Source organism: Microcoleus sp. Pol12B5, assembly GCF_036701335.1.
GTDB lineage: Bacteria > Cyanobacteriota > Cyanobacteriia > Cyanobacteriales > Microcoleaceae > Microcoleus.
The window spans coordinates 1-43,710 of the sequence record NZ_JAUBQQ010000050.1; the positions used below are offsets into that span (position 1 = coordinate 1).

At 45.5% G+C, this 43,710-nt stretch carries 33 protein-coding genes and 1 tRNA gene; 22 read left to right on the forward strand and 12 right to left on the reverse strand.

What is annotated here, in order from left to right:
* Positions 1-225: 225 nt before the first annotated feature.
* Positions 226-1,164, reverse strand: a complete 939-nt coding sequence (locus QUA24_RS19215) for a serine hydrolase (RefSeq protein ID WP_333231329.1) — start codon at positions 1,162-1,164, stop codon at positions 226-228.
* 95 nt (positions 1,165-1,259) lie between these two features.
* On the opposite strand from QUA24_RS19215, the gene QUA24_RS19220 reads away from it, so the two are divergent.
* Both QUA24_RS19220 and QUA24_RS19225 read left to right on the forward strand, forming a co-directional pair.
* On the forward strand, positions 1,260-1,967 hold the full coding sequence (locus QUA24_RS19220) for a C40 family peptidase (RefSeq protein ID WP_333159902.1): 708 nt from the start codon (positions 1,260-1,262) through the stop codon (positions 1,965-1,967).
* 45 nt (positions 1,968-2,012) lie between these two features.
* Positions 2,013-3,017 (forward strand): glycosyltransferase family 2 protein, encoded by a 1,005-nt coding sequence (locus QUA24_RS19225; RefSeq protein ID WP_333159900.1) that lies wholly within the window; start codon positions 2,013-2,015, stop codon positions 3,015-3,017.
* A gap of 133 nt (positions 3,018-3,150) precedes the next feature.
* Here the strand turns inward: QUA24_RS19225 and QUA24_RS19230 are convergent, their stop codons facing one another.
* A complete protein-coding gene (locus QUA24_RS19230; RefSeq protein ID WP_333231331.1) occupies positions 3,151-4,323 on the reverse strand; it encodes an IscS subfamily cysteine desulfurase in 1,173 nt (390 codons plus the stop codon).
* Between the two features lie 96 nt (positions 4,324-4,419).
* Here QUA24_RS19230 and QUA24_RS19235 point away from each other — a divergent pair, with 96 nt between their 5' ends.
* Entirely contained in the window at positions 4,420-5,088 is a 669-nt protein-coding gene (locus QUA24_RS19235; RefSeq protein WP_333231332.1) for a hypothetical protein, read from the forward strand.
* Between the two features lie 192 nt (positions 5,089-5,280).
* Complete coding sequence (locus QUA24_RS19240; RefSeq protein ID WP_333231334.1) at positions 5,281-6,603, forward strand: four-carbon acid sugar kinase family protein; 1,323 nt, start codon at positions 5,281-5,283, stop codon at positions 6,601-6,603.
* A gap of 105 nt (positions 6,604-6,708) precedes the next feature.
* Here the strand turns inward: QUA24_RS19240 and QUA24_RS19245 are convergent, their stop codons facing one another.
* Complete coding sequence (locus tag QUA24_RS19245) at positions 6,709-6,846, reverse strand: hypothetical protein (protein ID WP_333231337.1); 138 nt, start codon at positions 6,844-6,846, stop codon at positions 6,709-6,711.
* 183 nt (positions 6,847-7,029) lie between these two features.
* Here QUA24_RS19245 and ldpA point away from each other — a divergent pair, with 183 nt between their 5' ends.
* The 8 genes from ldpA (at position 7,030) to cheB (ending at position 21,476) form a co-directional block, all read left to right on the forward strand.
* Positions 7,030-8,181 (forward strand): circadian clock protein LdpA, encoded by a 1,152-nt coding sequence (ldpA, locus tag QUA24_RS19250; protein WP_333231338.1) that lies wholly within the window; start codon positions 7,030-7,032, stop codon positions 8,179-8,181.
* A 135-nt stretch (positions 8,182-8,316) separates the two neighbouring features.
* Positions 8,317-10,083, forward strand: a complete 1,767-nt coding sequence (locus QUA24_RS19255) for a R3H domain-containing nucleic acid-binding protein (protein ID WP_333231340.1) — start codon at positions 8,317-8,319, stop codon at positions 10,081-10,083.
* Positions 10,084-10,472: 389 nt separating this feature from the next.
* Entirely contained in the window at positions 10,473-12,149 is a 1,677-nt protein-coding gene (locus QUA24_RS19260; protein ID WP_333231341.1) for a CheR family methyltransferase, read from the forward strand.
* A 3-nt stretch (positions 12,150-12,152) separates the two neighbouring features.
* Positions 12,153-13,283: a chemotaxis protein CheW gene (locus QUA24_RS19265; protein WP_333231343.1), complete on the forward strand. Its 1,131-nt coding sequence runs from the start codon at positions 12,153-12,155 to the stop codon at positions 13,281-13,283.
* Between the two features lie 445 nt (positions 13,284-13,728).
* Positions 13,729-15,150 (forward strand): methyl-accepting chemotaxis protein, encoded by a 1,422-nt coding sequence (locus QUA24_RS19270; protein WP_333231345.1) that lies wholly within the window; start codon positions 13,729-13,731, stop codon positions 15,148-15,150.
* A gap of 323 nt (positions 15,151-15,473) precedes the next feature.
* A complete protein-coding gene (locus tag QUA24_RS19275) occupies positions 15,474-17,357 on the forward strand; it encodes a methyl-accepting chemotaxis protein (protein WP_333231347.1) in 1,884 nt (627 codons plus the stop codon).
* Between the two features lie 105 nt (positions 17,358-17,462).
* A complete protein-coding gene (locus tag QUA24_RS19280; RefSeq protein ID WP_333231372.1) occupies positions 17,463-19,958 on the forward strand; it encodes a hybrid sensor histidine kinase/response regulator in 2,496 nt (831 codons plus the stop codon).
* A gap of 432 nt (positions 19,959-20,390) precedes the next feature.
* Complete coding sequence (gene cheB, locus QUA24_RS19285; protein WP_333231349.1) at positions 20,391-21,476, forward strand: chemotaxis-specific protein-glutamate methyltransferase CheB; 1,086 nt, start codon at positions 20,391-20,393, stop codon at positions 21,474-21,476.
* A gap of 149 nt (positions 21,477-21,625) precedes the next feature.
* On the opposite strand, the gene QUA24_RS19290 is transcribed toward cheB, so the two are convergent.
* Positions 21,626-22,012 carry a response regulator gene (locus QUA24_RS19290; RefSeq protein WP_015175702.1) on the reverse strand — a complete coding sequence of 129 codons (387 nt, stop codon included), beginning with the start codon at positions 22,010-22,012 and terminating at the stop codon, positions 21,626-21,628.
* Positions 22,013-22,787: 775 nt separating this feature from the next.
* Between QUA24_RS19290 and QUA24_RS19295 the strand changes: the two genes are divergently transcribed.
* Both QUA24_RS19295 and QUA24_RS19300 read left to right on the forward strand, forming a co-directional pair.
* A complete protein-coding gene (locus QUA24_RS19295; RefSeq protein ID WP_333231351.1) occupies positions 22,788-25,565 on the forward strand; it encodes a GAF domain-containing protein in 2,778 nt (925 codons plus the stop codon).
* Between the two features lie 101 nt (positions 25,566-25,666).
* Positions 25,667-25,738 (forward strand) — tRNA-Gln (locus tag QUA24_RS19300).
* Between the two features lie 572 nt (positions 25,739-26,310).
* On the opposite strand, the gene QUA24_RS19305 is transcribed toward QUA24_RS19300, so the two are convergent.
* Entirely contained in the window at positions 26,311-27,588 is a 1,278-nt protein-coding gene (locus tag QUA24_RS19305; RefSeq protein ID WP_333231353.1) for a serine hydrolase, read from the reverse strand.
* A gap of 179 nt (positions 27,589-27,767) precedes the next feature.
* Here QUA24_RS19305 and QUA24_RS19310 point away from each other — a divergent pair, with 179 nt between their 5' ends.
* Positions 27,768-28,874, forward strand: a complete 1,107-nt coding sequence (locus tag QUA24_RS19310; RefSeq protein WP_333231354.1) for an N-acetylmuramoyl-L-alanine amidase-like domain-containing protein — start codon at positions 27,768-27,770, stop codon at positions 28,872-28,874.
* 142 nt (positions 28,875-29,016) lie between these two features.
* Here the strand turns inward: QUA24_RS19310 and QUA24_RS19315 are convergent, their stop codons facing one another.
* Positions 29,017-30,366 carry a D-alanyl-D-alanine carboxypeptidase gene (locus QUA24_RS19315; RefSeq protein WP_333231355.1) on the reverse strand — a complete coding sequence of 450 codons (1,350 nt, stop codon included), beginning with the start codon at positions 30,364-30,366 and terminating at the stop codon, positions 29,017-29,019.
* Positions 30,367-30,628: 262 nt separating this feature from the next.
* On the reverse strand, positions 30,629-30,964 hold the full coding sequence (locus tag QUA24_RS19320) for a ribbon-helix-helix domain-containing protein (protein WP_039886507.1): 336 nt from the start codon (positions 30,962-30,964) through the stop codon (positions 30,629-30,631).
* 566 nt (positions 30,965-31,530) lie between these two features.
* Here QUA24_RS19320 and QUA24_RS19325 point away from each other — a divergent pair.
* The gene (locus QUA24_RS19325; RefSeq protein WP_172189167.1) at positions 31,531-32,046 is read left to right on the forward strand and encodes an HNH endonuclease; all 516 of its coding nucleotides are present in this window, start codon (positions 31,531-31,533) and stop codon (positions 32,044-32,046) included.
* Between the two features lie 160 nt (positions 32,047-32,206).
* Positions 32,207-32,605: an alr0857 family protein gene (locus QUA24_RS19330; RefSeq protein WP_333231358.1), complete on the forward strand. Its 399-nt coding sequence runs from the start codon at positions 32,207-32,209 to the stop codon at positions 32,603-32,605.
* Between the two features lie 62 nt (positions 32,606-32,667).
* Here the strand turns inward: QUA24_RS19330 and QUA24_RS19335 are convergent, their stop codons facing one another.
* Together QUA24_RS19335 and QUA24_RS19340 are read right to left on the reverse strand one after the other, a co-directional pair.
* On the reverse strand, positions 32,668-34,788 hold the full coding sequence (locus QUA24_RS19335; RefSeq protein ID WP_333231360.1) for a ShlB/FhaC/HecB family hemolysin secretion/activation protein: 2,121 nt from the start codon (positions 34,786-34,788) through the stop codon (positions 32,668-32,670).
* Between the two features lie 317 nt (positions 34,789-35,105).
* Complete coding sequence (locus tag QUA24_RS19340; RefSeq protein ID WP_333231362.1) at positions 35,106-35,972, reverse strand: DUF928 domain-containing protein; 867 nt, start codon at positions 35,970-35,972, stop codon at positions 35,106-35,108.
* A gap of 422 nt (positions 35,973-36,394) precedes the next feature.
* On the opposite strand from QUA24_RS19340, the gene QUA24_RS19345 reads away from it, so the two are divergent.
* Together QUA24_RS19345 and QUA24_RS19350 are read left to right on the forward strand one after the other, a co-directional pair.
* Positions 36,395-38,086: a transglutaminase domain-containing protein gene (locus tag QUA24_RS19345; protein WP_333231374.1), complete on the forward strand. Its 1,692-nt coding sequence runs from the start codon at positions 36,395-36,397 to the stop codon at positions 38,084-38,086.
* A gap of 108 nt (positions 38,087-38,194) precedes the next feature.
* Positions 38,195-38,335, forward strand: coding sequence for a hypothetical protein (locus QUA24_RS19350; protein WP_006631167.1), 141 nt, complete (start codon positions 38,195-38,197; stop codon positions 38,333-38,335).
* A gap of 351 nt (positions 38,336-38,686) precedes the next feature.
* Here QUA24_RS19350 and QUA24_RS19355 read toward each other — a convergent pair whose 3' ends face one another.
* Both QUA24_RS19355 and QUA24_RS19360 read right to left on the reverse strand, forming a co-directional pair.
* Complete coding sequence (locus tag QUA24_RS19355; RefSeq protein ID WP_333231364.1) at positions 38,687-39,673, reverse strand: aldo/keto reductase; 987 nt, start codon at positions 39,671-39,673, stop codon at positions 38,687-38,689.
* A gap of 143 nt (positions 39,674-39,816) precedes the next feature.
* Positions 39,817-40,710, reverse strand: coding sequence for an alpha/beta fold hydrolase (locus QUA24_RS19360; protein ID WP_333231366.1), 894 nt, complete (start codon positions 40,708-40,710; stop codon positions 39,817-39,819).
* 697 nt (positions 40,711-41,407) lie between these two features.
* On the opposite strand from QUA24_RS19360, the gene QUA24_RS19365 reads away from it, so the two are divergent.
* The gene (locus QUA24_RS19365; RefSeq protein WP_333083403.1) at positions 41,408-41,896 is read left to right on the forward strand and encodes an anti-sigma regulatory factor; all 489 of its coding nucleotides are present in this window, start codon (positions 41,408-41,410) and stop codon (positions 41,894-41,896) included.
* A gap of 271 nt (positions 41,897-42,167) precedes the next feature.
* Here the strand turns inward: QUA24_RS19365 and QUA24_RS19370 are convergent, their stop codons facing one another.
* Positions 42,168-42,443, reverse strand: coding sequence for a DUF6439 family protein (locus QUA24_RS19370; RefSeq protein WP_333231368.1), 276 nt, complete (start codon positions 42,441-42,443; stop codon positions 42,168-42,170).
* A gap of 217 nt (positions 42,444-42,660) precedes the next feature.
* Between QUA24_RS19370 and QUA24_RS19375 the strand changes: the two genes are divergently transcribed.
* Both QUA24_RS19375 and QUA24_RS19380 read left to right on the forward strand, forming a co-directional pair.
* Positions 42,661-43,026, forward strand: coding sequence for a DUF2203 domain-containing protein (locus QUA24_RS19375; protein ID WP_333083402.1), 366 nt, complete (start codon positions 42,661-42,663; stop codon positions 43,024-43,026).
* A 112-nt stretch (positions 43,027-43,138) separates the two neighbouring features.
* The coding region (locus QUA24_RS19380) for an OB-fold nucleic acid binding domain-containing protein (RefSeq protein WP_333231370.1) at positions 43,139-43,710 on the forward strand (572 nt) is incomplete at its 3' end.

The following is a 43,710-nucleotide window of genomic DNA, read 5'->3' on the forward strand; positions in this document are numbered from 1 at the left end:
TCGAAAGCGGCAGATTGCTAATCTGTTAAGGGTGTTAACATCCTTCGAGGGTTCAAATCCCTCCCTCTCCGTTTTAGAGCTTCTAGGAAAAAATTCCTTTTAATCAAATTTTTGGACGGGATAGAAGCCCATCCCACAAGAAAATTTTGTGGGATGGGCTTCTATCCCGTCCCAATTATTTTTGCAATTCAAGTCTAGTCTAGCCGCAATAATCGACTACTAAATCTAATTCAATGTCTTCATCGCTTCGACAAATTGCCGCGATATAAATGGCAAAATCTCTTCATTCTTGCTATTCTCTTTCCCCTCGGTAAATACAACCAACAAATACGGCCGCAAACCGGATATTTCAATATAAGCAGCATCGTGACGCACTTGACTTGTCAGTCCCGCTTTTGACCACAATTTTGCTGATTCTGGCAATCCCCCGCCTAAAAAACCTGTAACTTGATTTTCGGGATCTGCCTCTAATTCTGCGGGGTCTAAACTGCGTTTCATTAAACCCATCATTTCTTGCGATGCTTGGGCAGAAACAGCTACGCCGCCGATTATACTGTGCACCAAACGCGCCGCTGCATTTGTGGTCAGCATATTTCTATTTTCCATTAATTCTCCCAGACAAGCTCGCTCGCGACCATAGGGGCCGTCACACCAGGTTTTCTGATTGACGTTAATATTTTGTAATTCCGGCCAATCCAATGATTGAAAGTAACGGTTGACGATGTTTCGCTGCTGTTTCCAACTTTCAAAGGGGCCTGGTGATAATTCTGGGCCACTGGTGGTGCCGGTGAGGGCGTCTACTACTAAACTGGTGGCGTCGTTGCTGGAATCAACTATCATATCTCGGACGGCACGTTCTAATTCTGGCGATGTTTGAATCATGCCTTTTTGCGCCCATTCCCAGATGGCAACGAGGTAGAATAATTTGACGATGCTGGCTGGATAAATTCGTTCGGAAGCTCTAGCGCTAAAACCTCGCGGTTGATATTTCCAAAATTCTTCTGCACTCAGGGCGCCACCTGTATTGACTCGCACTGGGGGATCGTAGACTATCCATGTAATGGCTATACGATCGCCACTTAATCCTGTAAATTCTGACAATGCGGAGTCTATAATGCTACTGCCGAGGTTTTCTAATTGTTCGTCTTTGTGAAAAAATGTCATGGTTAATGGCTGACGGTTAACGGTTAACGGCTAACAGCTAATGGCAATCTATCGTTAAATGCGAACAATTAACAGCACACAATGAGCAATTAGCAATGGCCAATTATCAATTATCTGATGTTGTGGAGTACCGGGCCCGATCGCACATAAATATTTACGATTCCCCAAAGTGCGATCGATTGGCAACTCAAGCAGCGCTGGGGCGACATTTGCGCGTCTTTGACCCCCCCCTAAGACAGAGCGATGTAAACTTGGATACAACGGCTGTGATGGTGCGGCTGTGCGAAGATGATTATCCGGGATGGCTGGATATTCGAGATGTTGAGTTGCTCGCTCCGACAGAAACATTGTACAATCCTCTCGTGGTTTCTGAGACCCAAATAAAGGAAAAATTACCACTTGTAATTACTTTTGCTCGCGAGGCTATGAACCAATCCAATTATTATCTTTGGGGCGGTACAGTCGGGCCGAATTATGATTGTTCGGGATTGATGCAAGCTGCTTTTGTGGCTGCGGGAATCTGGTTGCCGAGGGATGCTTATCAGCAGGAAGCTTTTACTAAACCTATTAGTATCAGTGCTTTAAAACCGGGAGATTTAGTATTTTTTGGCACGCCCGAAAAAGCAACTCATGTAGGATTATATCTCGGAGATAATCGCTACATTCACAGTTCTGGAAAAGCACAAGGTCGCAACGGTATCGGTATCGATGTTTTGTCCGAGGATGGCGATCTAGTCAGTCAAGCTTATTACCAGCAATTGCGGGGATATGGTAAAGTTGTGGAAAGTTATCAACCTAGTTAGTTGTTGACGGTTGACGGTTGACTGTTAATATTATCGAATAAAAAAATGGACGCTGCATTATTTTTGGAAAAATTAGCTAGACAGCAAGCTGAGGCTGAGGTTGTTCTGGATGTTTCGGTGGTAGTGCCGGTCTATAATGAGGTGGAAAGTTTGCCTCATTTGATTGAGGCGATCGCCTCTTCTATCCAACCATCGGGACTCAGCTATCAAATTATTTGTGTAGATGACGGTTCTAAGGACGGTTCTGCTGAACTTCTGCAGCAATTAGCCAGCACTCGCGATGACCTTTGTGCTGTAATTTTGCGCCGCAATTACGGGCAAACTGCTGCCATGTCGGCAGGTTTCGATCGCGCTCGCGGTCGTGCTATTGTTACCCTAGACGGCGATTTGCAAAATGACCCTGCTGATATTCCGCTATTGTTGGCAAAGTTAAATGAAGGCTACGATTTAGTTAGCGGCTGGCGCAAAAATAGGCAGGATAATACTATTAGCCGGTTGATTCCTTCTAAAATTGCAAACTGGTTAATTGGTCGCGTTACAGGCGTAACTTTGCACGACTACGGCTGTTCTTTGAAAGCTTATAAATCAGAGTTGGTAGCAGACTTGAATCTGTACGGGGAATTGCACCGCTTTTTGCCAGCGTTGGCGTTTATTGAAGGGGCGAGAATTGCAGAAATGCCTGTGCGACACCACGCCCGCCGTTTCGGTCAAAGTAAGTACGGAATTTGGCGGACTTTTCGGGTGTTGATGGATTTGTTAACTATTTCTTTTATGAAAAAGTTCCTGACTCGACCGATGCACGTTTTTGGACTTTTGGGACTGAGTTCTATGACCTTGGGAACGGTTTTAGGAATTTATTTGACAGTCTTAAAATTGGGTTTTGGTCAAATTATTGGAAATCGTCCTTTGCTGATTTTGGCTGTAGTTTTGCTGTTGACTGGCGTGCAGTTATTTTGTTTTGGTTTGCTGGCGGAAGTGATGATGCGGACTTATCACGAGTCGCAGGGAAAACCGATTTATCGGGTGCGCGAGGTGTTTGGTTCTAAGTAAGGGTTCGATACCAATTATACTCTGCCATAAAAAGAGGGAAAGTTTTGAGTTGTAAGTTAAATAATTTAAAACTCAAAACTCAAAACTATTTCCTAATCTTCAATTCTCTCATCTAAAATCTCAAATTTCAAATCTAAAATTGATTGACTTTTTGAGCTTGTCGGAGAGATGTAATAGTTGCGATCGCGTGTTCGGCGACTGCATCTATTTCGGCTTCGGTATTGAAGCGGCCAATACCAAACCGAATTGAAGCATAAGCTAATTTGTCCGATCGCCCGATCGCTGCTAAAACATGGGATGGAGATATTTTTGCGGAAGTGCAAGCAGAGCCCGAAGAAACTGCCGCCGCCGGTTGCAAACCCAACATCAACGCTTGACCGTCAACGCCACCTACACTAATATTGAGATTTCCCGGCAATCTCTTAGTAGCGTGACCGTTGAGAAAAACATCGCCCAATTCGCTCAAATTTTCCCACAAACGCTGCCGCAAATTAACCACTCGTTCTGTTTCCGACGGCATTTCTGCAATTGCCAATTCAACTGCTTTGGCAAACCCAACTATTTGCGGTGGGTAGAGAGTGCCCGATCGCATTCCCCGTTCGTGGCCTCCTCCGTGCATCTGCGGCGCTAGCTGCACTCTCGGTTTGTTGCGGCGCACGTAGAGAGCACCGATCCCTTTTGGCCCGTAAATTTTGTGGGCTGTCAAGGACATTAGATCGATATTCATCTCCTCTACGTCGAGGGGAATTTTGCCGATCGCCTGTGCCGCATCTGTGTGAAAAAGAATGTCATTTCCGCGACAAATTGCAGCAATTTCTGCGATCGGCTGGATGACACCAATTTCGTTGTTAGCAGTCATCACTGAAACTAAAATTGTGTCGGCCCGAATCGCTTTTATCAAATCGCCTATATCAATCAGCCCGTCGCTTTTCACGGGTAAAACAGTAATGTCAAACCCCAATTTTTGCAAATAGGTACAGGGGTCGAGAATTGCATTGTGTTCGGTTTTTACTGTGATAATGTGCTTTCCTTTACTGAAATAAGCTTCGGCGATGCCTTTGATCGCTAAGTTATTTGCTTCGCTTGCACCGCTGGTAAAAACAATTTCTTCGGGGGAAGCATTGATCGCTTCTGCTATGATTTGTCGTGACTGTTTTACTGCTGCTTCTGCTTCCCAGCCGTAGACGTGGTTGATACTGGCTGCGTTGCCGAATTGTTCGGTGAAATACGGCAGCATCGCATCAAGTACCCGTGGATCTACCGGGGTTGTGGCGTGGTTGTCGAGGTATATAGGGCGTGCGGACATAGTGCAGTTTTGGGTGAAAAAAGTGTTAGGTTTATTGTAGACGAGCCCCTTGTTCTACTACAAAACTTTATAATTAACATATATTTGTAAAGATTTATGCGAGCTGACATTCAGGGATTAGAAATTACTGTCGGTGAGCTCAAGCACCTCACAGGCGCGGGGCCCGATCGCGTATACCGGCCGGCGACAGCGACTAAGTTTGCCCGCGAAGCTTTGAAAACAGTCGGTTTAATTGTTTTGGTTCTCATCAGTTGTTGGCTGCTGGTTGCGATATTTCCTAGAGCTTATTTGTTGTGGTTCGCCCTTCATTTGCTTGCGATAGTCGGTTTAATCCTTGAGGATGCGTGGAAAATTCGGTGCAGTCGGCAAAACAAAGATTTAATCAATCTTTTTGATGATGTAGATCGCTATAATGGTATAATCGAAGCGATCGCCATTAATGATCGGATAGAAGATGCTGGGAATGCGGGAGTCAAAATCGGCGATCGGGCAAAAGTCATTCAAGCCTTGCAGCTAATCAGAGACGATTTAGTTCGAGCTTTGAAAACCGAAAGAATTCTCAGGGAAAACAAAAAATTTGTCGCTACTAACTCCGAATTGTTTGCCAATAATTTGAGAACTTTGAATGCCATGCAAATTAGCGATCGAGCCAGCGAACAGGGGCGATTGCTCAACGAAGCTTTGCAAGTAGCCGTGGGAGTTCAAGCAGAAATGAAAAAGTTGCAAGATCGAAACGCTGCTAATTTTAAAAATGGCAAAAGTTAGTAACGTGCAAGGTTGCGTGCGCCTCTTGCCCAGTAGCAATATTCAGCTTACTGAACCGATCGAACTCAAACACATTCTCCAAATTATAAGTTATGAAAATTGTGAAAAAAATATCATAACTATTGTAAATTTTTTCCAGTTAGGTAACAGGTAAGGATATCTTGGAAAGGTGACGTTAACAACCAGGTCAGTATGTCTTCTGCCAAACCCAAGATTATAGTTCTCGACGACGATCCGACTGGTTCTCAAACCGTGCACAGTTGCTTGCTGCTGACACGTTGGGACGAAGACACCCTGCGTTTGGGGCTGCGGGACAAGTGCCCGATTTTCTTCATACTGACAAATACTCGATCGCTAACTCCCGAAAAAGCAGCCTCCGTCACCCGCGAAGTGTGCCAAAATCTAAAAAGGGCGATCGCCAACGAAAAAATCGAAGACTTCCTAATAGTTAGCCGTTCCGATTCTACCCTGCGCGGTCACTATCCCATCGAAACCGACGCGATCGCCGAAGAACTTGGCCCCTTCGACGCCCATTTTCTAATTCCCGCCTTTTTTGAAGGAGGCAGAATTACCCGCCACAGCGTGCATTACCTAATGGTTAACAGCGTCGCAACGCCAGTTCACCAAACTGAATTTGCCAAAGATTCAGTCTTCGGCTACAGTCACAGTTACCTGCCAGACTACGTAGAAGAAAAAACCAAAGGTCGCATCAAAGCTGATGCAGTCGATCGCATTTTACTAGCAGACATCCGCTACGGAAGTTTAGATCGACTGATGGAGATGAAAGACAACCAATGTGCAGTTGTGGACGGCGAAAGCCAAGGCGATTTAGACACATTTGCCAAACATATTCTCGCTGCCGCCAGTCAAGGCAAAAAGTTTTTATTCCGCAGCGGGGCGAGTATTTTAACATCCTTAGCTGACCTCGGCCCGCAACCAGTAGCAGCCGACGAAATGGCAAAATACGTGAGGGACGGCAAACCGGGTGCAGTAATAGTTGGTTCCCACGTTAAGAAAACTACTGAACAATTGGAACGCTTGTTAAAAGAACCCAATATAGTTAGCATTGAAATAGATGTATCTCACTTGTTAGAAGATTCATCAGAGTATCGCACCCAAATGCTCGATGAAACTCTCGAAAAAGTCCGCACTTCTCATGCCGATGGTAAAACGCCTGTAATTTATACCAGCCGCAAGGAACTCGAATTTGACAATGCAGAAATTAGGTTAAAATTTGGAGAGGCGGTTTCTGCTTTACTGATGGATATCGTGCGGGGACTGCCTGTCGATATCGGATTTTTGATTAGCAAGGGCGGCATTACTTCTAATGATGTTTTGAGTACAGGTTTGTCGCTAAAAAGTGTCAGGCAAATCGGTCAAATTATTGCAGGTTGTTCGGTGGTGAAAACCGATGCAGATCATCCTCTGTTTCCCAATTTACCTGTGGTTTTGTTTCCGGGAAATGTGGGGGATAGCCATGCTTTGGCTACGGTTTATAAGCGGCTGAGCAAGTAGTAGAGCTCGTTGAATCGCAGATTAACGCAGATGAATGTAGCTTCAAGTTAGGGAGTAAAATGTTCATCTGCGGTTCGTCGCTGGGTTTCAATGCTCGATCGAACTTTATGGCAATTGCCACTGCACGGCAACTTCAAAAAAAATCTCTAGCCTTCTTTTTCCTTGCCAAATCCACCCAACTATGATATGATAGAGAGTCTGTCCGTAACTAAAGCCGATCGCCAAAGTAGAAAATCGCCTCATCGTTAGGCACTATCAAAAAAATTAGATTTCTCAAAAATACTTACCTCAGAACTCTACATATAGAGCCAACAGCACCAGATATACTGCTATCAGTAGCGTTTCCAGCTTGTACCCGCCTAAATTTTCAAATTAAGTAGAAATTTCCACATAGTAATTTTTAGCTGAAAGGATTAGCATATAAGGGTGACAGAACATTATCATCCCCTAAACTCATTAAAAGATGGCCATTGGTTCAAGCTGATCTGTGGGGCGAGCTTTCAACATCTGCCTGCTGTACGGAATCTCACCTTGGCTTACACCTTAGCAGGCGCTGACTGTATCGATGTCGCGGCAGATCCCGCCGCCGTCGCCGCAGCGAAAGAAGCCCTACAAGTGGCCAGCGAATTACAGGCAAGAACTCAAAACCGCAGGTTTGGCGGCAAAGGGTTGCCGTTGCTGATGGTGAGTTTAAATGATGGGGAAGACCCGCATTTTCGCAAAGCCGAATTCAACCCAGCCGATTGTCCGGTGGACTGCTGGCGGCCGTGCGAAAAAATATGTCCAGCCGAAGCAATAGTTTTTCAGAGTGCTGGCAGTGGTTTTTCCGGGGTGATAGACCAGCAATGCTATGGCTGCGGTCGCTGTCTGCCGATTTGTCCGAGCCAACTAATTTATACTCGTTCTTACGTGTCTGCTCCCGCCGCGATCGCACCTTTAATCTTGCAATCCGGTGCGGACGCCCTAGAAATCCACACGCAAGTAGGCAGAGAGGCAGATTTTGCGCGACTTTGGTCGAGCATAGCTCCCTGGGTCGCTCAACTCAAGGTAATAGCAATTAGTTGCCCGGATGGAGACGGTTTGATTGATTATTTGCGGACACTCTATCAAATAATTTCCCCCCTTCCTTGTCCGCTAATTTGGCAAACGGACGGTAGGCCAATGAGCGGAGATATCGGAACAGGAACTACCAGAGCCGCGGTCAAACTCGGTCAAAAAGTTTTGGCTGCCCAGTTGCCGGGATACGTGCAACTTGCAGGCGGCACTAATGCTCACACTGTCAGCAAGTTGAGAGCCGAGGGACTGATGAAGGATGCCGGGAAAAATTCGTCAGATCCCCCTGTCCAATACATTGCAGGTGTAGCTTACGGCAGCTATGCCAGGGTTTTGCTATCGCCAATTTTAGAACAGTTAGAAACAATGCAGACCGATCGAGCCTATGCCGTTCCGGTGGCAGTCACGCGGCCAGGAGCCGGAGTTCAAACATCTCGGCTACCTCAGCTCGAAGCCGTCCCAGAACTTCTCTCACAGGCCGTAAGTTTAGCTCGTTCTCTAGTTTCCCCGCTCAAAGAATTTTAGTCAGTAGTCAGTAGTCATTAGTCATTAGTTAGTGGTTAGTAGTTAATTCCAACAACAACTGGCAACTGACACATAACAACTGGCAACTGACAACAGACTAAAAAGTTGAAAACGTCACCGAACACATCGAGGCGAATGCAGATTACAGACGACCTCAACAGATTATTAGACATCGTGCCAGATGAGATCCGGCAGCCCTTAGAGCAGCACCCGCAGCGCAACAATCTCATTGAGATTGTCATGGATTTGGGCCGCCAACCTGAAGCTCGTTTTCCATCCTTGGCCGAACCTCTTTCTCAAACGCCGATTACCAAAGCACACCTCCACTATTGCATCGAGCGAGTCGGCCACTTCGGCGGCGACAACCGAGCCGGTATCGAGCAAACCCTGCACCGAATTAGCGCCATACGCAACCGCAGCGGCGAGATTATCGGCTTGACTTTGAGGGTGGGCCGCGCTGTGTTCGGGACGATCGGCATTATCCGCGATTTGGTGGAAACCGGTCAGTCAATTTTGATGCTCGGCCGCCCCGGTGTTGGCAAAACCACGGCCCTGCGGGAAATTGCCCGCGTGCTTGCCGATGACTTGGAAAAACGGGTGGTAATCATCGACACCTCCAACGAAATTGCCGGAGATGGAGATATTCCCCACCCAGCGATCGGTAGAGCTCGCAGAATGCAAGTTTCCCGTCCCGAACTCCAGCACCAAGTTATGATCGAAGCAGTGGAAAACCATATGCCGCAAGTGATCGTGATTGACGAAATCGGCACGGAACTCGAAGCTTTGGCTGCTCGGACGATCGCCGAAAGGGGCGTGCAGTTGGTCGGTACCGCCCACGGGAACCGGATCGAAAACTTGATGAAAAACCCGACTCTGGCAGATTTAATTGGGGGCATCCAAGCGGTGACGCTGGGAGATGACGAAGCAAGACGGCGCGGTTCTCAAAAGACGGTTTTGGAACGCAAAGCACCGCCAACTTTTGAAATTGCCATCGAAATGCTGGAACGCCAGCGCTGGGTAATCCACGAGCGAGTTGCAGATTCGATCGACACTCTGCTGCGGGGACGCGAACCGAGCCAGCAAATCAGAAGCGTCAGCGAGACAGGAGAAGTAATTATCGAGCAGGAGTCGGCAAATCCCCCCGCCCGGTTTCCGGGGATGGCAGCTTCCAGCGGCCCGGCTGCGGTATCGGCAATCCGGCCCGTCACACCGATCTCAGGGTGGCGGAGTGCTGGCAAAATGGTGCCGATGCCCGCTCCCAGCGAGAACTTAGCTGCTAAGAGCGCGCCGGTTGCTGAGACTCGGTATTTCGAGCAACTGCTCGAAGAATCCCTGTCCGTCGAGCCTGTACCTAAGCCCGGACGTTATTCCCATAATGTCGGCCCTAACGGCGAAGATTTGCCCCTCCACGTTTATCCTTACGGCATAGCTCGCCACCAGCTCGAACAGGTTATTTCGACGCTGAACCTGCCGATACTGCTGACCAAGGATATTGAGAGCGCTGACGTGGTTTTGGCTTTGCGATCGAACGTTCGGAACCAGTCGAAATTGAGGCACTTGGCCAAAACTCGCCAAGTTCCCCTGCACACAATTAAGGCAGGCACTATTCCCCACGTAGCGAGAGCTTTGCGACGGCTGTTGGATATGGATGACCCCGGCACCCCGGAAGTAGCAGACCTCGCCTTATTCGCCCGCAGCGGTTCTTCTGACGAGCTCGAAGCTCTGGAAGAAACGCGCTTAGCAGTCGAGCAAATTGTCATTCCCAAGGGACAGCCGGTGGAACTCCTGCCCCGTTCTCCCAACGTCCGCAAAATGCAGCACGAACTTGTGGAACACTATCACCTGAAGTCCCACAGTTTTGGGGAAGAACCCAATCGCCGCCTGCGGATATATCCAGCTTAAAGTTGGAGATTACTGCCTTTGAAGGCAGAAGGTGGAAGGCAAAAGGGATAATTTTTTCCTGGCTTCTGTCTTTTACCTTTTGCCTTTTTCCTTTAAGTACCTGGCAAGTTTCTGATATGATGTGGTGTAACACTGTTCTTGTTCAGGCGATCGGCTAAATTCCCAATTTCTACTTCCAAACTCCCCAATTCCCAATTCCCAATACTTCTACTGCACGAGCTTACAAGTTCCCCAATTCCCAATAGTTCAGCTACGCACTTCCCTTCGGCTCCCTGCGGCTTTGCGAACCGACGAGCCGCAGGCTAGCAGCTATGCTCAGCACCAACTCAGCATCAGCTCAGTAAAAGTTACCACTTCCCAAATTATTAAATTAATCTACCTCAGTGGACATGAATGATTCCATAATTCAGCTATTTATAAACTTAATTACTACTGAGATGGGTGTGCGAATTAGAACCCAAGATCGAGCGGATTTGTCTCATAAAATCATGAGTCGGATGAGAGAAAAAAAAATTGCAGAACCAGAACAATATTATAGACTTTTAACCGCCAAAAAATTTGAAAGTAAAAATGAATGGGCAAAATTAGTATTACTATTAACAACAACTGAAAGTTATTTTATGCGAGATAAAGGACAGTTTGCTCTGTTAAAAAGAGTAATTTTTCCTGAATTGATAGAGCAGAAAAGAAACTTGCACAAGACATTGGGAATGCAGCCGACACTGCGAATCTGGAGTGCGGGCTGCTCCACCGGTGAAGAACCTTATTCTTTAGCTATTGTTTTAAAACAATTGATTCCCGATTGGGAGCAATGGAAAATATTAATTTTAGGTACAGACATCAATGAAAAAGTAATCAAAAAAGCGCCCCAGGGAGTTTACAGTCATTGGTCGTTTCGCTTGGTTGAACCGCAGATACAAAAGCAGTATTTTCATCAGAGGCAAAATGATTGGGAAATTAATCTAGAATTGCGCGAAAGTGTCAACTTTAGCTGTGTAAATTTAATCAAAGATGAGTTTCCTAATATTTACCAAAATCTTTATAATATAGACTTAATTTTGTGTAGAAACGTTTTTGTGTATTTTGAACATAAGTATATTTCACTGGTACTGCAAAAATTTTCCAAGACACTGAGACCTGGAGGATATTTAATGACCGGTCACGCTGAAGTTTACGGTCAAATTATGAACGAGTTTGAACCCAAGATTTTCCCGGAGTCAGTGGTGTATCAGCGTCGGGATGCAGTACCGGATGAACGCTGTCAAATAGAGTCTAGGGTTGCGACTTTAGATGAAGCAAACTCGGCATTTCGGGAATTCCCGAAAGCAGATACTATGGGCGATGATAGTGGTGAGTTGCTAACAGGAGAAACTATGCCACCTATTTTTACTACTAACAGCAATTTTCCAGAGATAGAGATGCCGCCCGTATTAAAAATAAGTAATCTGCTGGGGAATATGCTGCCATCTCGCTATCTGGAGGACGGCTTACCGAACAATGCCGTGTCAGTTACAGAAAAAAAAATAGCAGAAAATACTCAAAATCAAACGCTTCAAATGCTAATTTTAGAGGCTAAGAAATTATTTAAAAATCAAGATTATGCTGAGGCTATCAACAAGGCACAAGAGGCAATAGACTTGCAGGGACATAATTTTGATGCTTATTTTTTAATCGCTCAAGTTCAGGCCAATGCCGGCAATTATTCTCAGGCAATAGAATACTGTAATCGAGCTAGAAAAGTAGAGCCGGGATCAGTATATACTGATTATTTACAAGCTCAAATTGCTGAAGAACAAGGTCAATTAGAAACAGCAAAAAAATTATTAAAGAGGACTATTTATATGTGTCCATCTTTTGTTTCAGCTTATATAGAGCTAGGGAATATATACAATAAAGAAGGCCAAGTAAAAAGAGCTCTTAAAATGTACCATTCATCTTGTGAAATCTTGAAAGTGCTGCCGCCAAACACTCCCATAGATTCACAGGGAAAAATGACAGCTAGTCAAGTGCTGATGAATGTTAAAAAAAAATTGTTAAAATTATACAGTAAAGAAACTGTACACTAAAATATGGAAACTAAACCGTATCTTATCTTTGAACAGAACGGTTTTCTCTGCGGTATAGAAGCCTGCTACGTTCGGGAAATTTTCTTTCTGCCGGAGTTGACAGCAATTGCAGAAGCACCTCAAGATATTGTTGGGGCGATCGACCTTCGGGGCGAAATTCTGCCCATGATGGATCTGAATATGCGTTTTGGATACGCTTGGCAGGAGTATTCTGTGACAGATAGTACGATCGTCATAGAGTGGCAAGAATCGAAAGTTGGTATAATTGTCAATCAAGTTCGCGAAGTTAAGGAACTCTCAGAAGAGGCTATCACTCCGCAGCTATCTTACGGACGAGAGAATTCAGAAGCTTCTCATTATTTTGTAGCTGGACTTGCCCGCTGCGAAGCCAATATTATCATGCTGCTGAATCTCGATCACTTAATTCGATATTCTCCCGAAAAGTCAGAGGAAAGCTGGCCTGTTTCTCTAAGCAATGCAGGTAGTGAAGCAGCAGCAGGTGAGGCAGAAACAGAAAATTTACACGGGCAAATAAATGCAAAAGTGTTAGGTAAAACTCCTAAAATTTTGAGCAAGCGTCACGTTTTTTGCCCGCAGGCTACCCCAGAAGAAAAAGCAATTTTTCAATCGCGCGCTAATCATTTGAGGCAGCGAGGCGAGGGGGAAAATGATACTGCAATTAATATGTCCCTGGCGGTTTTTGTTTTGAATAGCGAATACTTTGGTATTCATTTAGATCTAGTTCGCGAATTTACTGATATCAACCAAGTAACTCCGGTTCCTTGCACTCCCGATCGCATAGTGGGAAATATAAACTTACGCGGAGAAATTGTGACGCTAATTGATATTCGCAGTGTTTTAAATATGTCTTTAAATATGTCGGAGACTGCCAATTATCTCTCTAAGGCGATCGTTGTTGAAGTGGCGGATTTGGTCGCTGGTATAGTTGTTGACGAAATATTAGATATTATATACTTAAATGTGTCGGAAATTGCGGCTGTTCCGGCAGCACTGCATTCTGCCAACCGCGAATATCTACGGGGGACAGCTATTTATGGGGAAAAAATGATGGCTATTCTCAACTTGCAAAAACTGCTGACAAAAGGAGGAGTAGTTGTTGATGAAGAGGTTTGAATCCAAAACAGGACTTACGCAAAGTATATCTGTCATGAGTGCAGTGAAGCATCTGGCTTGATACTTCATTTCCTTCGCAATCCCGATCCAACGCAGAGATCAAGACTGGTAACGAGCGGGACTTAGCATGAGAGAATTATCTTGAAATGCGTCTAGGACTAAAGAAGTTAGTTATACCACAATACGGTTCAGTTAAACTCGATCTCCCTAGCCCCCCTTCTAAATGGGGGGACCAACAAGAACTTACTCAAAATCCTCGCAACGATGGGGGGGATGCGACGGGAATCTCTGAGGAATAAATAGTTTTAACCCAAGCGTATTGAGTTATACCAAATCCGCTTTTCAAGCGAGATTTAACTAAGCAATCTAATTCGTGTATTCACGTGCTTAAATTAAGGAGAAAAATATGTTTTCTAAGTTAATAAGATTAAATATTAGAAATAGAATGCTGCTGGCATATGTAGCGCCCGCAACTATATACTTGGGTTTTCCCGTGCTAGTTTATACAACTACTAATCAAGTGTTGAATAATTTTGCAGAAGTAGAAAGGATAGAAAATGTGATCAGAGACACAAATGATATGTCCGCAGGTGCTGAACAAATGGTACGGGGAATGCGCGGGTATTTAATCAATAAAAATCCGCAGTTTTTAAAGGATTTTAAGACAGGTGGAGAATTAGCTCGTGAGTCTGGAAATAGTGCGGAGTTGAAGATAGAAAATCCTGAACAGAGAATGCGTTTAGAGAAGATGCTAGAACTATGCAACGAATATTATGACGGTTCTAGCGAAATAGTTGCTTTATTACAAAAAAATAATAGAACTGCTGCCTTGGCTCTCTTTAACACCGGAAAACAGACACAATTTGTGGATGAATTTGTGGAAATAAATAAGCAATTTCGCGACATAGAAGTAAAAGCGATTAAACAAGCTACAGAAAAAACGAAGCAATCTTTAGTTTTCCTGATCTCGGCATTGGTATTTGGTTCCGTGTTTTTATTGGTGTTAGGTGCGGTTATAGCTTGGCTGATTTCATCAGGAATTGCCCAAACTATAGATCGCGCAATTAGCTCGATCGCCACTTCTTCCACTGAGATTGCAGCCACCGTGGAAGAACAGGAACGCATGGCAAGCCAGCAAGCAGCTTCCGTAAATCAAACTACTACTACAATGGACGAATTGGGAGCCTCTTCCAGGGCGACATCACAGCAGATAGAAACAGCCGTCGTTCAAGCAATGCAAGCTTTGAATTTAGCTGGAGGTGGCACAAAAGCTGTAGAACAAACTTTAGAAGCAATGGCAACTCTGAAAACTAAAGTTCAGGATATCCAAGGACAAATTATAGAGTTGAGCGAACAAACAGATCACATTGGTAATATCTCAAGTGTAGTTAGCGACTTGGCTAATCAAACTAATATGTTAGCACTCAATGCTGCTGTTGAAGCAGTGCGGGCAGGAGAACACGGCAAAGGGTTTGGCGTGGTGGCGTCAGAAATTCGCAAACTTGCCGATCGCAGTAAAAAGTCAGGAGCGCAAATTAATCTATTAGTTGCTGATATTCAAAAGGCGATTAACTCAACGGTAATGGTGACAGACGAAGGAACTAAAACAGTAGAATCGGGCGTGAATATTGCCTCAGAAACTGCAGCGGCATTTGCAGGAGTTGCCAATGCCATTAACAATGTGGTTTTGAGTTCTCAGCAAATTTCGCTGAATGCGAAACAGCAATCGATCGCGATCGAACAGGTAGTGCAAGCTATGAACTCTCTCAATCAAGCCGCAGCACAGACCGCTTGCGGTATCAGTCAAACTAAAGTCGGTACTCAAAAATTGAATGAAGCAGCCTTAGATTTGAAAGCAGTTTTGTAGGAAAGTAATGAATTATGAGTAGTTCCCCAAAAAGGACAAATATATCCTTAAGAATTAAAGCAATTGCTTTGGCGATCGACCTCGCTACAATTCCAGCGATATTAATGGGAGTAATAACTTGTTTATGGGCAAATGCAAATAAAAACCTAATATCAAATCAGCAGTGTAGTGAGTTGTGAGTTATTATTAGGGGGTTGTTATTTTTTCTTTACTACCACTTCCCACTTCCCAATACTTCGGCTACCCGATCATACAATTTTCCAGTTCTCTCTACTTAGACTATGCGAGCTTACAAGTTACCAGTAACCGATTCCCAGTAACTAATGATTAACAATTTTTTCCAAAAAATGCAGCATCGACTGTTGCTACTCCTAATTTTAAGTACCTTGATTCCCGTATCTATTGTTGGTTGGTATGGAATTTCTTCTTCAACAGAAGCACTGCAAAATTTAGCATTAATAACCCTTAGTGACAGTGTTAATTCCACCGCCAATCAAATGACTAACAAATTAGAAAATCTGAGAGCAGATATTTTGTTTCTCCGCAAAACTCCCCCAGTTCAGGGAATGATTAGAGCTAGAGAAGGAAATGGATTAGACAAACAAACTAATTCAACTTATAAAGATTGGGTTTATAGAATGCAACTCACATTTTTATCCCTGATGGAAGCCAAGCCATATTATATGCAATTGCGTTATATAGATAACAGCGGTAAGGAGATCGTGCGCGTAGATTCTGACGGCATCAATATCAAAGTTATTCCAGATTCTCAACTACAAAATAAAGCAGACACAGATTACTTCTCGGCAACTATGAAGCTAAAATCAGGAGAAGTCTATGTGTCTTCCTTAAATCTGAATAAGGAAAGGGGGAAAATAGAAATTCCTTACAAGCCAACAATTCGCTATGCCACTCCAATTTTTAATCCCAAAGGAGAAAGACAAGGCTTTGTGATTACTAATGCTCTGGGTAGCACTCTGCTCGATATGGTTAAAAATTTCAATCCTGAACTATCAGACCAATCTTTTATCTTAAATCAAGATGGGTATTATCTGGCTCATCCCAATCCTAAAAAAGCATGGGGATTTGAACTCAAAACCAAGGAAAATGTCAAAAATGATTATTCAGGAGACCTTGTTGCTAAAATACTCTCAGGTGGTCAGGGAAATATTGATAATAGGGATCTAGTGATTAGCTATAATACAGTTTTTCCCAGCAAACAAAATACTAATAAATTTTTAGTGGTAGTGGATAGTTCACCCAAAAAATTGCTATTTTATTCCATCGATTCGCTTCAAAAAATAGCAGCGTTGATTGCTATTGTTTCCCTGGCTGTGGTGCTGGGATTTGGCTGGTTTTTTCTCAAACAGATTGTTGCTCTCATTCGGGGGCTGATTTACCAAATATCCTCATTTTCAATGCAAATAGAATCTAATATGAATAGGCAAGAACAAATAGCAGATAGGCAATTTGTTTCGGTCAATCAAACAACTATAACTCTAGAAAATTTGGGCAGATCTTCTCAGCAGACAGCCGAGCAAGCTGAGTCTGTTGCCATTGCCGCTCGCCAAGCTTTAAATCTAGCCGAAGAAGGTACTAAAAAGGTAGATCAAACTCTCAATCAAATGCTGAATCTTAGAGAAGCTGTGGTGGCAATTTCTAAGCAAAATCATCGACTCGACGACAGCACGAGTCAGATTGGCAATATATCGACTCTCGCAAGTTTGGTTAGCGATTTAGCCAGCCAAACTAATATGCTGGCTCTCAACGCCGCTGTTGAAGCAGTCAGAGCCGGCGAGTACGGTAAAGGTTTTGCGGTGGTAGCAAGCGAAATTCGTAAGTTAGCAGATGAAAGCCAACAAGCAGCACAAAAGATTAATGGTATTGTTCCAGAAATTAAGGGCGCGATCGACTCCACGGTGAAAGCAACTGAAGATAGTCGCAAAACGGTTGCAGAAGGGGTGAAAACAGCACAAGATACGGCAGAAGCTTTTACGGGTGTGAGGGAAGCTTGCAATCTGGTGTTTGCTAGCAACCAGCAAATTTCATTTAATGTTAAACAGCAGGCGATAGCAATTCAGCAAGTAGGTGATGCCATGAGTTCTATGAAGGAATCCGCGTCTCAAACAGTCAGCGGCATTACTCAAGTTAAAATTGGTACTCAACAACTCACAGAAGCTGCATTTAATCTTAAAGAAGTAGTGTAGTCATTAGTCATTAGTCCTTAGCAATCGACTGAGTATTCAACATAATTATCATTAGCAATTACCCATGAGCCATGCTCAATTACCTATTACTCAATAACATATATGATGATTGAAGATCAAGAACTTCGAGATGTATTTAAAGTCGCTAGTCAAGAACACTTACAGAAACTAGACGACGGATTGCTGTACTTAGAACAATATCCGAGCGATTTAGCTAAGTTAGAACAATTGTTGCGGGAAACCCATTCTCTTAAAGGTGATGCTGGGATGCTGGGAGTAAAAAATGTAGCATCTTTAGCTCATCAAATGGAGCATATTTTGGGAGCTGTCAAACGGGGAGAAGCTCAACTGAATTCGGATATTAGCGATCGACTTTTACAAGGTTTAGACGCCATGCGGAAACTCGTTAACGAAGCCGTTACCGGCGAAGATTCCGGCGTTAATACTTTTTACATCCTCGCTAGCATGATGGGTGCTTCTAGTCAGCCACAGCCACAGGCTGCTGCCTCAATAGTAGATCCCTCATCTTCACAAGTACCAGAACAACCCTTGGTAGAAGCGCAATTTACTGAGCCTTCTACCAAAGAACTAGAAACAAATGTTGAAACTTCTGAAGTTCTTAACTTAGAGAAAAATTTCTCTTTTTTACCCCTACAATCCAACCCAGAATTTCTACTGGAAGCTCAAAACTTGCCTGCACCTTCTGGACCCGCCACTGAGTCGGCTTCGCAGTCGGCAGTTACTGCATCCTCAACCTCATCTTACCGCATTGAAACCATTCGCGTTGCTACTCAAAATTTAGACGATTTAATGACTCAAGCAGGGGAACTTACTGTCACAAAAACTCGGCTAGGACACCGAGTTGCAGATATCGAACAAATTACAACTTTGTGGGAAGAGTGGAGCCGAGAATATTTTGTAACGAGCTTGACTGTTGATCGGATGCAAATAGATGAAAACGGTATCAAAGCCAGCGGTAAATTTAGCCAATTGCAGGATTACTATCAACGTACAGAAGAACGTTTAGAACGTCTCGGAACTTTAGTCAACCGCTTGAGAAATCGAGTTTATGAAGATACTGCTAGACTCGAATTAATCACTGAGGCATTAGAATCAGGAATTCGCACTCTGAGACTTCTGCCTTTGTCTACTATTTTTAATTTATTTCCTCGAACTGTTCGAGATTTAGCAAAACGGGAAGGTAAAGAAGTTGCATTAGTGATTGAAGGAGGCGAAACTACAGCAGACAAACGCATTTTAGAAGAAATGAAAGACCCTTTAATGCACATGATTAGAAATGCGATCGACCACGGTATTGAAACTGTTGAGGAGCGGAAAAAACTAGGTAAACCTCCCGTGGCAACTCTCCGAATTAAAGGCTATAATATTGCTAGCAATATTATTATTGAAGTTGCTGATGATGGTCGGGGACTAAATCTAGAGAGCATTAAACAAACTGCTGTAAAACGTAATATTTGTACGCTTGAACAACTGGCAGAAATGACCGAAAATCAAGTACAATCTTTAATTTTTACTCCTGGTTTTTCGACCAAAAAATTTGTTACCGAAGTATCGGGGCGCGGGGTGGGTTTAGATGTAGTTCGCACTAATGTTGAAGCCCTAAAAGGTAGTATTCAAGTAGAGTCTTTACCGGGAAAAGGATGCACTTTGAAGCTGCAAATCAGCACGTCTTTAGCTACAGCAAATGTATTAATTGTCACAGTTGAAGACATTCCTTATGGTCTGCCAGTCGAGTTTGTAGACACGGCACAACTGGTGTCTCAGTCTGAGATATTTGCTATAGAAGGTAAGGAAACTATACTTTCAAAGGGTCAGCCTCTGTCAGTTGCTCATCTGACAGATTTACTAGCATTAAACAATAGAAAAGGGTGGCAAAAAAATCGGTATCTGAGACAGGAAACCGGGAGCGAAATTTCGATAAAAAATCAAAACCACTTCCGAAATTCAAGCTCTTCAAAAATGCCTTGTATTGTTTTGAAAGTTGGGGAGGAAAGATTGGGATTATTTGTAGATGCTTTGATAGATGAACAGGATGTGGTTATGAAACCTCAAAGTCTATTGCTGAAACGGGTGCGAAATGTTTCGGGTGCCACAATTCTCGGTACTGGGGAAGTTTGTATGGTACTCAATCCCCACGATTTGATAAAATCTGTACGCCAGCAAGTTTCGTCCCGTGGGGTTTCTGGTGCGCGATCGCAACTTGAGACAGCCAGCAGAAAACAAGTTATACTATTAGCAGAAGACTCGATCGCCACGCGCACTCAAGAAAAACGCATCCTGGAAGGTGCGGGTTACGAAGTTGTGACTGCGGTAGACGGATTGGATGCTTTCCATAAATTAAAAACTCGCGATTTTGATGCTGTGATTTCTGACATACAAATGCCAAATTTAGACGGTTTGGCCCTGACTATTAAGATTCGGGAGCAAAAAGAATACAGTGAGTTGCCGATAATTTTAGTGACATCTTTGGCATCGGATGAAGATAAAAAAAGAGGGGCTGATGCGGGGGCAAATGCTTATATTCCTAAAGGTACTTTCAATCAAGATGTGCTGGTAGAGACACTAAAAAGGTTAGTTTAGTCATTAGTCATTACTCCTTGGTTAGGAGGCATTTGTTATTTACTACCAATTAGCAAGGTTTAATATCCAGTGTCCCGTGCACCATTACCAGTGCATCGATGCCCAATGCCCAATACTTTGACTACGCGGTTACTGAGCGACTCGTGCTGAGCTTAGCCACTCGCCCTGCGCGCCTTGCCCGCTAAGCTTCGCCGAAGGGAAGTAAGTCGAAGGGTAGCACAAGTGCCCTATTCCCCAGGGGGGTTTCATTTTCTTGTAGGGGCAAACCCTCGTGAAGAGCCCCTATGCCTGAAATGCCCATGAAATCATCTGTGGGTGGGGGCTGGCATTCTTAGCACCGCTCCTACAAAAGCCTGATTTTCCGTAGGGGCAATCCCCCCGTGGTTGCCCCGAAACAGCCCCATTTCCCATTCCCCATTCCCCAGCAAACTGATGTTATCGCCCATTAAACTATTGTTAGTTGAAGATTCTCCAGTCGTTACGATCGTCCTCAAACGCATTTTTGAGTCCTCGCCAGACATCCAAGTTGTAGGAACTGCTTGCAACGGATTAGAAGGACTAGAATTAATTCCCAAAGTTCAGCCCCAAGTAATCTGTACGGATTTGAACATGGCACCAATGGACGGGTTAGAATTTACGGAAGAAGTAATGAAGAAATATCCGTTACCAATTTTAGTAATTAGTGCTTCAGTGCAAGCGAATGATACTCAGAATGTATTTCAAGTGTTAAAGGCTGGTGCATTGGATGTTTTTCCGAAACCGATTGGCGGGTTGATATCTGACTACGATCGCCTAGCAAATCAATTAATAGCTAAGGTAAAAATCCTCTCAGGAGTTAAAGTATTTACACGGCATCAAAAAAAGATGCCACTAGAAGATAATAATCAAATTTTAAAAATTAACCAAGCACCAGTTCCTAATTACAAATTTTCCAACGAAAATGTTAAATCTTCAACTATTAAAGTATTGGCTATAGGGGCTTCTACGGGGGGACCACAAGCGCTGTACGCGATTATTTCTAAACTTCCGGCTAGTTTTCCAATGCCTATAATTTGTGTTCAGCACATCAGTGAAGGTTTTTTGCAAGGATTAGTTGATTGGCTGGGTAATGAATCGAAACTGCCTGTTAAGATAGCTTCTTTTGGGGAATTGCCACAAGCAGGAACTGTTTATTTTCCGCCAGAAAAACGTCATTTAGAATTGGATTCTCAAGGGCGATTTATTTATTCAGAAGCTGCTCATGCTGCGGGACACTGCCCTTCTGTAACGGTGACATTTAAGTCGGTAGCTAATTTTTATAGTCGGGCAGCAGCAGGGGTTTTACTGACAGGAATGGGTAGAGATGGTGCTGACGGAATGTTGGCTATCGCCAGAGAAGGGGGGTTGACAATCGCCCAAGACGAGGCTAGCTGCATTGTCTTCGGAATGCCCAAGGAGGCGATCGCCCTTGGTGCCGCCCAATATGTTTTACCTGTCAGTGCGATCGCTCCTCTACTCCTGGCTAAATTAAAAATTTAGGACTTACCTCGCAAATAGTGCAGAATGCCCCGCCCCTCGACTTGTTAAAGAAGTCGAGGATCACAGAGCGCGATCGCAACTTTTTAGTTCATTAATTACTCAAATTACTTGATTAATTACTCAAAACTGACTTTTTTTCCTAAGTCCGATTATTTGATTTTAATAAACTTACCAATTACCTCGCGCAACTTATCGGCATCAAACGGCTTAGTTAAATACTCTGTTGCTCCCGCCAAACGCCCCTGTACCTTATCAAATGCTCCATCTCGCGCTGTCAGCATTACGATCGGCAAATTCTGAAACTGAGGCAAGCTCCGCACCGTGCGGCAGAGTTCCAATCCGTCAATACCAGGCATCGAAACATCCAGCAACAAAACAGAAATTTGTTCGTGATAAATCGTTGACAAAGCATCCACTGCATTGTCGGTTACGAGAACTCGAAACTCTTTGCTTAAGGCCTGTTTAACAAGTCCTTGCATCACGACGCTATCATCAACTGCCAAAATAGTTGGTACTTGACTGCTACTTGCAGACATATTTTTCTCCCTGTTTATTTATAGTTCTTGAAAATACAAAACATACTTCGTTCAGTTATTTTTTGAGCGTTGCGTCTACCCAATAATTGTCAACTCCCTTGGAGCGTTAGTTGAAACTTTACCCCTGTTTTTTTACCTCAAACTCGAAAAAAGGGATTGGGAGAGTTGTCGATCGGCAATTACAACAGTTGCAAAATGTGCATCCGGGCCCAGAAACCCTAGAAGGTCGAGTTGGAGTAACTATTGTTACAAAGTTTAACATCTTACCAATCTTTTGTAATTCATCTCCTAACTGTAGTTGAACGACCGTCTAAGGCACAGCTCGCTAAAGAACACTGGTATTGTGGCACACACCCCTGATTTAAATCTACCAGCAAGCCAGCTACCCAGGATGAGACAAGTTTGTTAAAATACAATTAAACTGATTAAAAAATTCTAGGTAAGCAATCTCGTTATATTTTGGAAAGCTGCTTCCTCTCAACAGAGGCTCTTAGATTTAGAGAGCCGGAGGTATTCAAAAGCATAGTCAACGGGAAGTATAATTTATATAGTCTTAGATTAGGGGTACTCTAACTCCCATAACTCAAAAGTTTCCAGATCGGTCAAGAGGTTAGTCTGAATTCGGCGCAAGCAACCTGCGCCGAACTTGCGCCCCGAGTCTCCCAGCACAGAATTCATAGCTTGTTTTTCAAGGGAAGTATTCAGAAGGGCGGTTGCCAGCAACTAAACGGGCAGTTACACATGATAAAAGCACCCTTACCTGTTGGTAAAAAAAGTGTTCAAGCTCCATAACATTGACTTGTATCAGCTTCTCGGCTCTGCTCCCGAGGCTTGCTTGGACAATTTGGTCGGTTTGGCAGCTCAGATCAGCCGAACTCCTATTGCTTTCTTGAGCTTGATTGACGGTAACCGCCACTGGTTGAAGTCGCAGTTAGGTATTGATCAAACTTTGGTCGATCGTTACCTGAATTTTTGCGCTCGCGCGATCAACCAAATTCCCGAAGAGTTCGCCCAGAGATCAAACTCAAACTCAGAATTTGACCGGGCAATTTCCCTGCAACAACCGCCAGTTGCTCCCGAATTTGCGATCGAACCCCCTGCAAATTCCTTTAAGGAACTGCCCGCCGCCCTTGTCCGAGACGCTTCCACAGATGTGAGATTTGGTGAACACCCGCTGATCGTTTTCTACCCCTTTGTGAAATTTTACGCCGGAATCCCAGTTGTCAGCTCTGATGGGCAGGTGCTGGGAGTGCTATCCGTCATGGACTCGGTGCCGCGAGACTTGACAAAAGAAACGATAGAAGCTGTGCAAGCTTTGAGTCGGCAAGTTGCGAGTTTGGTGGAGCTGCGCTGGCAATTAGTCAAAGCCCAGAAACAGTTGCCAGAGGTAGAAGATATCACTTCGGACAGCCAGAAAATCTCGGAGTTAGTTCCGGGATCGAACCGATCGAGCTTGTCTGCGGTACCTACGCCACAGAGCAGCATGACAACAATATATGGAACAAAAAAGCTCCCGACGCTGGGAGAAACAGGCAAATCTCAATATGTGTGGGAAGCTTCAGCGGGCATCGGGCGCGCGGACGATACCCAACAAATCCGAGAAATGGTTGCCGGCTCCGGCGACACATCCGATCGCCAACTAACGGCAACGTCCCTACAAGAGCGAGCTCGCTTGGGCTCCCTGCAAGCTAAAGTCGGTGCAGCCCTCGGACAAGGCGGGAAAATATCGGTCATCCTCAACCGCTGCACCGAGGCAATGGTAGAGTATCTCGACGCCACAGGGGTGAGCATCTGGACTTTTAACCTGCAGACAGAGCGGTTAGAATTGCAGGCCAATTCAGGACTTAGCAGCCAAGAGTGGGCAAAAGAAATAGAAGATTGGGTGCGAACAGAAGCGGAAAAACTCCAAACTGCTCCTGTGTGCCTACTGTCGAACCCGTCTCTGTTCACCATTGCCTATCCGCTGATTGTGGAGGAGCGACTGGTGGGAGTGATGACTCTGTACAGTAGCGCTTTGGCAAGCGAGGGAGCGCTAGAAGTTCTGGGTTGCATGGCTAACGCCATCGCCGTGGCGATCGATCGCCACGCAGCCCGAGAAGAATTGTTGAGCCGTCGGGAAGGCTTGCTCTTCGGCCTCGCCAGCCAGATGCGGAATTCCCTCGACCTCGACAAAATTTTAGATACGGCTGTCAACGAAATTCGCAGCTTGTTGCAGGTTGACCAGTGCTACTTTTTGTGGTACTCCATCTCGCGAGACGGGCAGCCAAGCTTTGCAATCACCCACGAGGCGGCAAATCCCGAACTGAAAGAGCGGCTCACAGAATACCCGATCGAACAAGTAACCCTGCTGGCCGAGAAAATTTGCCACCGCCAAACGCTCCGGATCGGCGACGCTGCAACAGCACTGTGCATCGAACCGCCCACGCGAGCTTTTTTGAGCAGTATCGGGATTGTTTCTAACCTGCTGCTGCCAGTCAAGACTCGCTCCGGTCAAATGGGTGCTGTAGTTTGTAACCATTACAGCAGCCACCGTTCCTGGGCTACGAGCGAAGTGGAATTGCTGCAAGCGGTGGTGGATCAACTGGCGATCGCGATCGACCAAGCCGAACTCTACGCCCAAACGCGGGCGGCAGCCTTAGCAGCCCAAACTCAAGCCCGCCAACTAACGGAAACTTTGCAGCAGTTGCAGCAGAAAGAAGCTCAGCTCATCCAAAACGAAAAAATGTCCTCTCTTGGTCAAATGGTCGCCGGCGTCGCCCACGAAATTAACAATCCGGTTAATTTTATTTACGGCAACTTGACTTATTGCAAGCAGTACATGAAAAATCTGCTGGATTTGCTGCACTTGTATCAAAAGCATTACCCGGAGCCTTGCTCCGAAATTCTCGACAAAAACGAAGAAATCGATGTTGATTTCCTAGTGCCGGATTTGCTGAAAATTCTCTCTTCAATAGAAATGGGAACTGAACGCATCCGCCAAATTGTCCTGTCTCTGCGGAACTTCGCGCGGCACGACGAAGCCGAGATGAAGCCGGTGGACATTCACGAAGGGATTGACAGCACCCTGCTGATTTTGCAGAGTCGCTTGAAGTCAAACGGGCTAGTGCCAGGAATTGAGGTAATTAAAGACTACGGCGACTTGCCGAAGGTAGAGTGTTATCCCGGACAGCTCAACCAAGTATTTATGAATATTTTGGCGAATGCGATCGACTCTTTGGAAAATCAGCCTCCGCCTAAGACGATCAAAATCTCGACGGCGGTGGTGAACCCAGACTCGGAGGCTGATGAGTCAGGAAAGTCGAGGGGTCAAGTTGTGGTGATTCGGATTCAAGACAGCGGGCCCGGATTGCCCGAAAAAGCTAAATGCCATTTGTTTGACCCCTTTTTTACCACTAAACCTGTGGGCAAGGGTACGGGACTAGGCTTGTCTATCAGCTACCAGATTGTGGTGGAAAAACACGGAGGAAGCTTGAACTGTATCTCGAAACAAGGACAGGGAGCGGATTTCAGGATTGAAATCCCGCTAGCTCGGCCCCGTGCGGTCAAAGAATAAACCTGCGGGCGATCGGTTCCAAAAACATTTTTTAAATTTTATTGTCAAAATGCTTGACAGATTCCCGTGTCTGGGTGTTACTATATTAAATGTTGAGACGTTGGGGCGTCGCCAAGTGGTAAGGCAGCTGGTTTTGGTCCAGCCATTCAGAGGTTCGAATCCTTTCGCCCCAGTTAAATTGTATCCAGTAAATCAATTGTTAAACTCACCGTTTAGAGTTAGCGCTTGGCAGACGAGAGAAAAACAACTTCATTACGACAAACTTAATTAGCACTTGCTCATATCATGTCTGATAGAGTGACCGTGATTAATAGGGCGGGTTTTTGAGATTGTCAATTATTGGCAGATATTTTTCGTGAACCCGCCCTTACCCTATTAAGGGTAATGGGCCGGACATAGTATCATAGGATATCAGAAACCGGATTTATTTATGCGGGTTTTACCTAACCTAAAAGCATAGACTTGTGGTCAAAAAATTGTTTTTTTTGGCCGGCAGTACCCATTTTTCGCAGAAACAATTGTTTGTGCATAATCTCACTTCCGACCGCGCCGGAATTGTAAAATCGAGTCAACATTCAACACTCATATCAAATCCGGTTGCATTGGAATGATTAAACCGCTGTTGACGCAGAGAAAACAGAGGAAGAGAACAGAGAGATGAATAATTCCGATGCTACCGGATTTGATATCAGCCATCCTTCAGTTTTTCGACTAACAGTCAACAGTCAACCGGCCCTACTCAATATCACTCCAAAGTGCTGGGGCCACGAGCGTTTAGCCGATCGAAAACGTATCGAGAAATTGCCGGAAATGTTGTTTCGTCCTTGGCATAAGCCGGATCGTCTGCAAAAACAACTAAGATATAAATCGCGCGATCGTCTAAAGTTCTGACAAAAGCCGCTTCGCTGCGGGATTTGGAAGTATAGCCTACTTTAGAACCAAAATAAATATTAGTTGGTAAAGATTCGCCAAGAAATCCTTTTATTGAATTGCTAGGGTCATTTTTCCATGCCTTGGGGTCTAAGTCTCTAGTCAGCAAGTAAGCCATTTTGCGACTAGCGACGCTGGAAACGGCTTGCCTAGTATAGATTTCATATATTAATCTGGCCGCTTGGTCGGTAGTTACTTGATTGCGAATCGGCTGAGAAGCATCGCCCCGCAATTGCAAGTCGCGACCGATTGGCCCTTCTTGTCTTAAATAGTATATGGGATAATTTTTGGTGCTTATACGAAGATCATTGTAGCCGGCGGACTGGAAAAATGTGTTAATTTGAGTGCGCTTTTTCAGCCATGTTTGCAACTCTTCTCCTGCGAGCCTGCCGCCGGATTTTGTATCTGTGATTTTGTCTAAAAGTCTGCTGGCAGCATCGTTGTTGGAGATGCGAATCATTTGCTCTAGGTCGTTTTTAAAGGCAGATTCTCTTTGCGTAATGATGCCTTTTTCTATGGCTGAGTAAAACGCTGCCATCCAAAATAACTTGGCAACACTAGCGGGAAATCGGAGAGTTTGATTTTGATATCCGGCAAAGGTGTGACTTTTGGAATTGCTGACATCAAATAAGGTAATTGATAGCCGTTCTGCGGGCATTCCTTTGGTGGTTGCAATCTTCACCGCTTCATCAACAATCCCTTGCAATTCTTGAGAGTAAACTGGATTGGGAGGTGTTTTTATGTTGTAGCTAAAGGTAGGCTCGCTTTGACGATCGGCTAAATTGTCCGATGGTTCAATTGTCGGAGGCGAGAGTGTTTCTTGAGGCGAGACGGCCTGTTTAGCCAAGATGACTGGCGGTTCTGGGGGACGGCGAATTCTGAACGGTATTGTGACAATCCAACCGATCGCGATCGCCCCGGCAATTAAGCACAGGATGTTACGGTATTTTAAGCGAGAAAATTTCGTCCTGACTCGACGACGGGATTGGACAGGAGGCTGGCTGCTTTGGCGTCGTGGCCGGATTGGGCCTAGGGGCTCGATGGGGGGTCGGGCTGGAATTGGGCGTGGGCGGCGTCGGCGTTCTACTTGCATTACAGTTTTGTGCTATCAAACTCGCACGATCAGTTTATAATAGGGCGGCGTCTAAATGACAAGTGTATCGATCTAGTCCGCTGTTGCCAATTTTATCTGTCTACTAGGCTGATTGAGACTTCTAGTAATTGTAAAATTTTCAGGATAGCACTGAGTTGAAGCAAAATCCTTTGAAAAACATGAGAAATTTTTGGAGTCTGGCTGTTTTGGGATTTGCGATCGTCGGCGTGAATAATTCTTTGATCCCTGATGTTTGGGCATTTCAGTCTCAATTTGCTACGGGATATGTTGTCGATGGACAAACAGCAGGACAGGGGGCGGATCTAGCGTTTTCCTTGACGGGAGAAAGCGAAAATTTGGAAATAACAAACAAGCAAAGTGTTTCCAGTTTTCCGAGTATGTTGTGGGACTTCAACAATTTAGCGGAAATTTCCTATTCCGAATTGCTGAAAGTGCTTGCGAGACGATCGGACTCCAATAATACCGAGAGAGAAACCGTTGCACAACCTGAAGACATAGCACGTTTTGAAAAGGTTGTACAGTATGCAAAACAACAAAATTTGCACGATCGTTCGATGGGAGAAATTGTCCAGGCGCTCGCCGATAACTTCCTAGGAAAGCCCTACGCCGCAGGTTTACTGGACAAATCCGGCGAAGAAAAGTTGATCATAACTTTGAATAAATTTGATTGCGTTTTATTTGTAGAAACCGTTTTGGCGATCGCCAGGGGCGTAGCAGTACAAGATTACGACTATCAAAATTTTGTCGATCGCATAGAACAACAGCGGTATTTAAACGGTAAAATTAACGGTTATTGCAGCAGATTGCATTATTTTTCCGAATGGATTAATGACAATCAAAAACGGCAAACAGTAGAAAATATCACCGCTGAATTAGGCGGAGTGCCCATGAATAAAATACTAAATTTCATGAGTCAGCACCGCAACAGTTATCCGCAAATGGTTAAAGACGAAGCAACTTATCAGTGCATAGTCAGCCAAGAAGCAGACTTAGCAAAAACTACTGTTAATTACATCCCCACAAATCAGATAAAAAGTGTTTATTCTCAGTTAAAACCAGGGGATATTATAGCAGTAGCGACGGATGTTAAAGGATTGGATGTCACCCACACGGGTTTAGTCTACCGTAATGCTGACGGCAATATGGGTTTAATTCACGCTTCCCCGGCTGGGCAGGTGACAGTTGCTTACGACTTGCAGAGATATATTAGGAGAGTCGAAAGTGCGATCGGCATTGTGGTAGCGAGGGCGAAAACCCCTAATTAAATTAGTTTGTATTCGTAAAGTGCATCAGCTTGCATTATTTTAGCTGAAAATTTAAAATTTTTGTGTTGACGCACCCTACAAACTCTCTTGTAGGGTGGGTACGCGAACTCGCCCGGAATATACAATTTAAATGCACAACAGTTTATTGAACAATTTCGCTGCGAGATACCTTACTCTTTCTAGCAGGATTTGGCGTTAATTCCGGCGGCGAAACTTGAACACTTCCCCACTCATTCAAAAAGCTTTTCAGCAAAACCTCTTGCTGAGTGCGAAATGTCTCGACATTTGCCCCTCCATTCATAATCACAAACCACACAGTTTCTTGTTTTTGAGTTGGCAAAGCTCCGCCCAAAGCGCTAACATTATCCAACGTGCCCGATTTGACCACTGCTAATTGGGGAAGCGCGCGTTCTGCCAGTATTCCTTGATCCTTCCCAACTAAAGTTAAGACATCAGCAACTGTCATGCTGTAAGGTTCAAGATAGCGTTCTAAAGCGATAAACAACGCACAAGCAGCCCGGGGAGAAATGAGATTTTCTTCGCTCAATCCCGAACCGTTGACGAGTTGAATTTCTGCGGGGGGAACTCCGGTTGCTGCTGCTGCTTTTTGCGCGACTGTTTTGGCGCCGCCGACAGTATCAGCTAGCATATCTGCCATGAGATTGTTGCTGTACTGATTCATTTTTTTGATCAGTTCAGCAAGGGGCAAAGAATAATGTTTGACTAAAGGCTGCACGTCGTTGGAAGATGCTGGCAAAACTTGTACAGTACCCTCAATTGCTATTTGGGGTTTTGGCGTATTGGGAGGCAGTGTTTGATACTGGGCGGCGGCTTCGCTGGGCCAGATTTGACTGTTCAATCCTTGTTTGAGCAATTCTCCAGATTTGAGGGGATCAAGTTCAAAGTTCATGTAAAACTTATCGACAATTATCAAATTGCCACTGACTCGCTTGATGCCTTTTTGATTTAAGGCGTTACCGAGGGCGATCGCCTCTTCCCAGACAAACAAGGGATCGGCGTTTCCCTGTACAATTAAATCGCCTTTTAATACGCCGTTTTCAATTTTTCCACTTGTACCAATTAAGGTAATAAATTCATATTCCGGCCCGAATTCTTGCAGTGCTACCAGAGATGTGGCTACTTTGGTAATAGAAGCGGCTGACAGAGGAACGGTACCTTGATGATTGGCTAGCAAAGTATTACCAGATTGCATCCAGACACCTTGGTTTTCTTTTGCAAAACCTTGGGCTGCCAACCCGTTGAGATATTGCTGAATTTTGGTATTTGTGGGGGTTTCGGGATTGCTAACAGAGACTATTAAGGGCTGAGGCTGATTTGGTTTAACTGGGGGCGGGGAAGATTCAGCTACAGGAGAGGGAGATGCAAGTTGAGGTGATTCAGTAGCGGCGCATCCGGCAATAATTGTGAGAAGGGCGATCGAACTCGCAGCAGTCAAGTAGCGGTTTTTCAGCATTACTTTAATTTTGTTCATCAAATGTACGATCGTCTGTTCGGCACGCCCGATGGAAAGTTTAGCATTCTTCTCGCGCGTGGGGCGAGCCTCCGGATCTGTGTTACCAAACTCCCGAACCGCTAAAATTGCCTATCTTCTTCCTTCTCTAATCTTGCTTCGCGCACTTCGCGTCTTCGCGGTTCGTTAAATATATCTCCTTGAAATGCTTCGGAAACCCATCTTCAGCGCCTGGGGCCTTCACCCCAGGCCGATCGCTCTCACAAATTTTCGATAAACTGGTTTATCCAGCCATACTCCCTATACTCAGCGGCACCATTTCGCCGTGCATTGTCAGGCCTAATAACATCGGCCCGCCCGGTCGAATCAACTCTCCTGTAAGCGCGCAGCGTTCCTCCTGCTGTGCTGTGGCATTAATGCTGGCTCGAATATCCGATCTAGAAAACATCTGCCGATACTCTCCAGACTTCTGCTGCACGTAATTCCAGAGCAAATCTCGAATCAAAGCTTGATAGCCTTGATTGCCCGCGAGTTCTTTAAGTCTCTCCTTGAGCTCTCTTTCGAGTCGAATGCTGGTGACTTCCATTTCGGTGGTTGAGGTTCTAGGTAGGGTATGCATAATTTTTTCTCCGTGACGGGTGGACATATGTGTAATATCAGTGTAGTATGTTTACAGCTAGATTGAAAGCCTCTTAACCACCTTCTGCCTACAGTGAAATTTCTCCCCACCTACTCCACCTATCAACAGAAGTGTGATCGCCCCACGGGTCGCTCCGAGTCGTTACGGCACGTCTTTAGCACGGGTTTTGCGACTGTCGCAGCGATCTCGTGGGCGGGCTTGGCCCTAAATAAACACGGTTATAGTGGATTAGGAGAAATTGCAGAAATTAACGACAACGAGGTAGATCAGCACGGTCAAGTGGCACAGCCATATCGAGAGACGCGAAGCGGGAGGTACAGCTAAACTACTGTACCAAGACAGGATGAAAATTTGCCTTTAGCAGTTTTTCTGGCCCCCGCTTCTAAGTAAGAGAAGCGGGGGCATTTGATTGGGTATTTGATAAATTCGATCGGCTTGGGGAACTGGCAAAAAATCAGATGTAGCCAATGTAGGCGTTGCACCGAAAATCCCAAATCTAAAATCTAAAATCTAAAATCTAAAATCCAAATGAGGAGGAGCAAGCCGTGACCGTAGTAACTGATGTATTGAGGCAATCTGTGGTGGTATTTTCTCAGAATTACCTACCAATGAGCCGTGTCAACATCAAACGGGCGATCGTACTGTTGGTAACAGGCAAGGCTGAACCTCTTGATTTTAGCATTGGCAACGGCTGGCTGGTGCGATCGCCCAGCAGCAGCATCCACGTACCCGAACAAATCCGCTTGACTTTTGGTAACAGGGAACGCCTGTGGAAAGTGCCCCCGGTCAATCGCCGGGAAGTTCTGCGCCGCGACGCTCATTCTTGCCAATACTGCGGTAGCAATCGGCATTTGACGCTGGATCACGTCATGCCTCGATCGAAGGGCGGCCCGCATACTTGGGACAACGTGGTGACTGCTTGCGAACGGTGCAATTCTCGTAAGGGCGATCGAACTCCCGTAGAAGCTGGAATGTCTCTGCGAACTAAGCCGAAGGCCCCCATACACCCCACTGTTGCTTTTGCCGAACTGTTTTGGCACGAATATCAAATTGGGGAATAGGGAATGGGAAGAATTTTAGATTTTAGATTTTAGATTTTAGATTTTAAGTTGATGCGTAATGCTCATCTAAAATCTGCCCTAAATCGCAATTCCAAATTCCCGATCGCCAATTTTCAATTACCAATTTTTAACTTTCAATTCCAAATTTAGGGCTGTCAATATGCTGAAGTTGACTTACACTGAAACGGGCTTTAACCTCGAGCGTTTGGCTCAATCTCCCGAACAGTTAGTGGCGCTGCGAGTTGTGCTGGCTATGCGAGTTGGTCAAAGCATCAGCGTCGAACCGAGCACTGCGGCATTTTTGCTGCCCGCGAATTTGCCGGCGCTGTCTCTGTTGGAATCTGAGGCCCGCCGAAACGACAACGATGCGATCGCCCTTTGTGTTGCTGATGCTGACTTTGTAGAAGTGACTCTGCGCGGTACGTGGATTTCTGGTCAGTCTGAGGGGGCTGATGGGGTGTTTGCGACTGTGTTGGGCGATCGGGCGGAGCTCTTGCTGCTCAAACTCTGGCTGGAAACTCAGGCTGCTGCGGAAGTTGTCGGGGAAGTCGGCGATTAATATCGGATGTTGAATAAGGAAGAGGAAAGAGGGAAGATTTCTCTCTTTCCCCCCCTCTCTCCTTATGGCGTATAAATTATGTTGAAGTAAATGCCGTTATCTTGCAGATTGTCGCCTTTATCGCTAATTCTCACCAAAGGAAAAGCGTAATCTACCCGCAGGTTTACTCGCTGTATCGGTTCCCAGATGACCCCCAAACCTACACCTGCTAAAAATGTCTGATTGGTTAATGTATTAGGATTGTTCGCAACATTCCACACCGTACCCGCATCCAAAAAGGGAGCCAATTGAAGTTTGGGATTTCCCGAAGCATCGCGCTGCAAAGTAATCCGATCTTCGATCGAAACTCTGAAGCCGTTATCGCCAGAACGGACATTTTGGCGGTAGCCGCGCAAAGATTGCCCGCCGCCAATTACAAATTGCTGCGAAGGCAACAAACTATTAGCTGACAACTGCAAGTCTGCCTGCAAAATTAATAAATGTTTGTCATTCAATCGCTGTACTCGCTGCACTTGACCCAGCCAACTCAAAAATTGTCCGTCGGGATCGGAACCTTCGTTTTGAGTAGCATCAAACAAGCTAGTGCCGATCGTAAATTGCGATCGCAATGCCCAAGCACCCTGCGGGTCGCGGCGAATGTAGTCCTGTCCCAGCTTAATTGCACTCGTAGTGGTGACACCATTGGAGTCCGGGCCGAGGCCAAAAGGAGTCGGTTCGCCACCGACAAAAGTTCTGCCTGTCTGATAAGTAAAACCAGCAGACAAGGCAAATTCTTCGATCGGTGTTCTCCGCAGTGGCTGGCGGTAACTAACTTCAAATAAATGCGATTTTCCCGAAATATCAAAACTGTCAAAAGGTTCTTGTACAATACTGTTGCGGTTCGGTGCCGCCCTCAATTGCAAAGTGCCGTTCATCGCATTTAGTGGCACGCGATAGCTGAAATCAAACACGTCTGAATCGCCGATCGATCGATAATAAGCGGCCGCCAGTTCGTCGCCATTTCCTGTTATATTGCGGTGCCGCAAACTAACTCCCAATCTTTCGGAACCGACACTGGGAGGCGAGTAATTGTCAATGCTGAAAGTAGGTTGAAATGGATTAGCTTCCGAGATTCGGACGATCAGAATGCTCTCTCCTTCATTATCCCCAGCCCGCAGACTGGCTTCTACATTGTCAAATAAAGGATCGACTCGCAGCAGCCGGAGTTGGTCTTCTAATGAAGCTGTACTTAAAGGCATTCCCGCACCGAGTCGAATCCGGCTGCGGATGTAACTAGGATGCAATCTTTTAGTTCCTTCTACCTCAATTCGGGCTAGCTTGCCTTCAATAACTTGAATTTGGACTACTCCTGCGGTGATAGTTTGGGGCGGCAAGACTGCTCTCGAAGTGATGTAGCCACGATTGAGGTAAATTTCGGTAATTTTGTCGGCGATTTGTTTGAGCTGTTCTAGGGTGGTAGAACGGCCTTCTAACGGGTTGACTAAGGCATTAATTTCGTCTTGGCTTAAAATTGTGCTGCCAACTACTTGAATTTTCTTCACCTCAATTGGTGTATTCGGCAGGGTTGGGGGAACTGGCGACGGGGACGGCGGCGCTACTGTGGGTGGTACTTGGGGAGGTTCTGGGGAAGGCTGCGGGGCTGGTTGCAGAAATCGATCGCGATTTGGATCGGGCTCCGTCGGCGGCGGTGGCAGGTTTGGAGGCAGCGAGGGTTGGTTCTGGGCTAAAACATGATTGCAATCTAGCTGGTTCTGACATTGGGGATCGTTGTCAACGAGATTTTTTGCTACGGGCAAGATGCCCGTAGCACAATCAATCAAACTGCTTGTGGAACAGGCTTCTTGGCTGTTATCGGCGGGGTTCGATGGTGTTTCGGGTTCAGGGTTGGTCTCGATCGCATCAGGAAGCTGATTTAAGTTTGTTGCTGTTTCATCCTGCTTGATTTCCAGTTTTTGCAGTGCTAATACTTGATTGCCCGTATCTGCTGAGTTGTCAGCGACGACAGGCAACAGAGAAATATCGTTTGTTTGGGATATAGCTTTATTGGCATAAAAGCAAGTCATCGGCAGTGCAGTTAGAAGTGAAATCCCCAACCGAAATAGTGCAATATTTGCATTCGGGCGCATAATTAATAATTTCTCTAAAATAAGTTTATCGGCTGTTTCACTATGCCAGTTTATCATTTAGTATTAGGCGAAATTTGACCATCAAAATTTCCACCGTCCGCTTTTCAAGATGCCAGAAGTCCGAACTTCTGATCAGTACACAAATTTTAATTTATTTAGGGCGATCGACCAAACAACCCGCAAGAGGCAAAAATCATCTGTGGCGCTGCCAAATACCGCGATCGAAACCGAGCTTTTCGTACTTGCTGCACCCCTCATACCATTTTAGATTTTAGATTTTAGATTTTAGATTTTAGAATTGGCAATGACTTATGGCTATCAGGGTTTGGGGCACGGGCCTACCGTTGCATTTTTTGCGTGAAACTGGTATTGAATTATTTTCTTGTGATCGGTGTTATTTCACTGGCGACTAAGGGTTCTTGGGCTATTTTGCCGAGTTCGACTGAGTTCAACACTTCTAACCACTTGATCGCTAAACTGGCATCGCTGGGAGACTGGAGACGCAATTGAGCTAGAGTTGCCAGGTACTCGTACCAGAGACTTTGTTGGGCGAAGATGCTGAGCTTGGTGAGATCGGGCGATCGATCCAACTCTGTTTTCACGCTTGGAGCGACAGCAGTGCGGTTGATCCACCCGGAAACGAGAACATCATCTTGTGTATTTTTGGGGTTGCATTTGATAGTAAAGTACCATTGATAGTTTTTGCCAACTTCCAGGGCTGGCGAGTTGTCGTCGGAGCCGAGGCTGACGCTAACGACACCTCCACGGCTAGTTACCATGCGAAAACTTTTTTTGTATAGTGTTTTGTCCCTTTGGTCTGCTAACTCAAACTGAACTGTTTTGTCGAGGGCTACGGGAAGGTAGTAGAAAAATGTTGGCTTTGCTGATATGGTTTGCCCCATAGTTGATTGGGGAATCAAGGCAGTTAAGGCAGTTGTGGCCGTGGGGCATTCTAAGCCGCGGGTTCCTCCCCCTTCCCGCCTTCCGGGTACTCCGTCCTCCGGCGGTTGAAAGCTATTCCACGCCGCTCCCAATTGCTGGCTGTTCGGTCTGCTTCCGCTGGGTTGAGGGAGTTGAACTGTTTGCCAGTTGAGGGGTAGCTGGGGTCTGGATGGGTGCTGGACAAGGTTTGCGGGGCTGTTGAGAGCCTCTGCTGGTATTAAAAAACTACCGGCGGCAACTGCCTCTAAAGACAGAATTAATGAAAGAGCACCGATATTTAGAGCAGACTTCAAAGCCATGACGAACCTGCCTTTTGGTGAACCTAGGAACTTTATCGCACGGTTTTATTCTATCCAAGGTTTTGACGGATATCGTAATCTGTTGTACTTAATTTATATCTTCAGGCAGATACGATTATTTGGGTCGATCTGCTCAACATAGAATTCTCTGTCGCGTTTGTCAGTGGTAGCTTAGTAGTTATACTTACTTCCATTCACTGCTGCAGGTTGGGTTGAGCTTGTTAAACCCAACTTTGACAAAGACTAATATTCGGGGTCTTTTAACTCTAGCAAGAGGCTACAACGCCTCTTTTCGTAAAAACACCTGGTTGATGCGTCAGTCCTGGATATCAGGAAACTCGGCAATTGTGCTGGTGAACCTCAAGCGATCGGCTACAAGTTACAAATCAGTTTTTGTGTACAATACCGGCAAGAAATTTAGCATGAATCTCGATTCACCTGTTCTCTCGGACAAACAGCCTTCGGGGCTGCGGATGGTAAGACCCATCGGAGTCTTGGCACTGCACGGCATTGCTTTTTTAGGAAATAGGTTGTTCGCTGTCGATCGCGCCGAAGGGCTGCTATTGGAGATCGATCGAGAAAGTGACAACACTACTGTTTTGAATCCATTTCAAACGGCTAAGTTTACCGGCGCAACGGGGCTGGCTATTTCGGAAGATACTCTCTGGTTTGCGCGGGATGAGGATATTTGTTGCTGTCGGGGCGCAATTCGGGACGGGGCGATCGCTGAACTCAAACCGGAACATTTTGTTTCACTTTCTTATCCTGCTGACGGGATTGCTGTTTGGAAATCTACGCTTTATGTGACTTGCCAGAGATTAAACTCGATTCTGGTTTTTGACCTGAAAACTGGTCGGGAAATTACTCGGTTTTATGCTCCCGGTATTGGGGTAGAAAATATCACAGTCCGGGATGAGGAAATTTGGGTTTGCGACAAAACTGAGCAAACTGTTTACTGTTTGGAACGGGGAACTGGAGAGATTAAATTTAGCGTTTTGACTCCCTTTGAGTCGCCTTCGGGTTTGGCTTTTAACAAGGATTCCGAAACGGGGGAGGATGTTCTGTACGTGGCTTATGCCGGGGATGAACTTTACATCCGGGATGACCCGAATTCGGAAGATCCTTTTCAGTTGACCAAGCGCGATCGCACTTTTATTCAGCCCTTGTCTTTTCACTACAATGAAGCTGAGCGGTACGCTTTGTCAAACGGTTTTTTGATGGAAATGTCTTATGTGGAGGAACTGTCTCCCCTCGATGAGGTAGAAATCGAAAATTTGGAGTGGCGGATTGCTTTGCCTTCGGAAACTCACCGACAAAAGGTCAGGAAAATTACGCCGATCGGAATGCCTTTTACTGAGGAAATTCAAGAAGGGGAACGGGTGGCGGTGTTTAAGTTCGATCGGCTGCACCCTGGGGAACGCCGAATTTTTGGCTGGAAGGCTTTGTTAGAAGTTCGATCGATTAAGTATCAGTTGTCGCCTCGGGATGTCGAAAAGAGTCCGAAGTTGTCGCCGGAGTTTGCAGCTAAGTATTTGGTGGATAATGACAATTTGGCGATGGATACGGAGATTGTGCGATCGGCTGCTGTGGCTGCCATTGGCTCAGAAACTAATATTCTCAGGCAGTTACTGAGCATTCGCAATTTTGTTTACGACCAACTTTCTTACGGGATTAGGCCTCACATTGACACTCCAGATATTGTATTACGCCGGGGCATCGGTTCTTGTGGCGAGTACGTGGGCTTGTTGTTGGCTTTGGCTAGGTTAAACGGGATTGCTTGCCGCACGATCGGGCGCTATAAGTGTCCGGCTTTTGCTGACAGAAAAGGTGTGTCACTGGAGCCGGATTTCAATCACGTTTGGCTGGAATTTTACATTCCGGGTTTTGGCTGGGTGCCGATGGAATCTAATCCTGATGATATTCAAGACAGAGGCCCTTATCCGTTGCGATTTTTTATGGGTTTGGCTTGGTATCACGTAGAAATTGGCAAGGGAATTCGGTTTCAAAGTCTCACGAGCGGCGGTCTCCCTTTGAACAAGGAGGATGTTTCCGTGGGGAGTCTGGCAATTAACCATGTGAGGTTTACAATTTTGTCAGATTTGCCAGCAGTTTGAATCGAGTGTTAACAATTAACAGTTAGCCGTCTATATTCAACTGTTAATTGTTAACATTTTTCATCTAAAATCGAAAGTAGAAAATGTAAAATCAGAGGAAGAGGGGTTGTGGAATTTTCGATTGCTAATATTCTCGTTTTAGTTGCCTTTGTACTGCTGCTAACTGTGACTGGCGGTGTCGCTTATTTGACTTCTGTTGAGTGGCGCGATCGCAGGCGGTTAGATAAGGCGAAACGGAAAAAAAAGTAGCTTTTTGCTGTTGACAAAGTGCATTTTTTATGATAATAAACAAGGCGACCGGGTTGGCTCGCCTTGTTTTGTGATTTGAGGTACTTTCACCGCAGATGATATTAAGTTTGGTAACATAAACGTTGCAGGTTCGTAGTGAGGACTTGAGTTTTCATACAAAACTATGATTCATATCGTTTCCGCTTGGATCGGAAGGATTTAATCACAGAGAACGCAGAGAACACAGAGGGAGACAAGAGAGATGAATAATTCCGATGAAGCGTGGATTTGAGATCGCGGGCGTCCCGCCCGCGCCACAATAAAAACACTAAAATAAACACAGATGAAAAAGGGAATTTTGGAGTTGATATCTTAAGTCCACTGTCTGAAAAATGTATTTTCTTGCCAAGCGGCGGCGGTGCGTTTTTCAAGTGCTGCCATTTCTGTTGTGTTCAGGGGTTGGAATGCTTGGGCGACTTTTAAGTTTTCTTCTAATTGCTTTACTGAGTCGGCGGCGATGATGCAGCAGTGCACGCCGGGAAGTGAAAGCGTGTACCCCATTGCTTGGTGCATTCCATCTAAAACACCGTTTTGAAATAATTTGCCGTAAGCGGGTATTTTCATTGCTATGACGCCGATGTTTTTGGCTTTGGCTACTGGTAAAGCGCTGGTAACAAAGGAGCGCGGATGATGTTTTTCGGCGGCGTTGAGGGAGATTAATGTTGTGTCGAAAGGATAGCGCTCCAGGCCTGCCACAATGATAGCAGGTTCGTGGTGTCCGGTGATGCCGGAAAAACGAATTATTTTTTGATCTTTAGCTTCTTCGATCGCCTTTATTGCTCCTTTGGCACTGAAAATTTGGTCTAATTCGGCTTGGAATGAGACGTGGTGGAGTTGCCACAAGTCTAGTCGATCGGTTTGCAATCTTTTGAGCGATCTCTCTAAGTCTCTCCACGCGCCATCTCTGTCTCTGGCGGAGGTTTTTGTCGCTAGGAATAGGCGCGATCGATATGGTGGCAAAACTTTGCCTAAGTTTTCTTCGCTGGGCCCGTACTCGGCCGCCGTGTCAAAATAGCGAATGCCTAGTTCGATCGCGCGTTCAATTTGTACCGCCGCTTCTGCTTCTCTGCCCTTCTGCGACAGCGGTGTTTGTCCGCCTCCCCCCAAACCGAAAATCGGCACTTTCACGCCGGTGTTGCCTAACAGTCGTTCTGGCATTTTTACTGTGGCGGCCGCCTGGTTATTGGGTGCGGCTGCGATTTCCCGATCCTGCTGTTCGATCGCCTTAGCACCTGCAATGCCACTGGCAACAACTATACTGCTCAATATAAAATTGCGGCGATTCTTTTTGCGGGTCATTGTTTCCGTCTCCTCAGAATATATGAGAGAAATTAACCGCGTTTGTGTTGGCACAATACATAAATTTCTACTGCAAATCGGAGAAATTTCCCCCTCTCCGAGGGAGGAGATGGCTGGGGGAAAATGATCTATGTGCCGATCGATTATTGGTCAATTATCCATGCGCGAATCAGTTCGTTTATCTGTTCTGGTACTTCGTCGTGGGGACAGTGACCGGCTTTGATAAAGTGTTCTGTTAACTGCGGATAGTGTTTGCGAAATTTGGCACTTCTTTCTGTGGAATTCATCCACGGATCGCCTTCTCCCCACAGCATTAGCAATCGGCAGTTTAATTGACTTAGCAATACGTCGATTTTTTCGCCTTGGGGTGTTCGGAATACGGATGCGAATACTTTGGGGGCACCGGGATCGCAGGAGGGAAGGTATATTTCTTCTACTAATTGGTCTGTGACGGCGCTTTGGTCGAGATATACTTTTTCTAGGGTTTTCCGAATTGTCGATCGCTGGCGCACGTACTGGAACAGCAGAAAACTTGCCCAATCTTGCTGAAATAAGGTTTTAGCTACTGCAGATATGGCTTTTTGCAAGGGCGGGGCTTCGGGTGCCGGCTGCGGTTCGCTGAAGGGCCCGGCGCTGTTGATTAATATGAGTCCGGCTGCTGATTCGGGGCGCTGGGCTGCTACGCACAAGGCGGCGTAGCCTCCGAGGGAGTTGCCGGCTAGTACGGCGGGTCGGCCGATGATGTTGGTGATAAAGTCGTGGAGTTGGTCGCGCCAGAGGTCGCCGCTATACTGCAATTCGGGTTTTGCCGATCGCCCGAATCCGATCAGGTCGATCGCCCAAACTTCAAAATCTTTGCTCAGGCCGCTGATATTTTTGCGCCAGTGGTCTGTGGATGCTCCAAAACCGTGAATTAACAGCAGGGGAGGGCGTTCTGGATGCCGATCGCTGGATCGAACGTAGTACACTGAATGCCCCCGCCACTGCCAGTAAGTGCCGGCTATGGGGGCTGCGGTGATGGCTGGGGTTGTTTGCATAATGTAAAGAAATAATTATTTACTTTAACTATTGTATCGCGATATTCAGATTTATATAGTTTGATCAACGCCTCGGAGTTCCGCCAGCAAAGGATTGGTCAATTTGGGCGAGTGCGGGAGATCGCGATCTCCCGTACTCAGGATTAATAAGTTTTGTAACAAATATTGATTTTGGGAGGGGCGCAGCAATGGGAGATATTTTGCCCGATCGCATTTGGGATAATAAATCGGGTTTTGGCTGCAACATACCTAGGTATGATGATTTGGCTGTTTGGCGGTCTGAGGAAGTTCTGGGCGATGGCGCTTGCCTAGGGGTGCGAGGGTCGAACCTGATTGGGGAGGGTCAAGGGATCGACTTTTTTATAGTTATTTGCGAGCTTTTCCAGGTGGGGATCGTTTGTTCAAGATGTGTTGACGGCTTCCGGGATGCAGCTAGCCGTTTGGTTGCTAGTTGGCCAAAGCCGAGATCAAAAATTTCGCTGCTGGGAGAACCTATAAGTAAAATTACTGATGGTTCTCTGCAGAAGTTTCTCAGAATCGCTGAATATTTTGTGACGTGGTTTGCTGTTCTTAATTGCTTGGATACTCTAAGATAGAAGTAGAGCTGCGCCGCTCAATTAATTAGCATTTTGAATACTAGGGAGCCAACTATGCAGGGTGTGAACTTTATCCACCTGAAAGTTAGGGAGTTTTCTGAGTGATTGCTATTTCACCTCGTCCCGTCGGACGCAATTGGATTACGATTAGCTTCGCTTCTACCCTATACCTTTGTCCTATTTTGGATCTGCTCCTAGCAGAGCTTCCGGATCACTGGCAAGCGGAATTGCGGTTGGGGCTTCAAGAAGCTTTGGTAAATGCTGCTAAGCATGGAAACAAGTTAGACCCCGGTAAAACTGTTGGAGTCCGTTTTTCGATCGTCCAAAACCAATATTGGTGGGTGATATCGGATGAAGGTTCTGGCTTTAAGGCCCCTTGCAGTTGTAACCTTTATACCGATGATTGCGACAGTCTCCTAGCAGAGGACGTTGCAGATAACTCTGGACTACCCCATGTGGAACAGGAATGCGGTAGGGGGTTGTTTATTCTTTACCAAATATTCGATCGGGTAGAGTGGAATTCTCAAGGTACAGAGTTACGGCTGTGCAAAGAACTTCCCAGTCGCTATCGGCTGCCTCGCTTGCGCTAGAACTGCTATTTAGCAGCAGTTTTTACCTCAGCTAGACCTAGAAATTTTTTCGTTCCCGGACTGAAGTTTGCAGTGAGAATTTGAACTCTCTGGCTATTGATAGCTGATCATAATGCAAAATGTTAGTTTTGAGTTAAAAAAGTATAAATCTTTTGAACTCACAATCGCGCTGCTCGATCGAGGGGCGCGATTGTCTAAGTTTTGAGCGACTAATCAAGTCAAAACTCCAGAATCAAAACCGCAAAGCGTTAGGAACAACGAAGCAATCTAATCATTTGCCGTGGGTGGGACAGGGAGGAGCAGATATCGATCGATCCAGCCATCCTGCTGCTTGTTGTAAGCGCGGGAGAGCTTCTTCAGGCTGTTTTTTGAGCAAAAACACCAAAGCGGCCGCAGCTTGCTCACAGGCCCGCGCAGAACGGTTTGCTTTGAGGCGGTGCCAATCTTTTTCGTGGATGGCGAGGCGCGCGGCTAGAGCTTGGGCTAGTTCTACCGTGCTCAGCTCGTTGAGGTTGACAGTTTGGGTTGTTTGTGTAGTTTCAAGCATAGGTGGTAAGGAAGAAGGAAGAAGGAAGAAGGAAGAAAGAAGAAGGAAAATGCGATAAAATCAAGGGTTTCAGCAATTAAAAACGTTTTAAATGCCGATAAAGTTGCTATACTTATGTCTATTTGGCTAGAGTTCGTTAATTTAGAAAATATACTGCATATAATAACAATTTAATTGGAAATCGTTTTTTTTATTATTGTCAGGTTTGCAGATCGAAATGCCTCAACAGCAGTCAGAGTTAAATCCGGAAGAGCAAGAAAGCGAGTTTGTTCAAGCGCTCGCAGCAGTGGAGCGATCGCTCGCGGCAGTCAAAGAACGGTACACTCAAATTCAGGTCGATCGACAGCGCCAAGTCGAACTCGGCCATCGGCGCGAAGAAATCCGCCAGTCGGGGCGCCGAAATCCATTGCCACAACTCAAAAAAGAATTGCGGGAAATTGAGCAAGAATTGGAAACTATCGAGTTGAATTTAGAAAGCAGCCTGTTTTCTTGGGGGAGCATAAAACAACCTTTTTGGCAAGCAGTCCGCTTTGGGGGACTCGGCATTTTGATCGGTTGGATTTTGAAATCCTATGCAGGTTGAACAATGTTGGGATTTTTGATTTTATTATTTACCGCAGAGGGCGCAGAGGGCGCAGAGGAAGAGAAAAGAGAGAAATATGGTGCAAAATATTAAATAAACAGGAGTGGATATTATGACAAATCAACGAATAGCAGCAATTTTGCGTTCAGGTGAACCCGACGAAACTGTAACTGTTCAAGGCTGGGTTCGTACTAAGCGCGAATTGAAAGAGTTTGCCTTTGTCGAAGTCAACGATGGTTCGGCGATGGCCAACTTGCAAGTAGTCATAAATTCCGATTTGCCAGATTTTGAAAATGTACTGAAACAACTGAATACAGGTGCATCTCTAGAAGTGTCAGGAGTGCTGGTAGCATCTCCGGCAAAAGGACAGCGAATTGAGTTGAAAGCCTCACAAGTACAAGTTTACGGTGATGCAGACCCGCAAACTTATCCGTTGCAAAAAAAGCGCCATTCCTTTGAATTTTTGCGGACAATCGCGCATTTGCGGCCGCGCACAAACACCCACGGTGCTGTCTTTCGAGTCCGCAATGCTTGTTCGGCGGCGGTACACCAATTTTTTCAAGAACGCGGTTTTTTGTGGGTTCATACTCCGATTATTGCTGCTAGCGACTGCGAAGGTGCGGGGGAAATGTTCGCCGTTACCAACTTTGATTTAAAGAATGTGCCGCGCACTGATTCGCAAGA

Bases quoted from the DNA above. Each gene is read 5' to 3' on its own strand.
- QUA24_RS19215 (WP_333231329.1), bottom strand. From the start codon at position 1,164: ATGACATTTTTTCACAAAGACGAACAATTAGAAAACCTCGGCAGTAGC.
- QUA24_RS19220 (WP_333159902.1), top strand. From the start codon at position 1,260: ATGGCCAATTATCAATTATCTGATGTTGTGGAGTACCGGGCCCGATCG.
- QUA24_RS19225 (WP_333159900.1), top strand. From the start codon at position 2,013: ATGGACGCTGCATTATTTTTGGAAAAATTAGCTAGACAGCAAGCTGAG.
- QUA24_RS19230 (WP_333231331.1), bottom strand. From the start codon at position 4,323: ATGTCCGCACGCCCTATATACCTCGACAACCACGCCACAACCCCGGTA.
- QUA24_RS19235 (WP_333231332.1), top strand. From the start codon at position 4,420: ATGCGAGCTGACATTCAGGGATTAGAAATTACTGTCGGTGAGCTCAAG.
- QUA24_RS19240 (WP_333231334.1), top strand. From the start codon at position 5,281: ATGTCTTCTGCCAAACCCAAGATTATAGTTCTCGACGACGATCCGACT.
- QUA24_RS19245 (WP_333231337.1), bottom strand. From the start codon at position 6,846: ATGAGGCGATTTTCTACTTTGGCGATCGGCTTTAGTTACGGACAGACT.
- QUA24_RS19255 (WP_333231340.1), top strand. From the start codon at position 8,317: ATGCAGATTACAGACGACCTCAACAGATTATTAGACATCGTGCCAGAT.
- QUA24_RS19260 (WP_333231341.1), top strand. From the start codon at position 10,473: ATGAATGATTCCATAATTCAGCTATTTATAAACTTAATTACTACTGAG.
- QUA24_RS19265 (WP_333231343.1), top strand. From the start codon at position 12,153: ATGGAAACTAAACCGTATCTTATCTTTGAACAGAACGGTTTTCTCTGC.
- QUA24_RS19270 (WP_333231345.1), top strand. From the start codon at position 13,729: ATGCTGCTGGCATATGTAGCGCCCGCAACTATATACTTGGGTTTTCCC.
- QUA24_RS19275 (WP_333231347.1), top strand. From the start codon at position 15,474: ATGATTAACAATTTTTTCCAAAAAATGCAGCATCGACTGTTGCTACTC.
- QUA24_RS19280 (WP_333231372.1), top strand. From the start codon at position 17,463: ATGATTGAAGATCAAGAACTTCGAGATGTATTTAAAGTCGCTAGTCAA.
- cheB (WP_333231349.1), top strand. From the start codon at position 20,391: ATGTTATCGCCCATTAAACTATTGTTAGTTGAAGATTCTCCAGTCGTT.
- QUA24_RS19290 (WP_015175702.1), bottom strand. From the start codon at position 22,012: ATGTCTGCAAGTAGCAGTCAAGTACCAACTATTTTGGCAGTTGATGAT.
- QUA24_RS19305 (WP_333231353.1), bottom strand. From the start codon at position 27,588: ATGCAAGTAGAACGCCGACGCCGCCCACGCCCAATTCCAGCCCGACCC.
- QUA24_RS19310 (WP_333231354.1), top strand. From the start codon at position 27,768: ATGAGAAATTTTTGGAGTCTGGCTGTTTTGGGATTTGCGATCGTCGGC.
- QUA24_RS19315 (WP_333231355.1), bottom strand. From the start codon at position 30,366: ATGAACAAAATTAAAGTAATGCTGAAAAACCGCTACTTGACTGCTGCG.
- QUA24_RS19320 (WP_039886507.1), bottom strand. From the start codon at position 30,964: ATGCATACCCTACCTAGAACCTCAACCACCGAAATGGAAGTCACCAGC.
- QUA24_RS19330 (WP_333231358.1), top strand. From the start codon at position 32,207: ATGCTGAAGTTGACTTACACTGAAACGGGCTTTAACCTCGAGCGTTTG.
- QUA24_RS19335 (WP_333231360.1), bottom strand. From the start codon at position 34,788: ATGATAAACTGGCATAGTGAAACAGCCGATAAACTTATTTTAGAGAAA.
- QUA24_RS19340 (WP_333231362.1), bottom strand. From the start codon at position 35,972: ATGGCTTTGAAGTCTGCTCTAAATATCGGTGCTCTTTCATTAATTCTG.
- QUA24_RS19345 (WP_333231374.1), top strand. From the start codon at position 36,395: ATGAATCTCGATTCACCTGTTCTCTCGGACAAACAGCCTTCGGGGCTG.
- QUA24_RS19355 (WP_333231364.1), bottom strand. From the start codon at position 39,673: ATGACCCGCAAAAAGAATCGCCGCAATTTTATATTGAGCAGTATAGTT.
- QUA24_RS19360 (WP_333231366.1), bottom strand. From the start codon at position 40,710: ATGCAAACAACCCCAGCCATCACCGCAGCCCCCATAGCCGGCACTTAC.
- QUA24_RS19370 (WP_333231368.1), bottom strand. From the start codon at position 42,443: ATGCTTGAAACTACACAAACAACCCAAACTGTCAACCTCAACGAGCTG.
- QUA24_RS19375 (WP_333083402.1), top strand. From the start codon at position 42,661: ATGCCTCAACAGCAGTCAGAGTTAAATCCGGAAGAGCAAGAAAGCGAG.